We start from the raw sequence: 57671 nt of genomic DNA, 5'->3' as shown, positions 1-57671 counted from the left end.
CTGTATCCCCAGCTCGAAACCCGCGCCGATCAGGCCACCCACGATGCCGAATTCGCCCGACGGGTCCACCTTGCTGATGGGATTTCCATACACATAAGCGTAGGTGTTGACGCCGCCGCCCAGGCCTATCGGGTCGCTTTGGATAAACCGCCCGGTGGCTGGCGAATAATAGCGCGCCCGGTAATAGTATAAGCCAGTGCCGTCATTCTCGCGGCCAGTGTACTGGAACGGGTTGCCATGCGCGGCATCGGCCTGCGTCTGCCCGTAGGGACCATACTGGTAGTCGACCACCTTGTTGCCCTGGCCGTCGGTAAGGCGGATGACCGAGCCGATGGCGTCGCTCAGATAGCTGGTAACGCGCGCGCTGGCGCCGCTGCCGCTGGTCTGCGCGAACACCTCGTCCACCCCGCCCAGAATATAGTTGGCCCGCACATTGGCGGGGATGCTGCCATCGGCATTGACCCCGTTCAGTTCCTGCACCACATTCAGGCCGTCATACAGGTAGCCGCTGCCCACGCCCGCCACCGTCTTGCTCTGGCGCCGGCCCAGCGCATCATAGCCGAAGCTGGCGATGACGGAACCGTCCAGCGCCTTGATCTGCACCAGCTGGTCGCGTGCATTCCAGACATAGCTCTGCGTGCCGTCACTCAGCAGATTGCCGTTGGCATCGTAGCTCAGTGCATGGCCATTGAAACTGGTCAGACGGTTGGCCGCATCCACGCTGGCCTCGCTCACCTCATCGGGCAGGAGCGTGCGCGCCAGGCTGCCGCCGCTGGCGGTCCGGCGGCCCGCCAGGTCGTAGCTGAAAGTGAGGTCGCCGAGCAAGCTGCCGTCAGCCTTGGTATAGCGGACCAGCGTCAGCTGGCCCGCATCGTCATAGGTGTTGGCGCGCACCACGCCATTCGGATACGTCACCTTGGTGCGCGCGTTATTGCGGTCGTACTCGAAATCGACGCGCTGCACGGCATTGTTGTTGGACGCGCCAGCCGCCTGTTCGATGCGGGTAAGGCGCCCGCCGGCATCATAGCTGTAGCTGATGGTGGGCTGGCCCGCCACCGTGGCCGATGTGCGGCGGCCATACGCGTCGTAAGCATAGCTGATGCGGCCCTTGGGCGTGACTTCCTCGAGCAAGTTATCGTAGCTATCGTAGCTGCGCGTGATGACGCCATTGGCGGAATCGGCGATGCGGGTCAGGCGATCGCCGGCGTCATAGGTATAGGCAATGCTGCTGCCGTCGGCAAAGCTGGCCGTCTTCATGCGGTTCTGGCCGTCGTAAGTGAAGCTGCTGACCTGCCCCTTGCGGTCGGTGAACTTGCTCAGATTATGGGCGGGATCGTATTCGAGAATCTCATTCCGGTTCAGCGGGTCGGTGGCGCTGGTCAAGGTATTGACCTTGCTGAAGCCAAACTGGTGCTGGTTCAGCTTGGCGTCGCGCAGCGAAGTGCTGTTGCCGTTGCCGTCAAAGCCCATATTGGTGCTCTGCTCGAGCGCATTGGTGATGCGGGTGACGCGGCCCAAGGCATCCTGTTCGAACACGATGCGGTTGCCAAGGGCGTCGGACACGTTCAGACGCCGTCCCAGCGTGTCGGTGGCCGAGGCGATGGCGCGGCCCAAGGGATCGGTCACGCTGGCCAGGTCGTAGCCGTCATACGCCAGACTGGTGGCCTTCCCTTCGCCGTTGCTGAACTCCACGGCCTGCCCCGCGCTGTTGTAGCTGGTGCGCGTGGTAATGCCGTTGGCGTCCTTCACCTCGGTCACGTTGCCGCGGCTATCGTAGGTCCAGCTGTTGCTGCGGCCGGCGCCGTCGGTCTGGCTCAGCAGCTGGCTGAAATCGCCGCTATACGTCATGGTCGACGTCACGGCGGCAGCGCTGCCGGCGAACAGGGTCTGGGTCAGCAGATTGCCTTTTTCATCATAGGTATAGGCGGTCTTGCGGCCCAATGCATCGGTGCGCGCGAGCAGCAGGTTGCTGAGCGGGTCGCGCTCATAGACTTCGATCTGCTGCTCCGGCAGGCCAAGGGCCGTGGTAATGCGCAGCGGATAGCCGGCCGCATTGAACTCGATGCGTTTGACAATGCCGCGCTCATTGGTCACATCGGTCTGCGTGACCTTGCTGGCCGCATTCAAGGTATAGCTGAACAGATTGGTGCTGCCGTCGGCATAGGTCTGCTTGCTGACGCGGTTATTTGCGTCATACACATTGGTCACCATCAGGTTGCCGCGCTTATCCTGCACCGTCAGCATATTGTGGGCCGCGTCATAGGTGAACAGCTCCGTATTGCCCAGCGGGTCGGTTACCTTGGCCAGCCGTCCGGCGGCGTCGTATTCATAGCCCACGGTGCGCCCTGCGTTATCGCTGGCCTGGGTGATGCGGTTCTTGGCATCGTAGACGAAGTCGATATAGCGGCCGCTGGGCGACGCAATGCGCGTCAGGTTATTGCTGGTGCGGGTGAATGTCAGCGTATTGCCATAGCGGTCCGACAGCGAGGTGGCGGCCGCCGCGCGCGCCACGGTCGAATTCATCGATTCGGGGAAGCAGATGGCTTCACCGTCTTTCAGCTTCAGCTCCCAGTAGCAACTGCCGCCCTTGTGGCGCAGGACCGAACCGTAGTAGCGCGTGGTGGAGGCGGTGTGCAGGTAGACGGCGTCGGTATAGCCGGTGCCAGCGGAGATGCGCTTGTAGCGCAGGCGGCCGCCATCGGGCAGGATCAGCTCCTGGTAAGTCCAGGGGCTGGTGTCGCCCACCAGGAAGTAGTCGTACTGCAGATTAGTGCCGACGCCGAAGCCGCGCGAAGCCGGATCGCGCGGACGGTAGCTGCGCGTCACGCGCATCGGAATCACATCGTCCACCGCCAGGTCGGTGGCATTGTTCAAGAACAGGCCGGTGGCGCAGTCGACCGGATCGCCGGCGCAGCCGGAGGGCTGGGCCGGCTGGTTGCCGTCGCTATTGCAGTCGCCGCTGCCGCCGCCACCGCAGCCGCCGGGTGGCGGACCTTCCGGCGGGCCGTTGCTTGGCACGGAAATCATGGCGCCGGTAAACTCGTAAATCTTCACGTCGGCATCGGGAATGGCTTGCTTGCCGTCCGGGCTGATGGTGCCCTGGCCGTACACATACCAGCCCTTGCCGCGCGCGTCGTAGTTCCAGAAGTCGACGCGGCTGCCGGGTGCGGCGCCGCTGAAGTTCGGGTAGACCAGGCGCGCGCCCTGCTGGCTGCGGGTATTGGTGCTGGTGATCGAGGCGCCGCCCGGCTGCACCGTGAAGTAGACCGGCACGCCGACGTTCGGCAGCGGGAAGGGCGGACGGTCCACCGGAATGGCCGTCATATTCAGTTCGGTGACGATCTTGCCGCTGCGGTCGCGGATCACGCTGCCGGCCGGGATGCGCAGCTCCAGGCCGGGAATGCGGGGCGAGGTCAGCACCACTTCCTTGTCGTTGGGCGAGGCGATGGCGACGTTGCCGGCCGGGTCGAGGCGGCTGCTCCAGATGGTGTAATCGAGGGCCGTGGTCTTCCCGGCATGCACGTCGACGCGCACCTGGTAGTAGCCGTAGCGCGTGGCTTCCTTATCGGCGGCGAAACCGTCGATGCTCAGCACCTGCACGCCGGCCGGGATGCCGCGCAGCAGGAAGCGGCCGGTGTCGTCGCTCAGCACCGTTTGCTCGCCGATCTGCAGGCGCACATTGCGCAGGCCGCGGCCATGCATGGTCAGCACTTGGCCGGCCAACGCCGTTTCGCCGGGCGGCGCCTGCAGCGGCGGCAGTTTCTGCAGCGGACTCTCGCCCCGCTTGGCGCGCCAATCACCTTTCAGGGCGGTGGCGTCGGGCTGCCAGACTTCACTCTGCATCACGCTGTCCGCCGCAGCCATGGCCTGCTTTTCCAGCGCGCCGTACTGCCTGGCGCCCCCCGGCTGCAGGGCCGCATCGGCGGCGGCACCGCTGCCACTGCCGCCCGCGCCGTTACCGGTCCGGCTGGCATCCTGGTTGATGCCCGACGCGGGCGGCAGCGAGACCGGCGCGGCGTCCCTCCCGCCGGCGGCGGCGTTCGCGCCAGCCGGCGCGGTCAGACGCGCCGTGCTGAAACCGAGCGAGGTAAAGCCCAGCGGCACGCCGCTGCGGCTGCGCGCGCCGTCCACAAACAGGGTGTAGCGGCTGTCCGGCAGCAAGTCCGCCGCCGGCTTGATGAAGGCCAGCAAGCCCTGCTCCACCGGCACCACTTTCAGCGGCACCGTGCCGTGCGGGCCAAGCAACGTGACGCTGGCGCCGTTCAGCGAGCGCACATCCATGGCCTGGTTGAAGCGCAGGACGAAGGGCTGATCCACCGGCGCCGCATTGGATTCGGCCTCCGGACGGCTGCCCGCCAGCGCCAGCGGCGCGGGCGCCGCCAGCTGCGCCGCCAATTCATCCAATCCGGCCGCGCTGACGCTGCTAAAGCGCTGGCTGCCCGGGTCATACAGCTCGCCGCTGTCGACGCTGCGCTTCTCGCCATCGCTGCCGGACCACAGCAGCACCTCGGCGGTGGGCAGCAAGGCCGCCAGGTGGTGCAGGCGGGCGCTTTCCAGCTTGGGATTGAAGCGCTCGACCTGGTGCGTGAGCGGGTCGTAGATTTCCGCTTCATAGACCAGCCGGCCGCGCGCGTCGGCGCCGCCGGCAATCAGCAGGCGGCCGTCGGTCAGCACGGTGGCGCTATGGCCGCTGCGCGCGATCAGCGGCAGCGGCGGCAAGGCCTGGGAACGGCCTTGGGCGGGGTCCAGCTGTTCGGCCGCCGCCACCACATTGCCGTTGCTGTCCACACCGCCCAGCACCAGCACGCTGCCATCGGGCAGCAGGGTCGCGCTGTGACCGCGCCGCGCCTGGAGCAGCGCGCCTGGCAGTTTTTCTTTCTTGCCGCTGGCCGCATCCAGCAGTTCGATGCCGGCGACGGCTTCCTGGTCCACGCCCTGCCCGCCCAGCAGCAGCCAGCGTCCGTCCGGCAGCTGGGTGACGCTTTGGCCCGGACGGGCCAGCGGCGCCGGCGCGGCCAGCTTCTGCAAGCCCGGACGCGGCGCGTCGGCGGCAGGATTTTGCGCCCCGGCCGGCGCGGCCAGCAGCACGGGCAACAGCAAGGCAGGCAGCCAGCGCAGGTGGCGGCTCATCACGTGACGTTCAGACATTGCGGCATTCCCTCGTACAGTCATGGTTCTGTCTCTCATGAATTCGAACGGCCGGCATCACTTCAACTGGATATCGACCTGGCCGGTGGTGGCAGCAGAAGGATTGATGAAAACGGTATAGGTTCCGGCCACGGGCAAGGCCGGCAGGTTCAGCGCCCCGGTGGTGCTGACGCTGGTGCTGGTCAAGCTGCCGCCATCGGGCTTGTAGACATAGATGCTGGCCGAGGACGCGAAAGTGCCGCCGCTAAATTGCAGCGATCCGGTCTGCCCTGCCGTACCGGCGAAGGTAAAGCGCCCATTCTGGCCGGCGCGGCTGCTGGCGAAGCGCACGGCCGCACCGCCCTGCACCAGGGTGCCCGGCACATCGGCCGACAAGCTGACCGTCACCTTCGCCGTGGCCGTGGTGGGCGGCTGCACGTGCAGGGTATAGGTGCCGCCGACCGGCAAGGCTGGCAGATCGTTGCTGTTGTTATTGCTCCAGCTGTCGCTGAACAATTGGCTGCCGTCCGGTTTCAGCACGCGGTAGTTGATGGACTGGTTGGCCGGGACGGTGGCGTGGCCGGTATAGCCCAGGCCCAGGCGCTGGCCGGCCGCGCCATCGAAGCTCAGCACCGCTTTCTGGTGCAGCTGCAGGTCGAGCGCCACCGGCGCGCCGTCGATGGCGATGGCCGCCGCGTTGTCGGCCGGCACGGCGCGCAGCTGCACATTGGCCTGGCCGACCGAAGCGCCGGCAGGGTCGATAAACACGGTATACGTTCCTGCCACCGGCAAGGCAGGGAAATCCAGTTCCGTGCTGCTGCTGGAGCTGGTCGCAACCAGGTTGCTGCCGTCCGGCTTATACACATAGATGCCGGCGCCGCCCGGGAAAGTGCCGCCGGAATACGTCAGCCACAGGTGCTGGCCGACATCGCCGCTGAAGCTGTAGCGCGCGTTCTGGCCCGGCCGCGTGCTGAGGAACTGCAACGGCGCCGCGCCCGGCGTCAGCACGCCGGCGGCATCGGCCGACAGCGTCACCGTGGCCTTCACCGCGCTGTTCAGCGCAGCGCCGTAGACGATCAGCTTATAGGCGCCGCCGACCGGCAAGGCGGGCCAATTATTGCTGTTGTTCGAGCTCCAGCTGTCGCTGAACAGCTGGGCGCCATCCGGTTTGAAGACGGTGAAGTAGACCGATTGGCTGGCCGGCACAGTGCTCAAGCCCGTGTAGCCCGCCCCTAAGCGCTGGCCCGCGTTTCCATTAAAACTCAGCACGGCGCGCTGGTGGACGGACAGATCGAGTGCAAGCGGCGTTCCATCGATGGCCAGCGCCGCCTCGAAATCGGCCGGAACGCTTTTCAACTGCACGTCGACCTTGCCCACGGTGACGCCGCTCGGGTCGAGGAAGATGCTGTACACGCCATCGGCCGGCAGCGCTGGAATATCGAAGTACGAGGTCGAATTGCTGGCCGAAGTGCTGGCCAGCGAGCTGCCGTCCGGTTTCAGTATGCTGACGCTGATGCCGGCCGTCAGCGCGCCATTCGAGAAGGTCAGCCAGTACTTCTTGCCGGCCGTGCCGTTGAAGGTGAAGCGGCCGTTCTGGCCCACGCGGCTGGTATTGAAGGTCAGCGCCGGGCCGTCGGCCTCCAGCGCGCCCGGCAAGTCGGCCGAGAGACCCACCGTCACTTTGAAGGAAGCCGCGATATTGTTGGTGTAGACGGCGATCTTGTATGCGCCGCTGACCGGCAGGATGGGCAGGTTGTTGCTATTGTTCCCGCTCCAGCTATCGCTGAACAACTGGCTGCCATCCGGCTTGTACACGGTGTAGTAGATGCTCTGGCTGGCCGGCACGGTCGCCATATTGGTGTAGCCCAGGCCTAGGCGCTGGCCCGCCACGCCGTCGAAACTCAGCATGGCGCGCTGGTGGACGGCCATATCGAGCGCCACCGGGCTTCCATCGATAGCAATCGGGATCAGCTGGTCGGCCGGCACACCTTTCAGCTGCACATCGACCTTGCCAGTGGTGATCCCGCTCGGGTCGATGAAGACCGTGTAGGTGCCCGCCACCGGCAAGGCGGGAATATCCAGATTGTTGACCGAAGTGGAGACCGAGGTCGAGACCAGCGCGCTGCCATCGGGTTTCAGCACGCCGACACTGACGCTGGACGGGAAATTACCGTTGGCCAGCGTCAGCCACAGCTTCTGCCCTGCCTCGCCGCTGAAGGTGAAGCGGCCGTTCTGCCCCACGCGCGCCGTCATGAAGGTGAGCGGCGCGGCATCGACGGTCAGCACGCCGGCGATATCGGCCGATGCCGTCAGCACCAGGCTGGCGGAAGCGGCGATATTCGATGGCGCGATGCTGATCTTGTATTCGCCCGCCACCGGTAGCACCGGCAGGTTGTTGCTATTGCTGTTGCTCCAGCTATCGCTGAACAATTGGCTGCCATCCGGCTTCAGCACGGCGTAGGTAATGCTTTGGCTGGCCGGGACGGTCGCCACATTGGTATAGCCCAGGCCCAGGCGCTGGCCCACCGCGCCGGTGAAGCTGATCACGGCTTTCTGGTGGATGGCCAGGTCAAGCGGCAGCGACGCGCCGTTGATCTCGATCGCGCCGGTCTTGTCGGCCGGGACATTCTTCAGCTGGATATCCACCTTGCCGGTGACGATGCCGCTTGGATCGACCAGAATGGTGTACGTCCCGGCCACGGGCAGCGCCGGAATATCGAAGTTCACCACGGACTTGCTGACCGAGCTCGAAGTCAGCGAGGTACCATCCGGTTTCAGCACGCTCACGTTGACGCCGGAAGCGAAACTGCCATTGGATAGCGTCACCCACAGCTTCTGGCCCACGCTGCCGGCGAAGGTGTAGCGGCCGTTCTGGCCCACACGGTCGCTATTGTGCGTGACGGTGGGGCCGTCGGCTTCCAGCGCGGCCGCGATATCGGCCGACAAGGTCAGCGTGGTTTTCAGCGAGGCGCTGACATTATTGCTGTACACGGCGATCTTGTACTCTCCGGCCACCGGCAAGGCTGGCAGATTATTGCTGTTGTTGGTGGTCCAGCTGTCGCTGGACAACTGCGTGCCGTCCGGCTTGTAGACGGTGTAGTAGATACTCTGGTTGACCGGCACCGTCGCAACGCCGGTATAGCCCAGGCCAAGGCGCTGGCCGGCCGCGCCGGTGAAGCTGATCAAAGCCTTTTGATGGACGGCCAAGTCCAGCGCCAGCGACGCGCCGTCGATCTCGATTGTTCCGGTGCGGTCGGCAGGCACGCCTTTCAGTTGGAGATCCACCTTGCCGGTGATGATGCCGGCCGGGTCGATGAAGACCGTGTAGGTGCCCGCCACCGGCAAGGCAGGAATATCCAGGTCGACCGAGGATTTGGCGACCGAACCGGAAACCAGCGAGCTGCCGTCCGGTTTCAGCACGCTCACGTTGACGCTGGAGGCGAAACTGCCGTTGGAGAAGGTCAGCCAGAATTTCTGTCCGGCCGTGCCGCTGAAGGTGTAGCGGCCATTCTGGCCGACGCGGTCGCTATTGTGCGTGACTGTGGCGCCATCGGCTTCCAGCACGCCGGCGATATCGGCCGACAGTGTCAGCGTGGTATTCAGCGCAGCGCTGATATTGTTGCTGTAGACGGCGATCTTATAGTCGCCCGTGACGGGCAAGGCTGGCAGATTATTGCTGTTGTTCGCGCTCCAGCTATCGCTGAACAACTGCGTGCCGTCCGGCTTGTAGACGGTGTAATAGATGCTCTGGTTGGCCGGCAGCGTCGAGACGCCGGTATAACCCAGGCCGAGACGCTGGCCCGCCGTGCCGCTGAAAGTGATCGCGGCCCGCTGGTGGACGGCCAGTTCCAGCGGCAGCGCCGCGCCATTGATCTCGATGGTTCCGGTCTTATCGGCCGGTACGGATTTGAGCTGGATATCGACCTTACCGACAGTCAGGCCGCTCGGGTCGATCAGCACCGTGTAGGTGCCGGCCACCGGCAAGGCCTGGATATCCAGATTGCTGACGCCCGTGCTGACCGAACTCGAATCCAGGGCGCTGCCGTCCGGTTTCAGCACGCGCACGCTGGCGCCCGAGGCGAAGGCCGCGTTGGAGAAGGTCAGCCAGAATTTCTGGCCCGCCGTGCCGCTGAAGGTATAGCGGCCGTTCTGCCCGACGCGGCTGGTGTTGAAGGTCAGCGCCGGGCCATCGGCCGCCAATTGGCCGGTCAGGTCGGAAGACGCGAGCAGCTGCAGGCTGGCGCTGGCGATGCCGCTCGGATCGACCTGCAGGGCATAGTTGCCGTTCACGGGCAGCAGCGGCAGCGTATTGCTGTTGCTATTGCTCCAGCTGTCGCTGAACAGCTGCGTGCCATCCGGATTGAAGACGCGGTAGTAGATGCTCTGGCTGGCCGGCACCGTCGCCACATTCAGGTAGCCCAGGCCAATGCCCTGCCCCGCGCGGCCGCTGAAGGTGTAGCGGCCGTTCTGGCCCGGCGTCAGCGTTACCGGCAGCGCGTCGCCGTCCAGCACCAGCGTGCCGCGCGCTTCGGGTTTCAGTTGCAGATCGATCCTGCCCTTGTCGGTGGCGCCAGGGCTGAGGATGAGCGTATAGGTGCCGCCAGCCGGCAGCGCCGGCAAATCGACGGCGCTGGCCGCGCTCAAGCCGGCCGAATGGAAGCTTGCGCCGTCGTTGCGGTAGGCCGTGATATTCACACTGCTGGCGAAATTGCCGCCGGAGGACACCAGGGTAAGCAGATCGCGCGGCGTGCCGTCGAACAGCAGCAAGGCTTTCTTGCCCGGATTGACGATGTTCACGGGCTGCGGCGGCGCGCCCACTTGCAGGCGGCCGGTGTATTCGATGTCGGCCACGTTCACGCCGGTCGGCACGGCATAGAAGTCGTCGCTGCTGATTCCCCGCCCATTCGCCGTGGTCACGGCTATCTTGCCCGAAGCGCCCGCGCCGGGCGCCGTGGCCACCAGCTTGTCCACGGCGGCGCTGCTGACATTGCCCAGCATATTGCCGAAGCTGGCCTTGTTGCCGGCGCGGTCGGCGGCGAAATTGCTGCCGTTGATGGTCACGGCCGTGCCGCGCGTGCCGATGTTGGGCGTGAAGGAAGTGATGACGGGCGCCAGCTGGTTGCCGATCTTGAAGTCCTGCACGCTGCTGACCGCGCCGTTGGCGTTGCTGACGCTGATCTTGCCGCTGGTGGCGCCGGCCGGCACCGTCACGGACAATTCGGTCTTGCTGGCGCTGACTACCTGGGCCTGGGCGCCGTTGAAGCGCACCGTGTTGGCGGCCGGGCTGGGATCGAAGCCGCTGCCGTAAATCCGCACCGCGATGCCGGCGCCGCCCGAATTGGGCGAGAACTCGGTGATGGCCAGCGTGGCTTCGCTCAGTTTTTTGACGCTGGCGATATTGCCCACCGCGTCGTAGCGGTATTCGACGCTGGCGCCGTCGGGGGCGACAACCTGCACCAGCCGTCCGGTTTCGTCATAAACGTAGCGGACCTCGCCGGCCGCCGCCATGCCGCCGGCCGCGCAGATGGCCAGCGCCGCCAGCAAGGTGCGCATCGTTCTTTGCGCGCTGAAAAGGACACCACTCCAATCCGATCGAAACCGCATTGCCGCCACCCCTTCGCAATAAAACTGGCCAAAAACCAATCAACGGGAAAAATAGGGCAATTTCCCCAGGGAAATTATGAACTTGACATAGCTTTGCATGGACTTCGCGGCACGATCAAGCGAAAACTTGTTACAGAGCCAACTGCATGGTAAACGCACAACATTACGAAAAAAACATAGTTTTCGTGAGAAATGGAGAGCATGTTTTACGCCAAGCTGGTGTAGAAACACTGTTGAGCTGCATCCGAGAGCGGCGGGAACGAGGGAGAAATGCAGCAAAAGATCTGGCACCGTCTGCGCCGCAACTTGCGCATGCTAAGCCTCGCTGGCCTCGTGGCCGCCGGCAGCGCCATGCCGGCCCTGCTGGCCGGCGAGGGCGGCACGCATCCGAGCGGCCTGCCGCCCTTGTCCGCGGCAAGCTCCGACAATCCGGCCCGCATCGCGCTCGGCAAGACCCTGTTCTACGACAAGCGCCTGAGCGGCAATGGACAGATCAGCTGCGCCAGCTGCCACCAGCCCGAACGCGCTTTCAGCGATGGCGAGGCGCTGGCCAAGGGCATCGGCGGCAGGAACGGCACGCGCAATGCGCCGAGCCTTCTGAACGCCGCCTACAACGCCAGCCAGTTCTGGGAAGGACGCCAGCCCACGCTGGAAGCGCAGGCGCTCGATCCCTTTACCAATGCGCGCGAGCACGGGCTGGCCAGCGAGGACGCCCTGCTGGCCATCGTGCGCGCCGATCCAGCCTACCTGGCCCAGTTCCGCCTGGCCTTCGGCGCCGCGCCGCAGTCCATCACGGCCGGGCAGATCGGACAGGCCATCGCCAGTTTCGAACGCACCCTGATCGCCGGCAATTCGCCCTTCGACCGCTACTACTATCGCGGCGAGCAGGCCGCGCTGAACGCGTCGGCGCGGCGCGGCCTGGCCTTGTTCCAGGGCGCGGCCAAATGCACCAGTTGCCACCGCATCGAGCGCGATAGCGCGCTATTCAGCGACGATGATTTCCATAGCCTGAGCGTGGGCTTGCAGCGCATCGCGCCGCAACTGCCGGCGCTGACCACGCGCCTGGTGCGCCTGCGCGCCCAAGCCGAAAAACTGGGCGACCATGTGTTGAGCGAGGAAGATGTGGCGGAGCTGGGCCGTTTTGCGCTGACGCTGAAACCGGCCGACATCGGCAAGTTCCGCACGCCCAGCCTGCGCAATGTGGCCCTGACCGCGCCGTATATGCACGACGGCAGCGTCGCCACGCTGGAAGAAGCGGTCGAACTGGAGATTTATTACCGCAGCGCGGAAGCCGGCTATCCCCTGATCCTGACTCCGGCGGAGAAACAGGATCTGGTGGCATTCCTCAAGGCCTTGAACAGCCCCGAGGCCAGCCGGCCGCCCGCGCACTGGCGCTAAGCCAGGGGGCTTATGCCGCCAGCGCGGCGGCCGGGCCGAAGAACTCGTAATGCGTCTGGTTTTCCGGCACGCCCAGCTCGCGCAGCGACTTCTTCACCACCTGCATGAAGGGCAGCGGGCCAAGGAAGTAGGCGTCGATGTCGCGCGTTTCCGGCAGCCAGGCGGCCAGGCGTTCGCTGTCCAGCAGGCCGACGGCGTCCGGCCGGGCGTGGCCGTCGCGCGCTTCGGCGTAGCAGTAATAGCGGCGCAGCTGCGGATACTCTTCGGCCAGCTGGTCCACCGCATCGCGGAAGGCGTGCACGCCGCCATGGCGCGCGGCGTGGATGAAGTGGACTTCGCGGCCGCTGCGCAGAGCGCTGGTCAGCATGGCCAGGGTCGGCGTGATGCCGACGCCGCCGCTGATCAGGGCCAACGGTCTTTCGCCGCTGCGCAGGGTGAAGGCGCCCGAGGGCGGGAACAGGTCCAGCACGTCGCCCGGCTGCAGCTGCCCATGCAGCCATTCCGACACCTTGCCGCCCGGCTCGCGCTTGACGCTGATGCGGTAGTCCACGCCATTGCTCTCGGCCGACAGCGAATATTGGCGGCGCATTTCGGCGCCATCGATTTCCACGCGCAGGCCGATGTACTGGCCCGGCTCGAAATGCAGCACCGGCTTGCCATCGGCGGGCTTCAGCAGGAAGGAGGTGATTTCCTCGCTTTCGCAAGTGCGCTCGGCCAGGATGAAGGTGCGCGCGCCGCTCCAGCCGCCCGGCGCGGCTGCCTTGTCCTCGTAGCTGCGGCCCTCCGCGTCGATCAGGATGGCGGCCAACTGGCCGTAGGCGGCGGCCCAGGCGCTCAACACCTCGTCCGTCGCCACCTGCGGGCCCAGCACTTCGCTGATGGCTTTCAGCAGGCTGGCGCCCACCATCGGGTAATGCTCCTGGTGGATTTGCAGCGCCACGTGCTTGTTGACGATGGTGGCGACCAGCGGCCCCAGTGCTTCCAGCTTCTCGATATGGCGGGCATACATCAGCACCGCGCCAGCCAGCGCGCGCTGCTGGTTGCCGCTGTGCTGGTGCGACTGGTTGAACAGCGGCGCGACCTGCGGGAAATCGCGGAACAGCACCTGGTAGAAATGGCGGGTCAGGGCTTCGCCACCCTCTTCCAGAATCGGCACGGTGGCGGAAATGATGGCTTTTTGTTCATTGGACAGCATGGTTAATCGCTCCTTTTTTAAACATGCATTTATTGTGCATGTTTTAAACCAGTGGCGTCAAGCGCTGTTTCAACCGGACGCAAGGCGGCCGGGCCTCAGGCGGCCTTGTCGCCGGTCTTCTTGTCCTTGCCGATGAACTTGACCGGCTGCGCCTTGCCGGCGCCGCGCGGCTTGGGCAGCAGGTCGGCCAGGGTGACGCCATCCAGCACCTGCAGGAAGGATTCGGTGGCCTGCCCCAGCTTGAATTTCAGGAAGCAGGCGCCGTCCAGGGTGCAGCTATTGTGGTCGCCGTCGAAGCACTCGGCGATGAAAAAATCGGTTTCGCTGTCGCGCACCACTTCGCCGATATTGATCTCTTCCGGCTCGCGGTTCAGGCGCAGGCCGCCATTGCGGCCGCGCACCGTTTCCACCAGGCCCGCCACCCCGAGCTGGTGAATCACCTTGGTCAGGTGGTTTTTCGAAATGGCGTGCAGGTCGGCGATGTCCTGGATCGTCACCAGACGGTCCCGGTTCATGGCCAGGAACATCAGGGAGCGCAGCGTGTAATCGGTAAAAGTAGTGAGTCGCATGTGAAGGCGTGATGCATGCCAAATCCGGCATTGTAAGTATATGTTAAACCATTCCGGCCGCCGCAGGTTAGCTCTTACAATCTTGCTAAAATAGCGCTCTTTGCCAAACAAGAAACAGCATGAAAATACTGCTCGTCGAGGACGATCTGGGGCTGGGCAACGGCATCCGCAACGCGCTGGCGGAACAGGACATGGATATTGTCTGGGTACGCTCGCGGCAGGACGCCCGCCAGCAGTTGGCCGCCCACGGTTTCGGCCTGCTGCTGCTCGACCTGGCCCTGCCCGACGGCGACGGCCTTGGCCTGTTGCGCGAACTGCGCGGCGCGCAGAATACGTTGCCGGTGCTGATCCTGACCGCGCGCGACGCCCTGCACGACCGCCTGGTCGGCCTCGATAGCGGCGCCGACGATTATCTGGTCAAGCCCTTTGCGCTGGCCGAGCTGCAATCGCGCATCCGCGCGCTGGCGCGCCGCAGCTATGGCGCGAGCAGCGATAGCCTGACCCTGCGCGGCCTGCATATCAATCTGTCCTCGCATCGCGTGACGATGGAGGGCAAGGATCTGGACCTGTCGCGCAGCGAGTACGTGCTGCTGGCGGTGCTGGCCCGTCGCTGCGACCGCGTGCTCACGCGCAGCACGCTGGAGCAGGAGCTGCACCAAGCCGGTTCGGCCAGCGACAGCAATGTGCTGGACGTGCATATCTCGAATCTGCGGCGCAAGCTGGGCAGCGGCTTTATCCGCACCGTGCGCGGCATCGGCTATGTGGTGGACCGCGAACCGCTGCCAGCCTCCGGGCAGAGGCCCGCGTGAAAACGCGCTGGCGCCGCCTGTGGCAGCCTTCGCTGGCGCGGCGCATGTTGCTGGCGCAACTGGGATTGCTCTCCCTTCTCTGGCTGGCGCTGTGCGGCTACGCCATTTACGACACCGTGCGCCAGAACGAAGACCTGGGCTTCGACCAGCGCTACGAACTGGCGCTGGCGGCGGCGCGCAACCTGTCCGGCGATCCGGCGCGCCAGCGCGATATGCTGCAGCATATCGACCGCATCAACCGTGGCGATGGCGTGCAGGAAGCCAATCCAAGCTGGCAGTTGCTGATGGAAGTCTGGCAGGACGGGCGCATGGTGTACGCCTCGCCGGAGCTGAATCAGCCCATCCGCGGCGCCCGGCTTGGCGTGACGCAGCAGGTGCAGACCGGCCAGCGCAAATGGCTGGCGCGCACCCTTGCCTCGCCGGATGGCCGTTTCGTGGTCACGCTGGCGCAGCCGGCCGACCTGACCGGCATCTATCTCTCCCATAGCGGCTTCCTGCTGCTGCCATTGCTGGTCTGCCTGCCCTTCATGCTGCTGCCGGCCTGGATTTCGGTGCGGCTGGCGCTGCGGCCCTGGCGCAGGGTCAGCGCCGAAATCGCCGAACGCGGGCCACACGACCTGGCGCCGCTGGACTACCGGCCGCCGCACCGCGAGCTGCATCCGCTGGTGGACAATATCAACCGTCTGCTGGGTCGCGTGCGCGAGAGCGCGCGCCGCGAACGCGATTTCATCGCCGACGCGGCGCATGAAATCCGCACGCCGCTGGCCGCCATGCAGGTGAATATCGAAGCCGCCATCCAGCGCACGCCGGACACGCATCTGCGCGCCCTGCTCGACGGCAGCCTGCTGGGCGTGCAGCGCGCCAGCCATCTGGTGCACCAGCTGCTCGCCCTGATGCGCAGCGAAGCCGGCGGCGGCGCCCGGCCGCAACATTCCCTGCCCTTGCACACGCTGCTGCAGGAATGCTGCGCCATGCTGGCGCCGCTGGCCTGCCAGCGCGGCGTCGAACTGGAACTGCAGGCCGATGGCGATGCGATCATCAGCGGCGATACCGAGGGCATGCTCTCGCTGTTCGAAAACCTCATCAACAACGCCATCAAATACAGCCCGGATGGCGGCCTGGTGCGCATCGCCGTGCAAAGCGATGGCGGCCAGGCCGTCATCACCGTCAGCGATGAAGGACCGGGCGTAGCGCCGGAACTCTATGAACGCCTGTGCGAACGCTTCTTCCGCGTGCCCGGCCAGCGCCAGGGCGGCAGCGGCCTGGGACTGGCCATCGTCGCGGTCACCGTGGCCCGCCATGAGGGCCGCCTGCGCTTCGGCCCCGCCAACGGCGGTGGCCTGCAAGTGACGACCACGCTGCCGCTGGCGGCTTAAACCCGGCGTCTACTTCACGGCGCGGGCGAAGAACAGCCGGGTTTTCTCACGCACCAGGCGCAGCGCGTCCTCGCCCCGAACCGAAAAGAACATCTCTGGGTCCAGCCCCTTCTTGACGGGATTATTACGGTTGTACTGCTCCACATAGAATTTCACGTCGGAGAAGTCGCCATGGCCGAAACCAGCCAAGACCTCGGAGCTGCCCACATTCCTTTGCAGCTTCATGATGGCGAGATAGCTCGGGTCCGCCGGTGCGGGCATTGGTGCGCGGAGCAGTCGGGCCAAGATCAAAATCCATGCCTTGCATCGTTTCCTTGCTCGCATACTCGGCGCGCGGCTGACTGCTGCCGACGGCAACCGGATACCAGATTTTCAGTTCCACCTCGCGCCGGTCCTGCGGATTGCTGGAATAGGTGTCGCCGCGCCGCGGATCGCTCAACGCAAAACCGGCTTTGGCGACGCAGCGCCCGCCGGTCGGTTCCAGCATCCGGTAGGTTTCGCTGGATGCGGCAGGCAGGCCGCATAGGCTGGCGTAGCTGAGCTCCGGCGGCAGGGTTTCCATAACGCCCGCTATCGCTGCTGCCGCCGCAGCCGGCCAGCGCGGCCAGCAGCAGGGCCGCAAACAGCGGCTTGTTGGTCAAAAAGGTCTTCATGGCGCTCTCTTTCATGGCGAGGCAAGACGCGCCGGCCCCCATGGCAGGCAAGCTTGCCTCACCCTTCAGCGTAAAAACCGGCCGCCACGCCAGATAAAGATTGGATGAAGCTTTCTTGAACGTTGTTTTAAGTTCTCCGCCCTTGCCGGCGCGCGCCACTGCGGCCTGACTCCTGCCGCCATTTCTTTGGCTCCTGGGGCCAATGCGTAACGGTCTGACAAGCTTCTGTTTCGAATTAATATCGATTCACAGACGTGTTGTCGCATTGTTATCAACCGATATAAATAGAAGACTGGGACGCCCATGGAAAGCGCGATACAGCAAACGGCACTCGATGTGCAAGCCACCCTGGCCGGCAAACAGGTTTTCCTGACCGGCGCCACCGGCTTTCTCGCCAAGGTCGTGCTGGAAAAGCTGATACGCGCCGTACCCGACATCGGCGGCATCACCCTGCTGATCCGCGCCGGCCGCGACGACACCGGCGCGCGCGCCCGCTTCCAGCTGGAGATCGCCACCTCCTCGGTATTCGACAAGCTGCGCGCCGAGCGCCCGCGTTTTCTGGAGACCTTTTTCGCCGAGAAGATCCACTGCATCACGGGCGAAATCACGGAACCGGCCTTTGGGCTGCCGCTGGCGCGCTTTGCCGAACTGGCGCGCAATACCGACCTGATTATCAACGCCGCCGCCAGCGTGAACTTCCGCGAGGCGCTGGACGAAGCCCTGGCCATCAATGCCCACAGCGTGCAGAATGTTGCGGCGCTGGCGCGCACGGCCAACGCGCCGCTGGTGCAGGTTTCCACCTGCTATGTGAACGGCTTTAACAAAGGCGAGATGCGCGAAGAGATGGTGCACCCGGCGCGCGCCGCCATCGCCCGCCACCGCCAAGGCTACTACGACCTGGGCGGCCTGCTGGCGCATCTGCAGCGCCGCATCGACCAAGCACGCAAGAGCGGCGCCGAACCGGCCGAACTGGCGCGCCGCCTGACCGCCATCGGCATCGAGGAAGCCAATTACTTCGGCTGGAACGACACCTATACCTTCACCAAGTGGATGGGCGAGCAGTTGGCCGCCGAAGCCATGCACGGCCGCGCGCTGAGCATCGTGCGCCCCTCCATCATCGAAAGCACCTTGCAGGAACCGGCCGCCGGCTGGATCGAGGGCGTGAAGGTGGCCGACGCCATCATCCTTGCCTACGCGCGCGGCAAGACCAGCTTTTTCCCAGCCAAACCGGAAGAAATCGTCGACATCATCCCGGCCGACCTGGTGGCCAACAGCATCGTGCTGGCCGGCGTGGAGGCGCTCAGCGACGCGCCGGCCCACCGCATCTACCAGGCCTGCTCCGGTTCCGGCAATCCGGTCCGGCTGGGCAAAGTGATCGAGCTGATACAGAACGAATCGCGGCGCAACTGGCGCAACTACGAACGCCTGTTCTTCAAGGCGCCGCGCCACCGCTTCCGCGTGGTGGGCCGTCCCGTCTTCCTGCTGATGCTGCGCGCCATGGCGGCTGGACTGGCCCTGCGCAGCGGCTTGCGTCAACTGCTCGGCCTGGGCGAATCGCCCGCCCTGGAAGCGCTGCGCACCACGCAGACCTTGGCCCAGACCTTCTCCTTCTATACCGCACCGCAGTACCGCTTCCACAACGACGGCCTGCTGGCGCTGTCGCAGCGTTTCAGCGCGCAGGATGAACTGGACTTCCCGGTCGACCCGCGCCTGATCGACTGGCGCGATTACCTGTGCCGTATCCATATGGGCGGCTTGAACCGCTACGCCCTGCGCGCCCGCCCCGCCGGCCAGCGCCCGCCGCCGGGCGAAAAGCATGCGATGACGCGGCGCGACTATGCCTGGCACCGCATGGATACGGAAAAGAACCTGATGGTCATCAACAGCATTCTGCTGTTCGAAGGCCCGGTCGATATGCAGCGCCTGACGGCCACCATCGCCTACCGCCTGCCCAACTATCCGCGCTTCACACAGAAGGTGAAACGCCGCCTCGGACTGGCGCAATGGGTGGAGGACGAGCATTTCGACATCCACCAGCATATCCGCCTGGAACGCACGGAGAAGGAAGTCGGCCTGGCCGAACTGCAAAGCCGCATGACCGAGCTGGCGCACCAGCCGCTGGAAGAGGACCGCCCGCTGTGGCATATGACGGTGATCGACCAGGCTGGCGGTGGTCATGCCATCGTCTTCCGCGTCCACCACTGCATCACCGACGGCCTGGGACTGGTGCATGTGCTGAACCACCTGACCGACGACAACGGCCTGCACGGCAAGACGCCTTCCCTGGTCGGCCACCCGCACCGCGCGCTCGAAGCCGAGGGCGCGTATGCTCCCACGCTGGCGCGCGCCAAGTCCAGCCTGAAGATCGCCGCCCATATCGGCCGCCTCGGCATGCTCTGGCCCGATCTGCGCACCCGCCTCAAGGCGCCGCTCAGCGGCCGAAAACAGCTGGTCTGGCTGCCGCCGCTGGATCTGCGGGAAGTACGCATCGCCTCCAAGCGCATGGGCGCCACGCTGAACGATATCTGGGTGGCCGCCGTTTCCGGCGCGCTGCGCCAATATCTGCAAGAGCGCGGCCAGGACGCCGACAGCCGCGCCCTGCGCGCCGCCGTCACTTTCAATCTGCGCGAAAAGGCCAACGCCTTCCAGCTGGGGAACGAGTTCGGCCTGGTCGCCGTCGACCTGCCCACCGATCTGGATGATCCTTGCGAACGTCTGCGCCGCGCCAGCGCGCGCATGACGGCCATCAAGCGTTCGCACCAGCCACGCGCCACCATGGCCTTCCTTTCGCTGGCGGGCTGCCTGCCCACTGCCTTGCAGCACTTCGCCCTGAACCTGTTCACGTCCAAAGGCTCGGTGGTGCTGACCAATATCGAAGGCCCGGGCAGCCGGCGCTATCTGGCCGGCTCGCGCATGACGGACCTGATTTGCTGGGTGCCGCAGGCGGGACGCATCGGCGTCGGCCTGGCTTTCATCTCCTACGCCGGACAAATCCAGCTGGCCCTGTTCGTCGACACGCAGTTGGTGCCCGATCCGGAGCGCCTGATGGAACTCACCCGGCAAGCCTTCGCCGAGCTCGATCTGGCGACGCGCGACGCGGTGGAGGACGAGGAAGGCATCGGCACGCCACTGGCATCGGCTGGTTAAAGCGCCGCCTGCGCTAAAGACAACAGGTCCGTCCGCCTGCGCGCACCGCAGATTTGCCGCGCTTGCCTATGACGGGGAAAATGCGCTAGGCTGGTTGTGATGCGTATCCCTCCACAGCCAGCCGGGGTAAGCCGTGCCCACATTGCACTCCGCCGATCCGCAGCAACTCCGCTCGTGGCTGTTCGCCTCCGCCAGCCAAGACGCCCTCGCCTTTCGTTCCCTGTATGACGCCACCGCGCCGAAACTATTCGGCTTCGCCTTGCGCATATTGCGCAAGCGGGAGCTGGCCGAAGAAGCCTTACAGGACAGTTTCGTCACGATCTGGCACGCGGCGGGCAGCTACCAGTCCCACCTTGCCGCGCCGATGACGTGGATGTCCACCATCGTCCGCAACAAGGCGCTGGACATTCTGCGCCGCCTGGACGAAGCGGTGGAGATCGACGCCAGCCAGTTCGATGGCGAAGTAATGCAAGCCATGCAGGACCAAGACGCCAAGCCCGACGATGCTCTGCAGCTGAGCGACGAGGCGCGCAGCCTGGCCCGCTGCCTCGCCATGCTGGAGGCGCGCCAGCGCCAGGCCATTGGCATGGCCTTCTTTCATGAGCTGTCGCACAGCGAGGTGGCGCAGCAATTGACGCTGCCGGCCGGCACCGTCAAAACCTGGATCAGGCGCGGACTGGAGAAGCTGAAAACCTGTCTGGCGCACCGGGAGCGGCCATGAATATCCGCCACAACGCGGCCCTGCGCGAGCGCCTGGCCGCCGAGTATGTGCTCGGCTCCCTGCGCGGCGGCGCGCGCCGCCGCCTCGAAAGCTGGATGCATGAGGATGCGGCTTTGCGGCGCAGCGTCGCCGAATGGCAGGACAGGCTGGCGCCCATGACCGAGTTCGCCGCTCCCGCAACGCCGCGGCCCCGCGTCTGGGAAGCCATCGAAAACCGTCTGCAACTGCCTCGCCCTATCAAGCCATGGCAGTTCTGGCGCCGCGACCGGGCCGCCATGTGGCGCTCTCTCAGCCTCGCATCGGGCGCGCTGGCAACGCTGCTGGCCATCCTGCTGCTCATCGGCCAGCCCGAACCGGTGCATATCGACCATATTGCCACCTTGGGCGACGACCAGGCGCAAACCGTGCTGCTGCTGACGGGCGACAGCCGCCGCCGCACCATGGATGTGCGCGTGGTGAGCCGGCTTTCCATCGCCAGCGGGAAGACCCTGCAGCTCTGGGCCGTACCGAGCCAAGGCGCGCCGCGTTCCCTCGGCCTCCTGTCCGGCGCGCATGGCGCCCGGCTGGCAATGAATGAACGCGCCACCGGCAGCGATGTGGCCATGCTCGCGGTCAGTCTCGAACCCCAGGGCGGCTCGCCCGACCCGAACGGTCCGAGCGGACCGATTCTGTACAAAGGCCGTTGGCTGCGGCTGCTGTAGCCCCGCCGGCTTAAAAGCGGCGCGTCAGCGTCAAGCGGAAGGAGCGCGGCTCGACCGGATGGTATTGATTGGCCTTGCCGTCGCCGCTATGCTGGGTAACGATCACGCCGGACACAAATTCCAGCAGTTCGCCGGTACGCAAGGCCGGGCGCTTTTCGATCAGCGCGGCGCGTACCGAACCTTCGCTCGCCGCGTCCGAATTGCCTATGGACTGGTTGTAGTGGCCGACCACCTGCACCACCAGCGGCGTTTCATCGGCGCGAACCGCGCCGATGCAGACGCCTGCCGCCGCCATGCCGCAGGCGCGAACGATTGAAGCATTCATGGCTCACCTCAAATACCAGCCAATTGCATGTCGAGAGAACGCTCCAGCAGCCAGACACTGGCCAGCAGCGCAATGGCGGCGGAACCGCCACGGAGCAACGCCCGCTGATAGAACCAGGTGGCGCGCAAGACATAGGTCAAGGGCAGGAAGAGCGCGACAATCGCCAACTGACCCAGCTCCACGCCAAGATTGAAGCCGGCCAGCGACAGAAGCGTCGAACCGGCCGGCAAGCCGAGCCCCGCCAGCACGCCGGCAAAGCCAAAGCCGTGGACCAGGCCAAAACCGAAAGCGGCCATCCAGCGCTTGCGCAGCATGAAGGGGACGAGATTGTTCAATGCCGCCACGATGACTGACGCCGCGATCGCCGCCTCCACCAGGCGCGATGGCAGCGCCAGCAGCTCCAGTGCGGAAATGCTCAGCGTGATCGAATGCGCCAGGGTGAAGGCGGTGACGATCTTGCATACGTCAATGGTGGCGGCGGACAGGCTATCGGCCTGCCGCCAGCCATGTTCACGCCAGACCAGAACCGCTGGCAACAACAGGGAGAGCAGGAACAAAATATGGTCGAAACCCGCCCAGATGTGCTGAACGCCCAAGCGGGCGTACTCCAGGAAGGCGTGCCAACGCGCTGTACCGCCGTTCGCTTGCACTGTCTGCTGCGGGCGATCGCCGCCCAGAATCGCAGTCTGCACGCTCTCGCCCAGCCGGATGCGCAGCAAGCCCCTGTGCTGCGCATCGGTATCGGAAAACAGGCGGTAGCTCAGCTTCAACTGCGCCGGCACGGCGGCGCATTCGCCATGAAGGCGCAGCACGGCATAAGAACCGTCGGTATGGCGGTCGATCAGCAACTCGCCGGCGCCGATCTGGCACATGCCCGAAGCGTGGCCCGGCGCGGCGCCGGTGGAGATGTCCAGCCGCGACAGGGCGTATGCCGCAATCCGGCCATGATGGCTGCGCACCTCGCCCCAGGTCAGGCGGCCATCGCCATCGCTGTCCAGGCCGAGAACAAAGTCCAGATCGCGCAGGGCGATATCCCACTGCCCTTCGATCTGCCTACCTTTCAGCTCAAGACTCAAGTAGCTGTCGCTGGGTTTGTGGGCGAAGGCTGCGGACACCGGCAACATCAGCAGCGAGATCAGCAGCAGATTTTTCAGGCGGCGCATCATGAGGCCCTCCGCATCCCCGATTCCAGCTTGCCGAGCAGCAGGGCGAGTACACGGTCTTCCATTCCCACGGCCCTGATCCAGCGCATGGCGGGCATGGCGGCTTGCGCGTCGCCCGCTGCCAGCGCCGCTTCCAGCAAAATACGCGCGTCCGCCACTTCCTTCTGTACCTGCCAATTGGCCAACGCCAGGCGCAGGGCTGTTTTGCTGTCGCCGCGCAGATGCAATGCATAGCGCGCCTCTTCCCGCAGATGAACGGTGTCGCCGCGCATGGCGGCGGCCTGAAAACGCAGCTGCAATTCCTGGTTGGCGGCGGCCAGCGCGGTCTTATCCTCGCCGGACTGACGCAGCGCCAGCGCATGGCGCAGCAACAGCGCGTCGTTGCGGCCATGCGCGCGCAGCAGGCCGACAACCTCGCCCGGCCGCTCCTGATCGAGCAGAAAGTCCGCGTAAGCACCGAGCAGATAGCCGTCGCGCGAGTCCGCCGCCAGCGCGCTGCGGAAACTTTGCTCCGCCAAGGCGGCGTCGCCGCGCCGCGCCGCCATCTCGGCCAGCAGGGTTTGCGCCCAGACGCGCAATCCGGCGGCTTCGTCCGGATAGTGCGCCAACACCGCGCGCAGCAGCAGTTCGCTGCGCGCCAGATTACCGCTCAAGCTGCCGGCATTGGCGATGCAGGCGGCGCCGGCCAGGGGGCTGGCCAGCCGCGACAGCCTGGCGCAAGCGGCCTTGGCTTCGGCGTATTGGCCCAGGACCACATGCACGCTCGCGCGTGTCAGCCAGGCTTGCGCATCGCCGGGATTCTGCTGCGTCAGCGCCGCCAGTTCGGCCTGGGCCTCGGCAAACCGATGGCTGTTTTGCAGCAGCGTAGCCCGCAGCAAACGCACCTCAGCCGGTGGCGACGCCTGGTTCCACCAGGGTTGCAGCGCCGCCTGCGCCTGGCCGAAGTAGCGCGGGTCGCCTTCGCGCCGCCCTGCTTCGATATAGCGCCGCGCCAGGGTCGCGGCAAGCGGCAACTGGTGCGGCGCGGCGTTCAGCGCGGTCCGCATGCGCCGCAACTCCCGCTCCAGCTCATCGGCGCTGCGCGGCAGGATCTCCAGCACTTCCGCGTTATCACGCGGTATGCGGGGACTGGCATCCGCCCGCGCTGGCCAAGCCACCCAGGCCAGCCAGGCCGCAATGAAGATAGCAATGGCTTGCATGATTCCCCTCCTTAAGCTTGAGCGCCATGGACGATTGGACCGGCCCGTCCATGGCGGTAAACGCTTTACAGCGGCACGGGTTCCGCATCTTCCGGCGAGGTGGCGGCCAGCGCGTCCAGGTCGACCGGCTCGCTCTCTTCGTCGCTCGCGCCAGTCCTGGTCTGCACCAGCGACAGGAAAACATCGGCCGCGACAACGGGCGGTGCGGGCGGATCGGACGGCGCGGCCATGCCGCCATGGCCGCCGCCACCGCCACAGGCGCTCAGCAGCAAGGCGGCGCTCAGGATCAGTCTTCTCATGATCGTCTCCTTAATTCTGGGGCGAGCCGGGAAGCGGCGTCTTCAGATACGGGAAGGCGGCGGTAAAGAAGCTGTCGTCCAGATACGCGCCATCGGTAAAGCGGATGGCGCCAGCCGGCGCGTCGGCTGGGGTGCAACCCAGGTTCAGCGTGCATAGCTTGCCCATGGCGACACGCAATTCGATGTCCACCACATCGTCGCCGGGGCGGCGGCCATTCGGAAAGCCGGCGTTATCGCCATCGATCACGCCCAGGCGTTTCTGCGCGCCCATCGGCGCCGGCGCAATCGCCGTATTCAGGCGCAGCATCTCGGACGCCTTCACGTTCAGGGGCTGGTTCAAGCCCTTCACCCCGGTCAGGAAGGTCGCCACCAGGTCGTTGCGGGGGAAATTGACGGGGGCTTTGGCGCCGACGTTGCCGAACAAGACCTCGACCAGGGCCGGCAGCGTGGGATTCGTCACATAGGTGGCAAACTGCCCATCGGCGGCCGGCTTGCTGTGATTGAAGCGGTCCTTATCCTTCAAACCGATCACCAGTTCGTTCACCAGCGGCATGCCGAGGCGCGACACCTGGGTCCAGGCGCCCCCCTCCTTCGACGCGCCGGCGCCATTGCCTGGCACGGGATTCAGCAGCCGCCCCTGGCGCAGGCTGGCCGTGGTCCAGCCGCCGATCACGGGATCGCTCGAACCCGGCGCGGTCAGGCAGGCGGCGGCCACCTCCAGCGCGATGGTGGTGATGTTTTTGTCGGCCAGATCGTCGCGCGCATTCTTCTCCGCGTTGGGCAGGAACTCCACCGCCGGCGCCTTGTAGTTGATCAGGTCAAAAGTTTCGCCCAGGTTGACGGCGAAGGAATCCTTGCGCTGGCCGACGAATAGGCGGCCCGGCGTTTCGCAGCCGGGAATTTTCACGTTGTAGATATGGCGTCCCGCATAGCCCGCATAGTCGGGAATGGCCTTGTTGCCGATATTGTCCACCGGTTTATCGAACACCGCGCTGCCGTTGGCGGCGTTGCTGAGCGCCGCGCGCGAACCGCCGCGCCGGTCGCCGCGCGCCACCGTCACGGAATAGGTTTCGCGCACGTTCAGGCCCGCCGGGTTCACATCGTTGATCGGGCCGCCGTTGATGATCAGGGGTATCGGCACTTTCTTGTCGCCGACCGCGAACTGCGCATTTTTCACCGTATTCGTGAAGCGGAACTCGAAGCTGATGTCCTCCTTCGCATCGCCGTTGTTATCGATATGGATTTCATAGAGCGCATCCGGATCGAGCTGGAAGTAGTTCGGACCGCCGTAGGCGTCCTGCAAGGGAAGGTAGTTCGCAATCAGCGTCACGAACTTTTCGCGGCCCGGCTCATAGCTGCGGAACATGTAAAAGTCCGTGGCGTCGGCCTTGGGAATGCGGGCAATGAAGGGAGCTTCGCGGTGGCTGGACGCCAGGACCGGCGCCGCCAACAAACTGGCCAACATGCCGGCCGCCAGTGCGGCCCGCAACGGGCACTTGATGATATTGTCCATCTGATCCTCCTGCTTGTTTGAACGGGAAGGTGTTGCCCTTCCTTATACGCAGCGGAGACGCGGATGGATTCAAATTTTTTCCTATGCAGGCCTTCGGCAATGCTGATGTTTTAGCAATACATGCTTATAATCGTCAACCTATGAATATCCACCCCTCACGCCTGAAACCCGCTCTGTTGGCCCTGTTCGCCGGCTTGGGCTGTTCCATGGCGGTGGCGCAGCCGATGCCCACCATCACGGTGGCGTGGCGCCTGAAACCACCCTACCACTACGCGGAGAACGGTGAGCTGAAAGGCTTGCTGCTGCTGCGCGCGCAAGCCATCTTCACCGAGGCGGGCATTGCGACGCGCTTCGTGAATGAGCCGCAGCGGCGCATCTGGAACAATCTGGCGCATGGCGAGCCGAATTACTGTTCGGTGAGCTGGTATCGCCTGCCCGAGCGCGAGGCCGTGGCGCAGTTCAGCCAACCCTTCCACATGGACCAGACCCATATCGTGCTGACCTCTACGCGCAACCTGGACGAGGTCAAGGCGCACGCCACCCTGCCCGAACTGCTGGCCAATAAGGAGCTGACGCTGGGCGTGATCGACGGCGTGTCCTACGGCCCGGAACTGGACGGCATGATGGCGCGCAGCGCCAACCAGATCATGCGGCGCACCGTGGACACGCCCTCGATGCTGCGCATGCTGGCCGCCGGCCGCGCCACTTATGTGATTGTGGATCGCGCCGACTGGGCCTTCTTCAGGGAGCGCGATCCGCTGGCGCAGACCCTGTCCATGCTGGAATATCCCGATATGCCGGCCGGCCTGCCGCGCCACATCGTTTGCAGCAGCAATGTGCCGGAAGGTTTGATGGAGAAATTGAACCGCGCCATCGCCAATACGCCTGGCGCGCCAGGTCCGTCCAGCGGCGCGGGAACGCCGCGCAGACGGCGCGGCGAGGGATTCAGGAACGGCCAGGGACGGCCCATGTCGCCGTGGCGGACCTCGGCAGCCGAAGGGCCGAGAGGGAAAGAACGGCGGGCGGACTGCCGGTCACAGTCCGCCGCCCACGTCGATTAGAACTCTTCCCAGCCGTCGTCGCCGCTGACGGAAGCCGGTTTGGACGCCGCCGCCGGTTTCTTCGGCGCGGGAGCCGGAGCCTTGCGGGCCGGCGCCGGCTTGGCCACGGACACCGCCGATCTTGGCGCGGCCGCGCGCTGCATGGCCGGCGGCGCGATGCCGCTGTCCATCTTGAATGCGCTCACCAGCGATACCAGCTTGGCCGCCTGGTCTTGCAGGCTTTCCGCCGCCGCTGCCGCTTCCTCGACCAGGGCCGCATTCTGCTGGGTCACGCTGTCCATCTGGGTGATGGCCTGGTTGACCTGGCTGATGCCGGTGCTCTGTTCGACGCTGGCGGCGGCAATCTCGCCTACGATGTCGCTGACGCGGCGCACGCTGGACACCACTTCATCCATCGTGCTGCCGGCGCTGACCACCAGCTGGCTGCCCGCTTCCACCTTGCTGACCGAGTCGCCGATCAGCTCCTTGATTTCCTTGGCGGCCGCCGCGCTGCGCTGCGCCAGGTTGCGCACCTCGGAGGCCACGACGGCGAAGCCGCGTCCCTGTTCGCCGGCGCGCGCCGCCTCCACCGCCGCGTTCAGCGCCAGGATATTGGTCTGGAAAGCGATGCCGTCGATCACGCTGATGATGTCCACAATCTTTTTCGAGGAATCGTTGATCGAGGCCATGGTATCGACCACCTGCGACACCACCGCGCCGCCCTTGGTCGCCACTTCCGAAGCCGATGCCGCCAACTGGTTAGCCTGGCGCGCATTGTCGGCGTTCTGCTTGACGGTGGAAGTCAGCTCGTCCATCGATGCCGCCGTTTCCTCCAGCGCGCTGGCCTGCTGCTCGGTGCGCGCCGACAAGTCGGCATTGCCCTGCTTGATTTCACTGCTGGCCACGGCCACGCTGTCGGAGCTGGTGCGCACCTCGGTGAGCACGGCGTGGATTTTGCTGATGAACTCATTGAAACCCTTGCCGATCACGGCCAGTTCGTCGTTGCCTTTGACCTCCAGCCTTGCGCTCAAGTCGGCGTCGCCGCTGGCCAGGCCGGTCATGGCCGTGCCCAGGGTGCGCAGCGGCTGCGTCAGGCGGTACAGGATGGCGACCAGGGCCACGGCGGTGGCAAAGGCGCACAGCAGCGACACGATCAGGGTGTAGCCCATCAGCTCGCGCGCCGAGGCGGTGGCCACGCTGCGCGGGAAATTCAGCTGCACCGACCAGGCGCCGATGTCCGGGTGCAGGACGATCGGCTGCAGGATATGGACGATGCCCTTGTCATCCTGGTATTCATAAGGCTGGCCCTGGCGGATGCGTTCCAGGCCCGTGGCCGGAATGTCGTCCGCCTTCTTGCCGTTCAGCGCGGCGTTCGGGTGGCTGGCATACAGGCCGCCGTTCGACACCAGCGCCAGCGTGCCCTGGTCGATGGTCTTCATGTCGGCCAGGATCTTGCTCAGATAGGTCAGCATGAAGTCGGCGCTGGCCGTGCCCTGGAATTTACCGTCGATCATGATCGGCGCCACCAGGGACGCCATCAGCACATCCTTGCCGTTGACCGGGTAGACGTAAGGCTCGGTGAAATACACCTTGCCGCTGCGCTTGGGGATGTCGTACCAGTCGTTGGCGCCGGCCTGCGGCGAGAACACGATCGGCTCCACATTCACGCCGCCGGAATCGGTGCGGGTCCAGTAAGGCATGTAGCGGCCGGTATCGTCGTACTCCGGCTTCTTGCCGGCGTATTCGGCGTCCTTGCCGTCCAGCGCATTCGGCTCCCAGGTCACTGCCGCGCCCAGCAAGTCCTGCGAGGACAGCAGCGCCGCCTTCACCACTTCACCGGTCTGCTCGCGCGTTATCGGCTGCTTGCTGCCGCGCGTGGCGCGCATGCTGTCGGCCACGCCGCGCACGGTCGCCAGATTGGTCGTGATGCGGCTTTGCAGCGCGCCGGCGGCCTCGCGCGAAGCGGTGCGCGCCAGATTCATGGCGTCCGCTTCGGCGGTATTGCTGCTCTTGATGCCGATCACCGTGGCGGTCACACCGAGGCTGAGCACCACGAGTATGGTCGCCGCCGCGCAGATTTTGGCGTTCAGCGACAGCGAGAGGCCAGCCCGGGTTGTGTCCGCAAGCTTAGCTTTTAATTGCTTCATCCTACTACTCCTTAAATTCAGAAGGCCTTGCTGACGGATACCACCAACGTACCTTTGGCGACATCCTTGTATTCCACCACGCCGTTCGCATTCGGAATGCCGGTCGTGTAATTGCTATAGCCATTGTTGTCGGAACGCGCCTTGGTGTAGGCCAGGGCCACGCTCCAGCCCTTGTCCAGCGCCTTGGTCACGCCCACTTTCATATCCTGCCAATCCCAGAAATCATTGCCGGCGCCGGCCACGCGGCCATCGCCCAGATGCAAGTTGAGCGTGTAGCCCGAACCCATATCGTAGTTGGCGCCGATGTCCAGATAGCCGGTGCCGCGCGCATTGGTGATGCCGAAGAAGTCGCGCGATACGGTGCGGTTGTATTTCGCGTAGAGGAATTTGTAGGTCAGGCCCAGCGACACCTCGGTGTAATTGAATTTGGTGCCGGTGGCGTGGATCTCGGCGCGCGGATATTTGTAGTAATACAGCAGCGCGCTGTAGCCCACGTCGCCCACCGTGCCGTTGTAGCCGCCGTAGATATCCCATTCCAGCAAGCCGTCTTCGATGAAATGCTTGCTGACGTTGGACATCCAGGTGCCGACCGACCAGCCGCTCGGGTGCACATAATCCAGGCCGGCCTGCAAAGCCGGTTTATCCCAGGTCTGGCGGATGCCGCGCGATACGTATTGCGAGGCCAGCGTTACGCTGCCCGTCAAGGCGGGAGCTGGCGGCGCTTCGGCCGCCTTGCCCGCTTCCGCGTTTGCCTGCGCCTGCACCGCGCCTGTCCAGAACAGCAAGGAACATGCAATCGGCGCCAACTTGGCAAAGTTCTCTCTCATAATGCCTCCCTATTAATTGTGACAATAAGTTATGTAATCTTGGGAAAGCATGAATCCAAGCGGAAACAAGTTCTTCGCGACAACATCTCATATTTTCTCCGATTTTGGAAGGGAAAGTCCAATCGTGCACCAGATATTGGACAGTCTGTGGCCAGAAAAACGACGTCATGACTTGCATATGACAATCTAAATGGAAAACGTTCTCATTTGTGAATAATGGTTGTTTTCCAACTCTGGCCGCGCCGGTGCAAAAATTGGCTCGCAAAACCTGTCGATTCATTGCCGAACTGGCATCGCTTTCTGTTTTAATGGCTTTATCTTTTTTCATCGAACAGGCCGAAAATGAATAAAAACAGAAGACTCCTCGCCCTCAGCATCGCCCTGGCCGCCCTGCCCACCCAGGCTTTCGAGCTGCTGCCCATGGCATCGATGGACGACAACCACGTCTTCAAGCTCGAAGTGCTGCAGGTGACCGACATCGAGCCGTATCAGGAAGCCCTGAACGGTTTTCTCGACACGCTGAAAAGCCAGGGCATCGAACAGGGCAAGAACCTGAAGATAAACCGGGTGCGCATCGACTTCGACGTGGAGAATGGCGGCTTCTGGAGCCGCCTGGGCGTGCTGTTCCGCATCCGCCAGGAAGCGGCGCGCATTGCCGCCGCCAAGCCCGATCTGGCGCTCACCATCGGCACGCCGGCCACCCGCCACGCGCGCGGCATCCTCGAAGATGCGCGCGTACCGGTGGTCTTCACCGCCGTGGCCGACCCGCTGGAAGCGGGCTGCGTCTCGCTCAGCGACGGCGGGCCGGGCGTGACCGGCTCCACCCTGTATGTGGACATGCGCGACTCGGTGCGCATGGTGCAGCAGGTTTTCCCTGCCGTGAAAAAAATCGGCATGATCCATACCGACGACGAGAACGGCGTCGCCAACGTGGCCGCCGCCAGTTCCAGCGCCAGCCAGATCGGCATGTCGGTGACGGCGCGCCAGGTGGGCAAGAGCGACAGCATCGTGCCTTCGCTGAAGGCCATGTTCCAGGACGGGAAAGGGGTGCAGATGTTCGCCGTGCCGCTGGATACCTACTACGGCCTGCACCGCTACGAACCGGCCATCGACCTCGGCGAATTCGGCGCGGCCCACCAGATTCCGGTGGTCACGCTGGCCATGGTGCACGTGCCGGGCGCGGTGATGTATGTGGGCGCCGATTTCCGCCAGGTCGGCAGCCTGGCCGGCGTGCAGGCCGGGAAGATACTGCGCAACCGCACCAAGCCCGACGTGCTGCCCATCCTGCGCCAGAAAACGCCGACCATGCTGATCGATCCCGAGCGGGCGGCGGCGCTCAAGCTCGACCTGCCGTCCGCCATCGTGGCGCACAAGACGGCCACGCGCAACGGCTTCTGGCAGGTGGACTGGGAGCAGGTGCGGCAGCAGTAAGCCGGTCCTGCGGATGCCGCTTATCCGGCGCCCTGCTCCATCAGCGCCGTATAGCGGCGCTGCATTTCCTCGGGCGAGACCTCCTCGATGCTGTGGCCGATATTCCAGCGGTGGCCGAAGGGGTCGCGCACCACGCCGCTACGCTCGCCGTAGAAGGCATCGGCCGGCGCGCGCTCCAGCGTCGCGCCGACCTCGATGGCGCGGCGGATCGTGGCGTCCGCATCGTCCACATGCAGATGGATGGTCACTGGCGTGCCGCCGATGGTGCGCGGGCTGGCGATATCGCATTCCGGAAATTCATCCGACAGCATGACAATGGTCCCGCCAAAATCCAGCTCGGCATGGCCGACGCGGCCGCTCGGTTCGGTCAAGCGGAATTTCTCTTTCGCGCCAAAGGCATCGGTATAGAAGGCGATCGCCTGTTTGGCGTCGCTGACGCAGAGATAGGCGAACAATTCGTGGATCATGGCATGCTCCTTGTGAATGGAGTCTGCACTATAGGCGCGTTTCCCAATGCGGTCTTGAAGAAAATTGACCTGGCGTTGGCGGTCAGCTCGGTAGAGATAAGGAATGGCCTTGGCTGGCTAAGCAAGACATTCATACTCCCCAAACACGTCCAGCGCCCGCAACTCTCTCCAAGGCAGAGCTGCCCTCGCGCTCGTCCCAGGCAACGGAAGACGCGCCGCTGAGCGTGCAGCTTGATCGGCTTATCGCCACGCACGATCCTGAAAATGCCTATGAGGCCTACTGGCTCATTGCCAACTGCGACAAATTCAACCGCCAGCACGACAGAATGATCTTTGACATGGAGGAGGTCACGCAGAACCGCAACTTGATTCCCTACCGCGGCATGAACGACAGCGAAAAGCAGCACGACGCGAAACTGTGTGCAGGAATGACCGAGCGCTTGCGCCTGTCACGCTTCGACTATCTCGCGACGGCAGCCAAGGCCGGCGTCAGCGGGGCGATTATACAAGTGGCTGAGGAAGAGCCATTTGGCGACCGCAGCGCTCTGACTACACGACCAGACGACCCTCTGGTACAGGAATGGAAAGCGAAAGTATTGGATCAGCTGGCAAAAGAAGCTGAGAGCGGCGATCTGTTCACGCTCAATTATCTCTGGACTCACACGGTGACGGGTGATGCGCTTATCGCCAAAGATCCAGCGCTGACCTATCGATATGCGGTGGCACAAGGCTTGATTTATCGCGACCTTAAGGGACCCACAGCAAACGAGGCGACCATGTACGCACCCGAGGGGCAGTTGATGATGTCGATCGTTGAACTTAAGCCTGAACAGCGCATGGCGGAACTAGCCGCTGCCCAACGTATTGCAGACAAGGCGCGTGAAACGGGCAAACATTGAAGCAAAAGATAGCCACCGCTTGATAACTTGAACTCATTTGGCTGCCAGCGCCAGATCAAGTCTGAGCTGCTGCACATCAATTAATTTGCTGCGCACTGCCGCGCTTAATCCCGCTTCATGGCAGTGCCGTAGCTCAAGCCGAGTAGTAATTTTTCCATGGCAAGCGAGAATTCCGGGCCAAGCTCGTAAAGCTTATCATCGGGATCGGTGAACGCGTAAAAGCCATGTACCCCGACGTAAATAATGATGTGGTCATGGTGTGCCGTAGCTATCGCTTCGACTTCGCCGGTTTGCTTCTTCCAGGCGTTTAGCACTCCGCTGGCCTTGGGGTTCAGCTCTGAATAGAAGCAAACGTCGCTCGTTGCCAATTCGATGCCGGCGCCAACGCTGCCAACCTCCAAACCAGCAAACTCGCTGAGCAAGGCAAGCGCCTTCTCCCGCGGCGATTGCGGTATTTCGGCGTGAATATTGCTCGGCACCCAGCCGGCCTTCTTAAAATAATGGCGGATGCCTTCAGATAAGTCGAACATCTCTACAGTAACTCCTAATATTTCCGGCATTCTTTCATTTTACCAAGCGTCCCTCTTTCCCGCTTGCACATGGAAGCCGCAACCCTGAAATTGCCGTGGACTTGATCGCGAAAAGCATGCCGCGCTCGGCGTCGAATATATGCGTCAGGAAATTGGGCCAGGCTGAGACTTGGCTGCGCGAAGCGATATCCCAAGCGGTAGTACCTGATTCGTCGGCAATGTACAGGCGCTGTCCATCGCTGAACAGTTCCCGGATCTTGCCTCCATTCAGGTCCATCGGCCAGCGCTCGGGCGACGCCCTCTCCTTCGATTCCGCATCCAGAATCTGTACGCCCGGTCCCTTTGCCACTTCCTCGAATTCGTCCTCGTCCCATTCGGAAAGTCCCCATAGCGCGACATGCCTGTCGTCGATCCAGCAAGCGGGGATATTCCAGTCTTCGCGAATTGGGAAATCTACGATGGATGGGCCGTCCTCGCTCTCCCATGGATTAGATCTGAGCCAGTCGCTGACGGACCAGATGCGCGGCACCGACACCGGATGCCATACCCAGCCATCGTCAAAGAGCCGGCTTCCATCGGGACTAAGGCGCAGTTGCCCATGGAAGTAGTCGAGGTAATGATCGGGCCTTTCGCCACCCGCCTCATAAACAGCGATGTCGCGGCTGGTGAGCGATTCACCGGTAGCCGGGTCCGCCGCGTCGAGCCGGTTCCAGGCCGTTCGGTGTATGAGTACATTCCTCCCCTGGAAGCGGGTAAAACCTGCGCTGAAGGGTACGGTGTGCTCGTGATAATCGCCTCCATCGAGATGCATCGTCAGTTTTCCGGATGCCATGTCGACCACGATGCCGGTCCTTCCCCTGTCCACAACGACGGCGGCAAACCGTCCGTCCGCCGACGCGTGCAAGCGGAATGCGGGAGCGCCAAAATAGCTGCCCTCGTCTCCACCTGGCAGTTCAGGAAGGCTTATGCGGAAAAGGCTTGATGCCTCCCCTGTGTCCAGATTAATGCCATGGAAAGTGCCATCTTCGGTAAGCACCAGCAAGTGACCGTAATCGGCTTTGACTGAGCGGGCATCCAGGATGGGGACGTCCGACACTGGGAAGGAATGGATTGCGACTGTTGTGGTATTCATGTGCTCCGAAATTTCAGGAATCTTCTAGCCGGCAGACCGTCTGACATGGTTGGCGGCCTCCGGCGCCAGCAGGCGGTATTGTAGCGGCGTGAGGCCGGCGAACTCGCGGAATTCGCGGTTCATATGGGCTTGGTCGCTATAGCCCAGGGCCAGGGCCAATTCGCTCAGCGAGGTTTGCGGTTGGGTGCGCACGGCGGCCAGCAAGGCTTGGAAGCGCAGCAGACGCGTGTAGCGCTTGGGACTGAAGCCGGTGGCCTGGCTGAACAGGGCATTGAAGCCGCGATGGCTGTAGCTGCTGGCGCGCACCATCTCATCCACCGTTGTTTCATGCGTGATGCCGCCCAGGATCTGCGCCACGCCGGGATGCAGGCCGTGGACGCGCGGCAGCCGTGCCGCCAGCCAGCTCTCCAGCACGGCCAGCTTTTGCGGCGCGCCAGCCGCCTCGCTCAATTGCTGCAGCATGCTGTCGCCCTGCCCTCCGCATAGTTCGGACAAGGGCGTATGCCGGCCGGCCAATTCGGCAGCACTGACGCCGAACAGGGCCTGCAGCGCGCCCGGTTCCAGCTGCACGCCCACGCTCAGCACCGGTTGTCCCACTTCCTTGATATAGAAGCTGCTGCGCGGCCCGCCCAGCACCGGCTCGCGCAGCACAGCGCCATTGGCATCACCGGCATCGGCATAGATGCGCAAAGGCGGTCCCGCCAGACGGAAGACCAGGTGCGCCAGACCGGTGGGCAGCACATGTTCGCGGCCGGGATGGGCCGTTTGGGCGGCATCGTGTACCCAAAGCTGTTTGATGAAGGGCCGCAGCGCGGCGCCTGGCGGTCTGCAAAGCATAAGCGTCTTGCTAAATTTGATGCGCCTACTTTAGCAGATCCGCACAGAGCGGCGGCTGGCAGCTCAATGGCGCAAAGGCCAGCGGCCAAGGATGGCATACGGCTCGCCGCTGCCGATCCGGCTGCGGGCGAGCACGAATTCCTGCACCGGCCACCTGACCGGCTGCACCTGGACCGGCGCCAGATGCAGCTTTTCATAGGATAGGGTGAGATGCGGCATGATCTGGCGCGGCACGCGGCGAAAGCCCGCAGCGCGCAGGCGCTGAGCCAGTGCCGCGTACAGGATGCGCACGCCCGCCACGCCATCGTCGCCGCTGAGCACCAGCGCGTGCCGTCCCTTGGCGCGCATATGAGCGCCGTCGAAACTCATGGCGGTATCGAGGCAAGCGGTAAAGCAAGGCGCATCGACCGTGGCAAGCAGCCGGCTCAAGCCGGAAACCAGGCGCGGCGGCAGGCCGGGAAAGTCGCCGAAACCGGCCAGCGTGATATGCATGCGGCCCGGGATAATCGGCCGGCCGTGCAAGCGATAGCGCGTGCTAAGCGCCTGCCGCCGCTGGCAGACTTGCTGCACGGCGCCCGCGTCCGGCAACAGCACCAGCATCAGCCGGTCGCTCAGGACCGGCTTGGGATCGATGCCCGGCAAAGTCAGTTGCTCAGCCATATCCGTCTCCATTCGACCGGCATGCACAGACCGTATGATAAACCCGGTCCGCCGGACGCGTCGCCTAGCCGTGCTGGGCGACCAGGGCTGGTTGCATCTGGCGCGACACCAGGCGAGCATAGTAGGGGTGGGAACCCAGCAGTTCATTATGCCGGCCCACGCCGGAAATACGGCCCTCCTCCAGGAAGTAGATACGGTCGGCGTGCATCACCGTCGCCAGCCGGTGCGCCACCACGATATTGGTGCGGCCGGCCATCAGGGCTTCCAGCGCTTCCCTGACCTGATACTCGGTTTCGCTGTCCAGGTTGGACGTGGCTTCGTCGAGGATCAGGATGTCGGGATTGCGCAGGAACATGCGCGCGATGGCAATGCGCTGGCGCTGGCCGCCCGAGAGGTTATTGCCCTGTTCAATCAGCGAGGTATCCAGCCCCTGCGGCATTTGCTCGATGAAGGCCAAGGCTCCGGCGCGGGCGGCGGCGGCCAGCACCATTTCATCCGGATAGTCGCCTGCCAGGCCATAGGTGATATTGTCGCGCACCGTGCCCGGCATGATGGGCGCGCCCTGCGCCACATAGCCGATCCGGCCGCGCCAGGCCGCCAGCGGCAGGCTGGCAATGGCGCGTCCATCGTACACAATCTCGCCGGCGCAGGGCGCGTAAAAGCGCTCGATCAGCGACAGGATGGTGGTCTTGCCGCTGCCGCTGGTGCCGACCAGCGCCGTCGTGGTGCCGGGCCGGAAGACCAGTTCAATGTTCTGCAACACCCGCTCTTCCCGCCCCGGATAGGCGAACGACACGCTGCGGAAGGCCAGCTCGCCGGGCCGGTTTTCCTGCACCAGGCCCGCCATACCGCCCTCCTCCGCCTCGTTGAGCAAGGCGGCGATGCGGGCCGAGGCGCCCTTGGCCTTTTGCAGCTCGGCGGTGAAATTGGTGAGCTGGATCAGCGGCGCCGCCACATTGAAGATGTACAGCAGGAAGGCGGTGAGCGTGCCCATGCCGATGGCGCCGCTGCTCACGCGCAGCGAGCCATACATCAGGATCACCAGCAGCGCGGCGGTCAAGGCCAGGCCGATGATGGGTTCCAGCCCGGCGTTGATGCGCGCCGTGCGCAGGCCAAGGAGGCGGATTTCCTCGATCTCGCGGCCGGCGCGCTCCTGCTCGCGGGCTTCGGCCGTGAAGGCTTTCACCAGGCGGATCTCGGAAAACACATGGGCCAGAATGCCGGCCAGGCGCGCGGTGCGGTCCTGGGTGCCGCGCGCCAGTCCTTCCAGCAGTTGGGCCAACGGAATGACGATCGCAAACGCCACGGCCAGGCAGGCGAACAGCGTGAGCGTGAGCTGCACGTCGAGCAGCAGCAGCACGACCACGGAACCGCCCAGCAGCATGATGCCGGTCAGCAGATTGACCGACTGGCGCGTGGCCAGCTCCGAGATCGAGTCGCAGTCGCTGAGCACACGGCTGACGCGCGCGCCGGTACTGTCCTCGTCGAAGGTGGGCACCGGCATCTTCAGCAGCTTGCCCACCAGCAGGCGGCGCAGCGCCGCCACCAGACCGTGGCCGGTGCGCGCCAGCAGATAGGATGAGACGGCGGAGGCCATGGCCGCCGCCACCAGCACCGCCGCCATGGCCGCTATGCTGGCCGGTTCCAGCCGGCCGCCGCCCAGCTCATCGACCATGCGCTTGGCCAGCAGGGGAAAATACAGCGTGGCGGCGGCCGAGAGCATGGCAGCCAGCGCCGCCGCGCCCAGCGCGCCGCGCGAGGGCCGGGCCATGCGTACCAGCTGCCACAGCTGGCGCAACGATGAGCCGGAGCCGCTCACAGTATCAGCTCCATCTTGCCGAACAGGACGTCGGCCTGGCGGCCCTCGGCGCGCAGCTGCTTCTCGACGATGCGCGCCTCCTTGAACTGGGTCGACTCCTCGGAATACATGATGCTGGTGATATGGGTCAGCCAGGGCTCAGCGCCCATGGCGTAGACGAACAGGCGCTCGGGATTGAAGAAGCGGTGCATGTTCAGCGCCTTGGCCGAATCGCAGCCATCCAGGCGGCGCGATTGGTCTTCGCCGCGCGTCAGCATTTTTTGCAGCATCGGACCATACAGCCACGTGGCCGGCGCACCGACGCATTCCATGCCGAGGAAAAGACAATCGACGCGCGGCATCATCTTGCGCAGCGGCTCGTAGAATTCGGGCGCGGGTGGGTTGGAGTCGGCGAAGAACATGCAGTTCGCGTTATGCATCTGCACGCCGAAGGCCAGCTTGGTGCGGATATCCAGATCGGCGTGTTCGCCGTAGAACGGCGCGGCGATGACGCGGCCACCGGCAAATTCCAGGGTCTCGTACTCGCCCAGCTCGACCACGCGTTCGAAGCCGGTCTTGTGCAGCATGAGCTTGAGCGAGATGTCCTGCAGATTGCCGCCGCCGGCACGGCCCACCACCACGCAATCGACCTTGCTGCGCAGGCGCAGCAAGGTTTCGAACACGATATGGTCCTGATGCGGGTGGGTGATCAGCACATAGTCCAGGCGCGGCGGCAGGTCGTCGAAGGTGTAGTGGTCGATGGCCGATTCGCCCGGATAGCTGATCAGGGGGTCGATCAGGATGCTGACGCCGGCGCTTTCCATCAGCACGCAGGCATGGCCGAGATAGCGGATGCGCACCGAATCGGCCGGAATGGCATTGCGTCCAAGCTGGGCGGGGCGCTCGCCCAGCATGCCTTCCAGCAGCGGCAGCTCACGGCGCGGATCGGCCAGATGACCGCGCAGCCGCTCCAGCAAGCCGCCCGCATCTTCCGTGCCGCCATACAGTTCGTTCCACAGCGGGTCGCCGAACGGCAGGCGCAGTTCCACCGTATCGCCTTTGTGGCGGATCTGCGGCGTGCTCAAAACGAAGGTGCGCGGCTCATAGCTGGCTTTTTCCAGCACACAGGTCTGCAGCGAGGTGTCGTACAGCGGGCTGTCATAGAACACCGGTTCGATGAAGCGCGCCACGGGCTGCTTGCATAGATCGTAGGACAGATCGATGCCATGGCGGATCTGCTGGTCGATCTGGGCATACAGGCCTGGCACGCCGGCGCCTTTGGCCTGGGTCATCAGCATCTGGTACATGGCGCCGATGGCGTCGGCGCTGCGCAGGTGCTGGGCGCAGCGTTCGCGCGTGCCGTCGCGGAAGCGCGCCATATCGGCCGGATCGCCGTCATAGTTGATGAAGGGGCCGCCCAGCAGTTCGGGAATGCGGGCCGACTCCAGATGCTGGGCCGGATCCTCGACGAAGGAGTCGAGCATGGGCAGGTGGGCATGCTTGGTGTACAGGCCGAACGTCAGCGGCGACACCAGATAGGGGTGGGCAAACCAGGAATTGACCAGCGGGATGCTGCGGACATTGGGCGCAATGGCTTTAAGCGTTTTCATGGCTGTCTCACTTTTCATTTGATAGAGGTTTGAAAGAACTGGCTATCCTGCCGGCCCCAGGCCTGTTTCAGCGCCGCGGCGATGACGGCGGCATGCGGCGCTTTCAGAATATTCATATGGTTGCTGCCTGGTAGTTCGCGCATCGTGGCTGCCGGCGCGTACTGGCGCCAGCGCTCCAGCTTCTGCTGCGCCGTCGCCACCGGCCGCCGCGTTCCCGCCTGGGTGACGGCGGCATCGGCGTTCAGCAGCACAAGCGGTCCCGCATACGGGCTGGCAGGCGCGTAGCTGGTATTCAGATTGGCGCCGAACACCCGCAACAAACCCTGCAGCTTGGCCAGCGGGGTGCGCGGCGGGAACACGCCGGCTGCGCACAAGCTGGCCAGCAGCATTTCCAGCTGCGCGTCCGCCTCCAGCTGCGCGAACCGCTGGCGATCCAGATCCAGGGCCTGGCCCCGGTCCATTTCCAGCAGGTCGATCAGCAAGTTCAGGGCCGCCAGCCGGTCCGAATAGCGCACCACGCCGGGCGGCTCGCAATCGACCAGCACCACCGGCGCCACCGCATGGCCCGCCTCGCTCAACAGGCGCGCCAGCTCCAGCGCGATCCAGCCGCCGAAGGAGTGGCCCAGCAGGCGATACGGACCGCGCGGCGTGGCGGCGCGCAGCTCCGGCAGGTAGGCGCGCGCCGCCGCCTCGACGCTGGCATGCGGCACCGTACGGCCGTCATGGCCGCGCGCCTGCAGGCCGAGCACCGCCTGCTCCGCGCCCAGCGCATGCAGCAGGGGCAGGAAGCAGGTGACGTTGGCGCCCGCACCCGGTATGCCGAACAGCGGCGCGCCACCGCCGCTACCGCCCTGCAGCATGATGGCGGCCTTGTCGGCCACCGTTTCCAGCGCCGCGCCGCCCGCCTCCGCCTCGGTCAAGGCATGGCGAATGCGGTCGGCCAGGGTTTGCATATGCGGCGCTTCCATGATGGTTTTATGGCTGCCGCCCACCGGCACCAGGCGCAGATTGCGGCCCAGCACCTCATCCCAGCCGCTGCTGGCATCCGCTCCCGGCGCGGCATCCGCCGCGAACAGATGGACGTGGATGGGCAGGGACTGCGGCTGGTAGGCCGCGCAGCTGCGCACCAGCTGGGCAAAGCGTTCGGCCCGCCAGCTCAGCTCTTCCAGCGTGAAGCCGGCCGGCAGCCAGCCGGCGCGCCGGCAATGCGCCAGCGCCGCCGCGATATCGCCCTGCTGCTGCAGGGCGCGCACCGCCAGCATGTCGACCGAGGTGTCGAGATAGGCCGCGTACACTTCAAGGAAGACCCAGCGCATCTGCTGTGCATCCGGCATGTCCTCGGCCGGCTTGTGGCCGGGACGGCCGCTGTCGATCAGGCCGAGGAACTCCACCGCCTCGTCCTCGCCCAGCAGCTGGGCCGCCATCTCGTAGGCCAGCAGGCCGCCGCCGGACCAGCCGGCCAGGCGATAAGGGCCGTGCGGCTGCACGGCGCGCATGACGGCTACATAGCGCCGCGCCAGCTCTTCCAGGCGCGGCGTGCGTTCCGCCTCCACCGCGCCGGCCTGGATGCCGTAGATCGGGATATCGTCGCCGAAGCAGCGCGACAGGCGCTCATACGAGAGCACTTCCCCGGTCGGCTCGTGCAGGAAGAACAGCGGACGGCGCGCGCCGCCCAGCCGCAACGGCACCAGATGCGGCGACTGCGCCGCGCCATCCGTCCGCCTTGCCAGCAGGGCCAAGTCCTTCAGGACGGGCGCGTCGAAGATGGCGCGCAGCTCGATCTGCCAGCCTTCGCGGCGCAAGCCTTCGGCCAGCTGGATCGCCAGCAGCGAATGGCCGCCAAGGGCGAAGAAATCGTCGTCGCGGCCGACCCGCTCCTGCGCCAGCAACTGCGTCCAGAGGCGCGCCAGCAGCGCTTCGACGCCATCCTGCGGCGCGACATATCCGCGCTGGGCATAGGCCGCCGCCTCCGGCGCCGGCAAGGCGCGCCGATCCAGCTTGCCGTTCGGCGTCAGCGGCCAGGCGTCCAGCGGCACGATGGCGGCCGGCACCATATACTCCGGCAGGCTTTGCGCCAACGCCTCGCGCAAGGCGGCGGCGCTGGCGGCGTCGGCCTTCTCGTGGCACAGCACATACGCCACCAGGCGCTTGTCGCCGGAGCGGTCCTGGCGCGCCAGGACCACGGCGCCGCGCACGCCAGGCTGCATGCTGAGACGGGCCTCGATCTCACCCGGCTCGATGCGGAAGCCGCGCAGCTTGAGCTGGTGGTCGCTGCGGCCCATGTACTCCAGCCGTCCGTCCGGCAGCCAGCGTCCCAGGTCGCCGGAGCGGTACATGCGCGCGCCGGGGACGATGGCGAAGGGATCGTCGATAAAGCGTTCGCGCGTGAGCTGCGGCTGGTTCAGATAGCCGCGCGCCACACCGACGCCGCCAATGTGGATTTCACCGGTCACGCCTTGCGGCAGCAACTGGCCATGGCTGTCCAGCAGATACAGCGCCGCGTTGGCGATCGGCTTGCCGATGGGCGGCTGACCCTGCCCTGCCGCGCAAATCTGGTAGCTGCTCCAGATGCTCGCCTCCGTCGGGCCATAGGCATTGACGAAGCGGCGTCCATGCGCCCAGCGCGCCACCAGCTCGGCGCTACACGCTTCGCCCGCCACCACCAGGGTGCGCAGCGTATCCGGCGCGGCCAACGGATCGAGGCCATGCAATACGGCCGGCGTTACCGTCAGGTGGCTGATCTCCCGCCGCGCCAGGGTTTCGCTCAACAGCGATCCAGCCATCAGCGCACCCGGCGTGGGCAGATGCAGGCAAGCGCCTTGGCACAGGGCCATCAGCATCTCGAACAGGCTGGCGTCGAAACTCAGCGAGGCGCATTGCAGCACGCGGCTGCCTTCATCGACCCGCAGCACGGCCGCTTGCTCGGCAGCGAGGTTGAGCAAGCCGCGATGTTCCACCATCACGCCTTTCGGCCGGCCGGTGGAGCCGGACGTGTAGATGACATAAGCCAGATTGCGGCTGCTCAGTCCCAGCTCCCCGGGCGTCAGATTGTCAGCCGCCGCGCTTTGCCATGGCCGCGTCTCGCCGTCCAGTTCCAGCACCGCCAGGCTGGCCGGCGTTTCCAGGCCGACGTACAGCATCGCCTGGGTCAGCAAGGCCATGGGCGCGCTGTCGCGCAGCATGTAGTCCAGCCGGTCCTGCGGATAGGCCGGATCGAGCGGCACATAGGCGCCGCCCGCCTTCAGCACGGCCAGGATCGCCACCACCATGTCCAGGCTGCGCTCCATGCAGATGGCCACCCGACCATCGGGCCGCAGGCCGAGCGCCAGCAAATGGCGCGCCAGCCGGTTGGCCTGCTCGTTCAAGTCGCCATACGCCAGGCGATGGCCATCCTGCTCCAGCGCCGTGCGCCATGGGCGCCGCTGCGCCTGCAGCTCGAACAGCTGATGGATGCACAGCTGCTCCGGGTAATCCTGCTGCGCGCCACGGCCCAGCTCCAGCAACCGCCGCTGCTCGGCAGCGTCAAGGATGGCGCCGCGCCAAGCCGGCTGCTGCGGCGCCTGGTCCAGCGCTTGCACCAGCTCTTCCAGCGCCCGCTGCATATAGCCGCAAACGCGTTCGGCGCCAACCGTCTCGGCAATCTGGGCGCTCACGGCAAAGTCCTGCCCACGGTCGTCCACCGACAGGTTGAAGGGGTAGTTGCTGCGTTCCTGCGCGGCCAGCACCTCAATGCCCTCTTCCCACACGCGCGCCACGCTGGCGTCGAGAGGTGGCGCGCTGTGGCGGTAATTCAGCAGGGCCGAGAACAGCGGCACCGAAGACGGCAAACCGCTGCAGCGCTGCGCCAGGGCCAGCGAGGCATGCTCGTGCTGCATCAGCTGCGCCAGCTGCTGATGGGTGGCGCGCACGCCATCCTGCAAGCTGCCCTCGTCCAGGCGCACGCGCAGCGGCAGCGTGTTGATGAACAAGCCCATGGCGCGTCCCGCGCTCTCGCCGGCCTGCATGCGACCCAGTAAAACGGTGCCGAAGACGACATCGCCGCGGCCGGTGGCGCGCGCCAGCACCTGGGCCCAGGCCCAGTGGAACAGCGCCGCGGCGCTGACGCCCTGGGAGCGCGCCTGGCTGCGGATGCGCTGCGACAGTTGCGGCGGCAGCAGACGCTCGGCCACCTGCACCGTGCTGCCGTCGCCGCGCACATCGCCCAAGCCGAAGGGAGCGGTGGCTTCTTCCACATCGCCCAGCATGTCGCGGAAGAAGGCTTCGTGCGCGGCCACGCCGGCGCCCTGCCTTGCCTGGGCCACGAAGTCGCGGTAAGGCACGGCCGGCGCCAGCTCCTGTTCCCGGCCCGCCTGTACCAGCGCCATCTCCTCGAACAGAATGTCCAGCGTAGCGTGGTCGGTGACCAGGTGATGCTCCAGCAAGAGCAAGAGCCAGCGGCCGCTGGCGGCGTCGAAGGCAGTGAAGCCGCGCAGCAGCGGCGCCTGGCGCAGGTCCAGCCGGTAGCGTGCCGGATCGACGTGGGCGCGCAGCGCGGCTGCGGTGTCGCCGGGCGGCAGTTCCAGTTCCTGCAGCGGGAAGGGAGCATCGCGCCAGACCACCTGTACCGGTTCAGGCAAGTCCTCCCACAGCACGGCGCTGCGCAGCACGTCGTGACGCAGGGCCACGCGGCGCAAGGCATGCACGAAACCGTCCAGGCGCGCGCGGTCGTCGAAGGCCAGCATGGCCGAAGACAGATAGGGATCGCCTTCCGGCTGCAGCAGGTGATGGAAGAGAATTCCCTCCTGCAGCGGCGCCAACGGATAAATATCTTGGATATTGGCGGCGCCGCCCGGCACCGTGGCGGCGATGGCGGCAATCTGCCGCGCATCGAGCCGCACCAGGGGCAGCATGTCCGGCGTGATGGTGCTGGCGCCTTCCGGAATGCCGTTGGGCGGCACCGCCAGCGCGCGCCAGCCCGCACTGCCTGGGTCCTGCAGCGCCTCGGCCAATGCGCTCAGCGTAGGGTGCAGGAACAGGGTCCGAATATCGAGCGGCAGCTGATGGCGGCGCAGCGCTTCCATCAACTGCAGGCCCAGCAGCGAATGGCCTCCCAGCTCGAAGAAGTTGTCGTCGCGGCCCACCTGCTCCACCCGCAGCAGCCCGGCCCAGATCCGCGCCAGCGTCTGTTCCAGTTCGCCTTGCGGCGCGGTGTAAGCGCGCACCGGCCAGGCCTCGCCGTCCGGCGCTGGCAAGGCATGGCGGTCCAATTTTCCGTTCGGCGTTTGCGGCAAGGCCTCCAGCAGCACGAAGGCCGATGGCAGCATGTACTCCGGCAGCGCGCGGGCCAGCGCCTGGCGCAGAGAGGCCGTTTCGGGCGACGGCGCATCCTGCGCCGCCACCAGGTACGCGACCAGGCGCTTGTCTCCCGGCCTGTCCTCGCGCGCCAGCACCACGGCCTGGCCTACGCCAGGCAGGCGGGCCAGCTGAGCTTCGATCTCGCCCAGTTCAATGCGGAAGCCGCGCAGCTTGACCTGGTGGTCGTTGCGCCCCAGGTATTCCAGCGTGCCGTCGGGCAGCCAGCGCGCCAGGTCGCCGCTGCGGTACATGCGCGCCTCCGCCGCGTCCGCAAAGGAATCGGGCAGGAAGCGCTCGCCGCTGAGCTGCGGCAGGTTCAGGTAGGCGCGCGCCACGCCCGGCCCGCCGATATACAGCTCGCCCGCGACGCCCGGCGGCACCGGCTGGCCATGGCGGTCCAGCAGGTAGACCGGGGTATTCGGCAACGGACGGCCGATGGAGCGCGGATGGCTATCCGGGGCGCACAGCAGAATGCTGGCGTTCACCGTGGCCTCGGTCGGACCATAGGCGTTGAACAGGGCCGGACGATGGCCCGGACGCTGCCACCAGGCCGCCAGCGCGGCCGCGCCGACGCCTTCGCCGCCGATACTGATCTGGCGCAGCGCCGGCGGCAGCGCCGCTTGCGGCGCCTGCGCCAGCTGCTGCCAGAACAGGGTGGGCAAGTTGGCCACCGTCAGACCATGGGCGGCGGCCAGCTCGCTCCAGCGCTGCGCGTCGCTGATCCATTCCGGCGTCGCCAGCACCAGCGTGGCGCCGCTCAGCAAAGCGCCGAAGATTTCCTCGACCGACATATCGAAGCCCGGCGCCGCAAACTGCAGCACGCGGTCGGCCGCGTTCAACCCATACAGCGACTGCAGGGCCGCGATCTGGTTGCACAGGCCGCGGTGTTCGATCAGCACGCCCTTCGGCCTGCCGGTCGAGCCGGAGGTGTAGATCACATAGGCCAGATGACGGTTATGCAGGCCGATGGCCGCCGGTTCGGGATTGCGCGCCGGCAGATCCTGCCAGCCCGCCAGCGGCCGGTCGATTTCCAGCACCGGCATGGATGGCGGAGTCCGCACGCCACCGCGCAGGGTGGAGAGCGTCAGCAGGGCCAGCGGAGCGCTGTCCTCCAGCATATACTCCGCGCGTTCCTGCGGATACGCCGGGTCCAGCGGCACGTAGGCGCCACCCGCCTTCAGCACCGCCAGCAAGGCCACGACCATGTCAATGCTGCGGCCAATGCGGATCGCAACACGCTGATCGGGCTGCAGGCCCAGGGCGCGCAGATGGTGGGCCAGCTTGTTGGCGCGCTCGTTCAACATGCCATAACTGAGGCGACGGCCTTCGTGTTCCAGCGCAGTCGCATGGGGCGCGCGCGCCGCCTGGAGCTCGAACAGCTGGTGCGCGCAGACCTGGTCCGGATAGGCGGCACGGTTATGCCGCCATGCCGCGTGCAACGCGGCCACGCCAGCGCCGTCGAGCAGCGCAATGCGGTCCACCGCCTGGCCATCATCGCGCGCCATGCCCTCGAGCACACGGCGCAGCTGGTCCAGGTGGCGCTCCACCGTCGCCCGTTCATACAGGGCGGCAGCGTACTCCATGGTGCCGACAATGCGATCCCCGGTTTCCGCCATGGTCAAAGAGAGATCGAACGGCGTGCTGCGGTCTTCGCGTTCCTCCAGCTCCTCCAGCGCCAGATCGCCCAGGCGCAGCGCCGGCTGCGGCATATTCTGCCAAGCCAGCATCAACTGGAAGATGGCGCTATAGCCCATTGCGCGCTCGGGATTGAGCGCCTCCACCACCTGTTCAAAAGGCACGTCCTGATTGTTCTGGGCTTCCAGCACGCGCTGCTTGACCTGCGCCAGCAACTGGCCGGCGCTTGGCGCGCCTTCCAGATCCAGACGCAGCGCCACCGTGTTGACGAACAGGCCAATCAGCGGTTCCAGTTCGGCGCGGCCTCGGTTCGCCAGCGGCGATCCGATGACCACTTCGTCCTGCCCCGCCAGACGCGCCGCCAGCGCCGCCCAGCCGGCCAGCACCGTCATATATAAGGTGACGCCGTGCTTGCGCGCCAGCGCTTTGAGCGATGTCGTCAGCTTCGCATCGAGCTCGAAGGACAGGCTCTGGCCGCGATAATCCTGCTGCGCCGGACGTGGATGGTCGGTGGCCAGTCCGATCAGCGCCGGCGCGCCCGCCAGCTGCCGCTTCCAGTAGTCGAGCTGCTGCTGGCCCACCGCGCCTGCCAGCCAGCCGCGCTGCCATATCGCATAATCGGCGTACTGCACCGGCAAAGACTCCAGCGGATCGCTGTGCGCGGCCACGCCATCCACGGCGTAGGCCTGATACAGGGCGCTGAATTCGCGCGCCAGCACGCCCATGGACCAGCCGTCCGACACCACGTGGTGCAGTGTCAGCAGCAACACATGCTCCTCGGCGGCGCAGCGCAGCAATCGGGCGCGGATCAGCGGGCCGTGCTCCAGGTCGAGCGGCGTGGCCGCTTCCACCTGGCGCCATTCAGCGAGCGCCTGCTCCTGTCCAGCGTCGGCAAGATCATGGCGGCTCAGCACAAAGCGCGCGTCGCTATCGATGCGCTGCACCGTTTCGCCCTCCTCCAATACCAGGCGGGTACGCAGCACCTCATGGCGCTGCACGATGCGGTCCAGCGCGGCCTGCAGCGCCGCCTCGTCCAGCGGCCCGCGCAGACGCATGCCGCCGGTGATGTGGTAGGCGGCGCTGGCGGCTTCGCCCAACTGGGCGATGAACCAGAGACGCTGCTGGGCAAAGGACGCGGGCAGCCGCGCCGGCCGCGCGGCGGCCACGATGGCCTGGCGCGCATCGGCCGGCGTCTCGCGTGCCAGGCTGGCGAAACCGGCCAGCTGCGGCTGCGCAAACAGGTCGGACAGGGCCAATTCCAGGCCAAGGCGCTGCTGCAGGCGCGAGATCATCTGCACCGCCAGCAGCGAGTGGCCGCCCAGTTCAAAGAAGTTATCGCGGCGGCCCACGCGCTCCACTTGCAGCAATTCGCTCCACACGCCCGCCATCGCCGTCTCGACCGGGCCTTGCGGCGCTTCATAGACGCGTACGCCAAAAGCCGCATCTTCAGGCGCCGGCAATGCGCGCCGGTCCAGCTTTCCGTTCGCCGTCAACGGCAGCGCATCCAAGCGCACATAGGCGGCAGGCACCATATACTCCGGCAGGCTGGCGGCCAGATGGGCGCGCAGCGCTTCCGGCGTGCACTCGGCGTCCGGCTCGGCGCTGAAGTATGCCACCAGGCGGCGCTGGCCGGTATGCTCCGCGCGCGCCTCCACCGCCGCCTGGCGCAGACCAGGTGCAGTCAGCAGCGCAGCCTCGATCTCGCCCAGCTCGATGCGGAAGCCGCGCACCTTGACCTGCGTGTCGCGCCGTCCGGCGAACTCGATACCGCCATCGGCGCGGCGGCGGCCAAGATCGCCGCTGCGGTACATGCGCGCATCCGTTTCCTGCGTGCCGGCGAAGGGATCGGGCAGGAAGCGCTCCTGGCTCAATTCCGGCCGGTTCAGGTAGCCGCGCGCAATGCCAGCGCCGGCGATATGGATTTCGCCCGCCACGCCCAGCGGCACCGGCTCGCCATGCTCGTCCAGCAGATAAATGCGCTTGTTGGCGATCGGCTTGCCGATGGGCGGATCGCCCTCCACCGCCACATCGCAGTGATGGACGGTGGCGCAGACCGCCGTTTCCGTCGGTCCGTAGCCGTTGATCAGGATGCGGCCTTCGGCCCAGCGCCGCACCAGGGCCTGGCCTGACGCTTCGCCTGCCATCACCAGCATGCGCACAGTGTCCATGCGCGCCGTCTCCGGCAGCGCGTTCAGCACCGCCGGCGGCAGGATCGCATGGGTCACCCCGTGCTTGGCCGTTATCTCCAGCAGGCTGTCGCCGGCCAGTGGCAGGTCCGAACCGCTCATGACCAGCGCGCCGCCATGGCATAGCGCCAGCACCACTTCAAAGATGCAACCATCAAAGCTGAAGGAGGCGTATTGCAGCACCCTGCTGTCCGCGCTGGCGGCAAAACTGGCGATCTGCGCCTGCGCCAGGTTGCATAGGGCCGCGTGCTCCATCATTACGCCCTTGGGCGTACCGGTGGAACCGGAGGTGTAGATCACATACGCCAGGCTGGAAGGTTTCAGTCCCAGCGCCTGCGGCTGGGGATTCGCTGCGGAGCGCCGCAGCCACGGCGCGGCCGGATCGTCCAGCTCCAGCACCGTGGCGGTGAACAGGGCGCGGCTGGCGGGCAGCCGGTCCTGCAGCGAGGCCAAGGTCAGCACCACGCGCGGCCGGCTGTCGTCCAGCATGAAGGCCAGACGCTCGGCAGGATACGCCGGGTCCAGCGGCACATAGCCGCCGCCTGCCTTCAAGGTGGCCAGCAAAGCGATCAGCAAGTTTGCCCCGCGCGGCAAAGCGATGGCAACCCGCGTTTCCGGCTTGACGCCCAGCGCGATCAGATGATGGGCCAGGCGATTGGCACTTTCATTGAGTTCGCCATAGCTCAGCGTCACGCCGCCGTCGACCACCAGCGCGCTCGCTTGCGGCGTCAGCGCGGCTTGGCGCTCGAACAGCTGATGGATGCAGCTTTCACGCTCATACGCGCCAGCCGTCTCGTTCCAGCCATGAATCAGTTGCCGCCGTTCTTCCGGCGGCAGGATATTCAGCGCGCGTGCCGCGGTGTCGGGTTTATGCTCCAGCGCCTGCGCCAGGCTTTCCAGCGCCGTGTGCATGTAGTGGCAGACCCGCAGCGGATCGATGGGGCGCTGCGAATTGGCCGTCAGCAGGAAGTCTTCGCCCAGATCGTCGGTCTTCAGCACCAGCGGGAAATTGCTCAGCTCTTCGCCGTGCAGTACTTCCATCCCTTCCCATTGCTGCTGCCCACCTGCGCTATGGCGATAGTTGAAGCCCGCCGAGAACAGCGGCACCGATGGCGGCATGCCGCTGCAGCGCTGGGCCAGCGACAAAGGCGCATGCTCGTGATGCAACAGCTCGGCCAACGCGGCGTGGGTGGCGCGCACCGCTTGCGCGACCGGAGTGTCATCCAGTTTCAAGCGCACCGGCAAGGTATTCATCAGCAAACCGAGCGCGCGGTCCGCGCCGCTGCCGCCGCGCATGCGGCCGAACAACGCCGTGCCGAACACCACGTCGGCGCGGCCGCTGGTGCGCGACAAGACTTGCGCCCAGGCCAGGTGGAACAGGCTGCCCGGACTCACGCCCAGACGGCGTGCCTGGGCGCGCAGGCGCGCCGCCAGCTCCGGCTCGACCTGAATGCGCGCCTCGTCCACGTTGGAGCCATCGCCTTGCATATCGGCCAGGCCGAATGGCGCCGTGGTTTCATCCACATCGCCCAGCATGCGGCGGAAGAATTCCTCGTGCTCCCTTTCGCTGACGCCAAGCCGTGCCTGGGCCACGAAATTACGGAATGGCACAGGCTCGCCCAGCTCCGTTTCCCGTCCCGCCAGAATCAGGGCGATTTCCTCGAACAGCACGTCGAGCGTGGTGTGGTCGGTGACGATATGGTGCAGCAGCAGCTGCAGCAGCCAGCGCCGGCCTTTGGCGTCGTAAGCGCTGAAGCCGTGCATCAGCGGCGCGCGCGACAGGTCCAGGCTGAAATGGCGCGGATCGGCATGCTCGCGCAACGCCGCGGCGATGTCATCGCCTTCCAGTTCCAGCGGCTCGACCTCGCAGATGGCTTCACGCCACACCACCTGCACCGGTTCAGGCAAGCCTTCCCATACCAGCGCGGTACGCAGCGCGTCATGCCGCGACGCCGCCTGCTGGAAGGCGCTGACGAAGGCATCCATCCGCGCCTGGCTGTCGAAGGCCAGGGTCGCGGAAAGCAGATAGGCATCGCCCTTGGCTTGCAGCAGGTGGTGGAACAACATACCTTCCTGCAGTGGCGCGAGCGGATAAATGTCCTTGATATTGACCATCCCGCCGGACACCGTAGCGGCAATCAGGGCAATCTGCTGCCGGTCCAGTTTCACCAGCGGCAGCATCTCAGGCGTGATCGCGGCACAGCCGGCTGGAATCAGGTTTGGCGGCGCCACCACATCGCGCCACCCGCTGTGGGCGGCCGCCTGCACGGCCGTGGCCAGCTCGGCTAGCGTGGGCCGGGCAAACAACGTGCGAATATCGGCATACATGCCATCGCGCCGCATGCGCTCCATCAGCTGCACGGCCAGCAGGGAATGGCCGCCCAGTTCGAAGAAGTGGTCGTGGCGGCCCACCTGCTCCTGCCGCAGCAGCTCGGTCCAGATGCGCGCCAGCGCCACTTCCGTGTCGCCCTGTGGTGCTTCGTAGGGGTGCTGCGCATAGGCCGCGCCCTCGGGCGCCGGCAAGGCTTTCCGGTCCAGCTTTCCGTTCGGCGTCAGCGGCAGCTGGTCCAGCAGCACGAAGGCCGCCGGCACCATAGGCTCGGGCAGCACGCGCGCCAGCGCGGAACGCAGCGCAGCCAGATCGGGCACGTCCGCCACCAGATACGCCACCAGGCGCTGATCGCCCGGATTGTCCTCGCGTGCCAGCGCTACGGCCTCGCGCACGCCGGGCTGGCGCAGCAGTTGCGCCTCGATCTCGCCCAGTTCGATGCGCTGGCCGCGCAACTTGACCTGGTGGTCGTTGCGGCCCAGGTACTCCAGCGTGCCGTCGGCCAGCCAGCGTCCCAGGTCGCCCGTCTTGTACAGGCGCGCGCCGTCCTCGCCGGCGTATGGGTCGGGCACGAAGCGCTCCCGCGTCAGTTCGGGACGGTTCAGATAGCCGCGCGCCACCTGCACGCCACCGATGTGGATTTCTCCCGCCACACCGGCCGGAACCGGCTGGCCATGCCGGTCCAGCACATAGATGCGCGTGTTGGCGACGGGCCGGCCCAGCGGAATACTGTCAGGCAGCTCGGGGCCGGCGCAATGCCAGGCCGTCACGTCCACCGCCGCCTCGGTCGGGCCGTAGAGATTGTGCAGCTGGACGCCCGGCAGCTCCCGCAGGAAGCGCCGCGCCAGCGCGGCCGGCAAGGCTTCGCCGCTGCACAGCACCCGTTTCAGGCTGCCGCAGCGCGCCGCTTCACCGCTATCGAGGAAGGCTTGCAGCATCGACGGTACGAAGTGCAGCGTCGTGATGCCGCGCCGCGCCACGGTGTCGGCCAGGTAGGCCGGATCTTTGTGGCCGTCCGGCCGCGCCATCACCAGGCGCGCGCCGCGCATCAACGGCCAGAAGAACTCCCAGACCGAAACGTCGAAACTGAACGGGGTCTTTTGCAGCACCGCTTCATCCGGCTGCAGGCAATAGGCTTCCTGCATCCACAGCAAGCGGTTGACGATGCCCGCATGCTCGTTCATGACGCCCTTGGGCTGGCCGGTAGAGCCGGAGGTATAGATCACATAGGCCAGATGCGATGGCGTCAAGCCCAGTTCCGCCACCGGCAAGGCCTGCGCAGACAGTTTCTGCCAGGGTTGATCGGCACCATCCAGATACAGCACCGGCAAGTCCTCCGGCAGCGCCAGGCTTTCGGCCACCGCGCCCTGCGTCAGCAGCACGCGCGGCGCGCTGTCGCACAGCATGAAGGCCAGGCGTTCGGCCGGATAGCCGGGATCGAGCGGCACATAAGCGCCGCCCGCCTTCAGCACGGCCAGCAAGCCCAGTACCATGTCCGCGCCACGTTCCAGGCACAGCGCCACGCGCTGGTCCGGCCCCACGCCCATGGCGCGCAAATGACGCGCCAGTTGGTTGGCCTGTTCATCCAGCTCGCGGTAGCTCAGGCGGCGTTCGCCATCCTCCACCGCCACGGCCTGCGGCCGCAGACGGACCTGCTCTTCGACGATCTCGTGCAGGCACAGGTCGCGGCGGTAATCGCGCTGGGTGCGGTTCCAGCCGCGCAGCACTTGCTCATACTCCTCTGCGCCGAGCAAGATGGCGTTCTGGCTGTCCGCATCGGCGTCGCGCGCCATCGCTTGCAGCACCAGGCTGTAGCTATGCGCCATACGGGTGGTCAGCGCCGCGGACACACGTGCCGGATCGCGCTGCAGCGAGAGCTTCAGTTCCGTGCCCTCCTGCGCCGCATTGAAGGTCAGCGCATGGTTGGTCGCCTCAAAAGCCTGGCCCTCCAGGAACTCAAACGTCTTCGCCCCATTCAAGCCTTCGTAGACGTGGAAGTTGACGAAGTTAAAAGCCGTATCGAACAACGCGCGCCGTCCATTCTGCTGCATGATGGCGGCATAGGGATAGGCGCGATAAGGCATGACCGCCAGTTCGGACTTGAAGGTCGCCAGTATCAGCTCCTTCCAGCTTTCCGTCGCCAGCTGCTGGCGGAACGGCAGCGTGTTCAGATACAGGCCCAGCACCTTGTCGCCATCCTGCTCGGCAGGACGGAAGTGTGTGACCATCCCGGTCAGCACATCGCTTTCGCCAGTAAACAACGCCATTACGCGGACATGGGCCGCCAGCAGCAAGGTACGCAGCGGCACGTGCAGGCGGCGCGCCAGGGATGCCAATTCAACGGCAAGGCCGTCCGGCAGCGCAAGCGCCACTCCGCGTCCGGCCGGCTCTTCTCTTTCATCCAGCGGCGGCAGGCTGCCCACGGTGTGATCCGCCAGATACTCTTGCCAGAACGATTGCGCTGCAGGCGACGCCAATGCCGCCTTCTCCACCGCCACCGCATCGCGGAAAGCCGAGGCCAGGGCGGCGCGCGGCACGTCCTGCCCGCTGGCCAGCTCCTGATAGGTCTGGAGCAGTTCCGTCACCATCGAGGCCACGCTCCAGCCATCGAGAATCGCGTGGTGGAAGCTCAGGGTAAGCTGAATATGTTCCTGCGCGCGAGTGTGAACGAAAACGCGGAACATCGGGGCCTGGCCTAGTGCGAAGGAATTGCTGCGCTCCCGCACCAGCCAGTCCTTGATCAGCTCTTCCTGCTGCGCGGCCGGCTGCGCCGAGATATCGCTCACAGCCGCCACGATGCGCGCATTGCTGAACACCAGCTGCAGCGGCACGCTGTAGCCGCGCAGGTCGAAAGCCGTGCGCAATACGGGATGGCGCGCCGCCACCAGATCGAGCGCGCGCTGGAAGGTCTCGGCATTCCAGCCTTCGACCCGCAGGTGATGGCTGAACACATCGTGATACACGCTGCCGTCGTCCGACATCTGGTTATGGAAGAGCATACCCAGTTGCAGGCTGCTCAGCTCATAGGCATCCTCCACCTCCTCGGGCAACGCCGCGCAGTCGGCTTCCGCCAATTCCAGGCTGGCGACAGCGGCTACCTGCGAAGATGCGTCGTTCATGCCCAGCGCCGCCACAATGCCGGCCACCGTGCGGTGGCTGAATATATGCTCGATCGCCAGCGGCAGGCCGCGTTCGCGCGCCCTGGAAACGATGGCGATGCTGCGCATCGAGTCGCCGCCCAGTGCGAAGAAGGTGTCGTGAACGCCGACCTTGTCGATGGCCAGCACTTCGGCCCAGATCGAGGCCAGTGATTCTTCCGCCGCGTTGCGCGGGGCGACATAGCCTTCCTCGTTGCGTGCTTCATCCGGTTCCGGCAATGCGTCCCGATCCAGTTTGCCGTGACTGGTCAACGGCAACTGGGGCAGGAATACCAGGTGCGCAGGCACCATATAGTCCGGCAGCTGCTGCGCCAGTTGCCGGCGCAGGGCCACGCCATCCGGCGCCGCTTCGGCATCGCGCGGCACAACCCACGCTACCAGCCGCTTCTCGCCTTGCCTCTCTTCGCGCGCCAACACCACGGCCTGGCGCACTTCGGGCAGCTGCAGCAAGCGTGCTTCGATCTCGCCCAGCTCAATGCGGAAGCCGCGGATCTTCACCTGATTGTCGTTACGGCCGGCGAATTCGATGGAGCCATCGGCCAGCCGGCGTCCCAGGTCGCCGCTGCGGTAAAGTCGCGCGCCGCTGCCGGGCTGGGACGGGTCGGGGATGAAACGCTCAGCGCTCAGTTCCTCGCGGTTCAGGTAGCCGCGCGCCACGCCGGCCCCACCCACATACATTTCGCCAACCGCGCCCGCCGGCACTGGACGGCCTTGCGCATCGAGCACCTGGACGCTAAGGTCGGGAATCGGCACGCCGATCGGGCTGCCGCTGCGTTCAGTGTCTGCCGGCGTCAACGCGCGATAGGTGACATGGACCGTGGTTTCGGTAATGCCGTACATATTGACCAGCCGCGTGTTTTCGCCATTGCGGGCATACCAGGGCTTGAGCATGGCCGGCTGCAAGGCTTCGCCGCCGAAGATCACATAGCGCAAGGCATGCGCCTCGCTGCTTTCGGCCTGGCTGGCAATAAACTGGCGGAAAGCGCCTGGCGTCTGGTTCAACACCGTCACGCCTTCGCGGCAGACCAGGCGATAGAACTCGTCCGGCGCGCGCGCCGTGGCTTGCGGCACCACCACCAGGCGGCCGCCGTGCAGCAATGCCCCCCACAATTCCCAGACCGAGAAGTCGAAGGCGCAGGAGTGGAACAGCGTCCACACATCGTCGGCGCCGAAGTCGAACCAGTCGCCGGTGGCGGCGAACAGGCGCGTGACATTGGCATGCTCCACCATTACGCCTTTCGGCACGCCGGTCGAACCCGAGGTGTAAATCACATAAGCCAGATGCCCTGGCCGCAACCCGGTTGCCTGCACCGAAGGATTACTGTCCGGCTGCGCCAACCATGCATCTGCCATGTCCAGATCGAGGCGCGGCACCTCCGCCACGATATCGTGCAGGGCATCGCTGGCCGCGCCATGCGTCAACAGTACTTTGGGCGCGCTATCCTGCAATATATGCGCCAGGCGAGCAGCCGGATAGGCCGGGTCCATCGGCACATAGCCACCACCGGCCTTCAGCACCGCGACAATCGCCACGACCATATCGAGACCACGCTGCAGGCAGATGCCGACCCGATCGTCCGGTTCCACGCCCAGCGCGCGCAGATGATGCGCCAGACGGTTGGCGCGCGCATTGAGTGCGCCGTAGCTGAGCTGCTCGCCTTCGTACACGACGGCCACGGCATCCGGGTGGCGCGCCACCTGCAGCTCAAACAGTTCATGTATGCACAAGGGTTGCGGGAAGCTGCGCTGCGGCTTGCTCCAGGCAGCGCCATGCGCTTCGCCCGCCAGTTCCTTGCCCTGCTCCAGCGCGTCCGCCAACGCTTCCAGATCCTGGCGGATTTCATCGCAGATCAGCCGCGCGTCCGCTGGCGGCGCAAGCTGGATCGTCAACAGGAAGTCCTGCCCCAGATCGTCGACGGACAGGCCAAACGGATAATTGGTGCGCTCCTGTGCCGACAGCACTTCAATGCCTTCATCCCAGCGCACCTCCTGCGCTTCCTCGCGCGCCGCGCTGTGGCGGTAATTCAGCAGGGCCGAGAACAGCGGTTTGCCACGTCCCGTGCCGCTGCAACGCTGCGCCAGCGATAGCGGCGCATGCTCATGCTGCACCAGTTCCAGCAATTGAGCATGCAACGCGCGGATTTCCTCCTGCACGCCGGCCGCTCCGCAGCGCACGCGCAAGGGCAAGGTGTTGATAAACAGGCCCATGGCGCGGTCTGCGCCCTCGCCGCCCTGCATGCGGCCGAACAGCACGGTGCCGAACACCACATCATCACGTCCGGTAGCACGCGCCAGCACGCGCGCCCAAGCCCAGTGGAACAGGCTGGCGGGACTCACGCCCGCAGCCCTTGCCTGGCGGCGCAAACGCTGGGACAGCACCGGCGACAGACGGCGCTGCAACTCTTCGATCTGGCTACCGTCGCCCTTCACGTCGCTCAGGCCAAACGGTGCAGTCGCTTCTTCGACATCGCCCAGCATGCGGCGGAAGAAGGCTTCATGTTCCTGCTGCCGTCCCTCCCGGCGCGCCTGGGCGACAAAATTGCGGAACGGGACCGGCGCGGGCAGCTCTGGCGCCCGGCCAGCCTGGATCAAAGCGACTTCCTGGAACAGCACATCGAGCGTGGTGTGGTCGATCACCATATGGTGCAGCAGCCATTGCAGCAGCCAGCATTGGCGCTCCTCGTCGAATGTGGCAAAGCCATGCAGCAGCGGCGCCTTACGCATATCCAGGCGGAAGTGGCGCGGGCTGGCCAGTTCCGTGAGCTGGGCCAGTTTGTCGCCTTCGGCCAGTTCGGGTGCTTCCACCTCAAAGCGCGCCTCGCGCCAAACCACTTGCACCGGCTCCGGCAAGCCTTCCCACAATACGGACGTGCGCAGCACATCATGCCGGTCGATCACCTGCTGCAAGGCGCTGACAAAACCGTCCAGACGCTCGCGCGAATCGAAAGCCAGCGTTGCCGAAGATAGGTAAGGATCGCCTTGCCCTTGCAACAGGTGGTGGAACAGGATGCCTTCCTGCAGCGGCGCTACGGGATAGATATCCTGGATATTCGCCGCGCCGCCCGGCACAGTGGCGGCAATGCGCGCAATATCGCGCGCGCCGAGCCGCACCAGGGGCAGCATGTCCGGCGTGATGGCCGTGCAGCCAGCCGGAATAGCGTTGGGTGGCACCGTAACCTCGCCGCCTAGCGCCGCCTCATTCGCGGCGCCCGCCAGCGCCGCCAGCGTGGGCTGGGCAAACAGCATGCGGATATCGGTCTGCAAACCTTGCTGGCGCAACCGCTCGACCAACTGCACCGCCAACAGCGAATGGCCGCCCAATTCGAAGAAGTGGTCGTTGCGCCCCACCTGCGGCAGATGCAGCAACTCGCACCAGATGCGCGCCAGCGCCTCTTCGGTCGCCCCCTGCGGCGGCGCGTAGGTTCGCTGGCCATAGCTTGCACCTTCCGGCGCCGGCAAGGCTTGCCGGTCCAGCTTACCGTTCGGCGTCAGCGGCAAGGCATCCAAGGGCACAAAGGCCGAGGGCACCATGTATTCCGGCAGTTCGCGTGCCAGGCCGTCGCGCAAGGCTTGCGCGTCCAGGTCCGCGCCCACCACGTAAGCCACCAGACGCTGTTCGCCTGCCTGGTCTTCGCGCGCCAGCACCGCCGTCTCGCGCACCCCGGGCTGGCGCAGCAGCTGCGCTTCGATCTCGCCCAGCTCAATGCGCAGGCCGCGTATCTTCACCTGATGGTCGTTCCGGCCCAGGAATTCGATACGGCCATCAGCCAGCCAGCGCCCCAAGTCACCGGTTTTATACATGCGCGCGCCGGGCGTGGCGGCAAAGGGATCGGGCAGGAAGCGTTCCCGCGT

Annotated in this window: 30 protein-coding genes (1 of these 30 running past the window's edge); 9 read left to right on the top strand and 21 right to left on the bottom strand. The window is 65.6% G+C overall.

The annotated features are described in order from the left end of the window. Together FHS03_RS22255 and FHS03_RS22250 are read right to left on the bottom strand one after the other, a co-directional pair. Positions 1-5148, bottom strand: partial view of an RHS repeat-associated core domain-containing protein gene (locus FHS03_RS22255; RefSeq protein WP_183443124.1) — the 5' portion only. 330 nt of this gene lie to the left of the window's left edge; the window shows 5148 of its 5478 coding nt (coding positions 1-5148); its start codon is at positions 5146-5148; its stop codon lies off the left edge, out of view. Positions 5149-5205: 57 nt separating this feature from the next. Next, positions 5206-10680, bottom strand: a complete 5475-nt coding sequence (locus FHS03_RS22250; RefSeq protein ID WP_183443123.1) for a pre-peptidase C-terminal domain-containing protein — start codon at positions 10678-10680, stop codon at positions 5206-5208. Between the two features lie 321 nt (positions 10681-11001). Here FHS03_RS22250 and FHS03_RS22245 point away from each other — a divergent pair, with 321 nt between their 5' ends. Continuing rightward, complete coding sequence (locus FHS03_RS22245) at positions 11002-12129, top strand: cytochrome-c peroxidase (RefSeq protein WP_183443122.1); 1128 nt, start codon at positions 11002-11004, stop codon at positions 12127-12129. Between the two features lie 10 nt (positions 12130-12139). On the opposite strand, the gene hmpA is transcribed toward FHS03_RS22245, so the two are convergent. Together hmpA and FHS03_RS22235 are read right to left on the bottom strand one after the other, a co-directional pair. After that, positions 12140-13324 (bottom strand): NO-inducible flavohemoprotein, encoded by a 1185-nt coding sequence (gene hmpA, locus FHS03_RS22240; protein ID WP_183443121.1) that lies wholly within the window; start codon positions 13322-13324, stop codon positions 12140-12142. 95 nt (positions 13325-13419) lie between these two features. Continuing rightward, a complete protein-coding gene (locus FHS03_RS22235) occupies positions 13420-13893 on the bottom strand; it encodes an RrF2 family transcriptional regulator (RefSeq protein WP_183443120.1) in 474 nt (157 codons plus the stop codon). A gap of 119 nt (positions 13894-14012) precedes the next feature. Here FHS03_RS22235 and FHS03_RS22230 point away from each other — a divergent pair, with 119 nt between their 5' ends. After that, positions 14013-14702: a response regulator gene (locus tag FHS03_RS22230; RefSeq protein WP_183443119.1), complete on the top strand. Its 690-nt coding sequence runs from the start codon at positions 14013-14015 to the stop codon at positions 14700-14702. Continuing rightward, positions 14699-16078 carry a sensor histidine kinase gene (locus tag FHS03_RS28555; RefSeq protein ID WP_183443118.1) on the top strand — a complete coding sequence of 460 codons (1380 nt, stop codon included), beginning with the start codon at positions 14699-14701 and terminating at the stop codon, positions 16076-16078. Before FHS03_RS22230 ends, FHS03_RS28555 begins: the two co-directional genes overlap by 4 nt. Positions 16079-16087: 9 nt before the next feature. Here FHS03_RS28555 and FHS03_RS22220 read toward each other — a convergent pair whose 3' ends face one another. Together FHS03_RS22220 and FHS03_RS22215 are read right to left on the bottom strand one after the other, a co-directional pair. Continuing rightward, a complete protein-coding gene (locus FHS03_RS22220) occupies positions 16088-16363 on the bottom strand; it encodes a hypothetical protein (protein ID WP_183443117.1) in 276 nt (91 codons plus the stop codon). A gap of 2 nt (positions 16364-16365) precedes the next feature. Then, the gene (locus FHS03_RS22215) at positions 16366-16890 is read right to left on the bottom strand and encodes a hypothetical protein (protein ID WP_183443116.1); all 525 of its coding nucleotides are present in this window, start codon (positions 16888-16890) and stop codon (positions 16366-16368) included. 144 nt (positions 16891-17034) lie between these two features. Between FHS03_RS22215 and FHS03_RS28255 the strand changes: the two genes are divergently transcribed. The 3 genes from FHS03_RS28255 to FHS03_RS22195 all read left to right on the top strand — a co-directional run bounded on the left by FHS03_RS28255 (position 17035) and on the right by FHS03_RS22195 (position 21300). Next, positions 17035-19878: a wax ester/triacylglycerol synthase family O-acyltransferase gene (locus FHS03_RS28255; protein WP_229426342.1), complete on the top strand. Its 2844-nt coding sequence runs from the start codon at positions 17035-17037 to the stop codon at positions 19876-19878. Positions 19879-20011: 133 nt separating this feature from the next. Continuing rightward, positions 20012-20599 (top strand): sigma-70 family RNA polymerase sigma factor, encoded by a 588-nt coding sequence (locus FHS03_RS22200; protein WP_183443115.1) that lies wholly within the window; start codon positions 20012-20014, stop codon positions 20597-20599. Then, positions 20596-21300: an anti-sigma factor gene (locus tag FHS03_RS22195; protein WP_183443114.1), complete on the top strand. Its 705-nt coding sequence runs from the start codon at positions 20596-20598 to the stop codon at positions 21298-21300. Before FHS03_RS22200 ends, FHS03_RS22195 begins: the two co-directional genes overlap by 4 nt. 10 nt (positions 21301-21310) lie before the next feature. Here the strand turns inward: FHS03_RS22195 and FHS03_RS22190 are convergent, their stop codons facing one another. The 5 genes from FHS03_RS22190 to FHS03_RS22170 form a co-directional block, all read right to left on the bottom strand. Beyond that, entirely contained in the window at positions 21311-21625 is a 315-nt protein-coding gene (locus FHS03_RS22190) for a hypothetical protein (protein WP_221208230.1), read from the bottom strand. Between the two features lie 8 nt (positions 21626-21633). Continuing rightward, on the bottom strand, positions 21634-22791 hold the full coding sequence (locus FHS03_RS22185) for a HupE/UreJ family protein (RefSeq protein ID WP_183443113.1): 1158 nt from the start codon (positions 22789-22791) through the stop codon (positions 21634-21636). Further along, the gene (locus tag FHS03_RS22180) at positions 22788-23987 is read right to left on the bottom strand and encodes a tetratricopeptide repeat protein (protein WP_221208224.1); all 1200 of its coding nucleotides are present in this window, start codon (positions 23985-23987) and stop codon (positions 22788-22790) included. The genes FHS03_RS22185 and FHS03_RS22180 overlap by 4 nt, the downstream gene beginning before the upstream one ends. Positions 23988-24052: 65 nt before the next feature. Then, positions 24053-24286 (bottom strand): hypothetical protein, encoded by a 234-nt coding sequence (locus FHS03_RS22175; protein ID WP_183443112.1) that lies wholly within the window; start codon positions 24284-24286, stop codon positions 24053-24055. Between the two features lie 10 nt (positions 24287-24296). Continuing rightward, positions 24297-25799, bottom strand: coding sequence for a DUF4331 domain-containing protein (locus tag FHS03_RS22170; RefSeq protein ID WP_183443111.1), 1503 nt, complete (start codon positions 25797-25799; stop codon positions 24297-24299). 140 nt (positions 25800-25939) lie between these two features. Here FHS03_RS22170 and FHS03_RS22165 point away from each other — a divergent pair, with 140 nt between their 5' ends. Beyond that, positions 25940-26860, top strand: a complete 921-nt coding sequence (locus tag FHS03_RS22165) for a substrate-binding periplasmic protein (RefSeq protein ID WP_183443110.1) — start codon at positions 25940-25942, stop codon at positions 26858-26860. Here FHS03_RS22165 and FHS03_RS22160 read toward each other — a convergent pair. Both FHS03_RS22160 and FHS03_RS22155 read right to left on the bottom strand, forming a co-directional pair. Further along, the gene (locus FHS03_RS22160; protein ID WP_183443109.1) at positions 26857-28986 is read right to left on the bottom strand and encodes a methyl-accepting chemotaxis protein; all 2130 of its coding nucleotides are present in this window, start codon (positions 28984-28986) and stop codon (positions 26857-26859) included. The genes FHS03_RS22165 and FHS03_RS22160 overlap by 4 nt on opposite strands. Before the next feature lie 17 nt (positions 28987-29003). Continuing rightward, positions 29004-29813, bottom strand: coding sequence for a TorF family putative porin (locus FHS03_RS22155; protein ID WP_183443108.1), 810 nt, complete (start codon positions 29811-29813; stop codon positions 29004-29006). A 342-nt stretch (positions 29814-30155) separates the two neighbouring features. Here FHS03_RS22155 and FHS03_RS22150 point away from each other — a divergent pair, with 342 nt between their 5' ends. Continuing rightward, positions 30156-31244 carry an ABC transporter substrate-binding protein gene (locus tag FHS03_RS22150; RefSeq protein ID WP_183443107.1) on the top strand — a complete coding sequence of 363 codons (1089 nt, stop codon included), beginning with the start codon at positions 30156-30158 and terminating at the stop codon, positions 31242-31244. 20 nt (positions 31245-31264) lie between these two features. Here FHS03_RS22150 and FHS03_RS22145 read toward each other — a convergent pair whose 3' ends face one another. Beyond that, a complete protein-coding gene (locus tag FHS03_RS22145) occupies positions 31265-31711 on the bottom strand; it encodes a VOC family protein (RefSeq protein WP_183443106.1) in 447 nt (148 codons plus the stop codon). Positions 31712-31935: 224 nt separating this feature from the next. Here FHS03_RS22145 and FHS03_RS22140 point away from each other — a divergent pair, with 224 nt between their 5' ends. Beyond that, complete coding sequence (locus FHS03_RS22140; RefSeq protein ID WP_183443105.1) at positions 31936-32610, top strand: hypothetical protein; 675 nt, start codon at positions 31936-31938, stop codon at positions 32608-32610. A 104-nt stretch (positions 32611-32714) separates the two neighbouring features. On the opposite strand, the gene FHS03_RS22135 is transcribed toward FHS03_RS22140, so the two are convergent. The 7 genes from FHS03_RS22135 to FHS03_RS22105 form a co-directional block, all read right to left on the bottom strand. Beyond that, complete coding sequence (locus FHS03_RS22135; protein ID WP_183443104.1) at positions 32715-33140, bottom strand: SUKH-3 domain-containing protein; 426 nt, start codon at positions 33138-33140, stop codon at positions 32715-32717. A 34-nt stretch (positions 33141-33174) separates the two neighbouring features. Next, a complete protein-coding gene (locus FHS03_RS22130; RefSeq protein WP_183443103.1) occupies positions 33175-34272 on the bottom strand; it encodes a hypothetical protein in 1098 nt (365 codons plus the stop codon). A gap of 24 nt (positions 34273-34296) precedes the next feature. Then, on the bottom strand, positions 34297-35109 hold the full coding sequence (locus FHS03_RS22125; RefSeq protein ID WP_183443102.1) for a helix-turn-helix domain-containing protein: 813 nt from the start codon (positions 35107-35109) through the stop codon (positions 34297-34299). Positions 35110-35172: 63 nt separating this feature from the next. Next, positions 35173-35769, bottom strand: coding sequence for a 2'-5' RNA ligase family protein (locus tag FHS03_RS22120; RefSeq protein WP_183443101.1), 597 nt, complete (start codon positions 35767-35769; stop codon positions 35173-35175). Between the two features lie 64 nt (positions 35770-35833). After that, entirely contained in the window at positions 35834-37588 is a 1755-nt protein-coding gene (locus tag FHS03_RS22115; RefSeq protein WP_183443100.1) for an ABC transporter ATP-binding protein, read from the bottom strand. Then, positions 37585-39177: an MBL fold metallo-hydrolase gene (locus tag FHS03_RS22110; protein WP_183443099.1), complete on the bottom strand. Its 1593-nt coding sequence runs from the start codon at positions 39175-39177 to the stop codon at positions 37585-37587. Before FHS03_RS22110 ends, FHS03_RS22115 begins: the two co-directional genes overlap by 4 nt. Positions 39178-39191: 14 nt before the next feature. Then, a partial coding sequence (locus FHS03_RS22105; protein ID WP_183443098.1) for a non-ribosomal peptide synthetase occupies positions 39192-57671 on the bottom strand: 18480 nt, incomplete at its 5' end.

The organism is Pseudoduganella violacea, from assembly GCF_014191875.1.
Lineage (GTDB): Bacteria > Pseudomonadota > Gammaproteobacteria > Burkholderiales > Burkholderiaceae_D > Rugamonas > Rugamonas violacea_A.
This window is presented reverse-complemented; position numbering and strand designations above follow the sequence as displayed.

Bases quoted from the DNA above. Each gene is read 5' to 3' on its own strand.
- hmpA (WP_183443121.1), bottom strand. From the start codon at position 13,324: ATGCTGTCCAATGAACAAAAAGCCATCATTTCCGCCACCGTGCCGATT.
- FHS03_RS22170 (WP_183443111.1), bottom strand. From the start codon at position 25,799: ATGGACAATATCATCAAGTGCCCGTTGCGGGCCGCACTGGCGGCCGGC.
- FHS03_RS22195 (WP_183443114.1), top strand. From the start codon at position 20,596: ATGAATATCCGCCACAACGCGGCCCTGCGCGAGCGCCTGGCCGCCGAG.
- FHS03_RS22185 (WP_183443113.1), bottom strand. From the start codon at position 22,791: ATGATGCGCCGCCTGAAAAATCTGCTGCTGATCTCGCTGCTGATGTTG.
- FHS03_RS22180 (WP_221208224.1), bottom strand. From the start codon at position 23,987: ATGCAAGCCATTGCTATCTTCATTGCGGCCTGGCTGGCCTGGGTGGCT.
- FHS03_RS22120 (WP_183443101.1), bottom strand. From the start codon at position 35,769: ATGGCTGAGCAACTGACTTTGCCGGGCATCGATCCCAAGCCGGTCCTG.
- FHS03_RS22125 (WP_183443102.1), bottom strand. From the start codon at position 35,109: ATGCTTTGCAGACCGCCAGGCGCCGCGCTGCGGCCCTTCATCAAACAG.
- FHS03_RS22190 (WP_221208230.1), bottom strand. From the start codon at position 21,625: ATGAATGCTTCAATCGTTCGCGCCTGCGGCATGGCGGCGGCAGGCGTC.
- FHS03_RS22250 (WP_183443123.1), bottom strand. From the start codon at position 10,680: ATGCGCACCTTGCTGGCGGCGCTGGCCATCTGCGCGGCCGGCGGCATG.
- FHS03_RS22110 (WP_183443099.1), bottom strand. From the start codon at position 39,177: ATGAAAACGCTTAAAGCCATTGCGCCCAATGTCCGCAGCATCCCGCTG.
- FHS03_RS22155 (WP_183443108.1), bottom strand. From the start codon at position 29,813: ATGAGAGAGAACTTTGCCAAGTTGGCGCCGATTGCATGTTCCTTGCTG.
- FHS03_RS22160 (WP_183443109.1), bottom strand. From the start codon at position 28,986: ATGAAGCAATTAAAAGCTAAGCTTGCGGACACAACCCGGGCTGGCCTC.
- FHS03_RS22145 (WP_183443106.1), bottom strand. From the start codon at position 31,711: ATGATCCACGAATTGTTCGCCTATCTCTGCGTCAGCGACGCCAAACAG.
- FHS03_RS22135 (WP_183443104.1), bottom strand. From the start codon at position 33,140: ATGTTCGACTTATCTGAAGGCATCCGCCATTATTTTAAGAAGGCCGGC.
- FHS03_RS22175 (WP_183443112.1), bottom strand. From the start codon at position 24,286: ATGAGAAGACTGATCCTGAGCGCCGCCTTGCTGCTGAGCGCCTGTGGC.
- FHS03_RS22150 (WP_183443107.1), top strand. From the start codon at position 30,156: ATGAATAAAAACAGAAGACTCCTCGCCCTCAGCATCGCCCTGGCCGCC.
- FHS03_RS22165 (WP_183443110.1), top strand. From the start codon at position 25,940: ATGAATATCCACCCCTCACGCCTGAAACCCGCTCTGTTGGCCCTGTTC.
- FHS03_RS28255 (WP_229426342.1), top strand. From the start codon at position 17,035: ATGGAAAGCGCGATACAGCAAACGGCACTCGATGTGCAAGCCACCCTG.
- FHS03_RS22235 (WP_183443120.1), bottom strand. From the start codon at position 13,893: ATGCGACTCACTACTTTTACCGATTACACGCTGCGCTCCCTGATGTTC.
- FHS03_RS22130 (WP_183443103.1), bottom strand. From the start codon at position 34,272: ATGAATACCACAACAGTCGCAATCCATTCCTTCCCAGTGTCGGACGTC.
- FHS03_RS22230 (WP_183443119.1), top strand. From the start codon at position 14,013: ATGAAAATACTGCTCGTCGAGGACGATCTGGGGCTGGGCAACGGCATC.
- FHS03_RS22245 (WP_183443122.1), top strand. From the start codon at position 11,002: ATGCAGCAAAAGATCTGGCACCGTCTGCGCCGCAACTTGCGCATGCTA.